Source organism: Streptomyces sp. NPDC001594, assembly GCF_042893675.1.
In the GTDB taxonomy this organism is placed as follows: domain Bacteria; phylum Actinomycetota; class Actinomycetes; order Streptomycetales; family Streptomycetaceae; genus Streptomyces.
Genome location: NZ_JBIAVB010000016.1, coordinates 111019 through 167760 on the forward strand (window position 1 = coordinate 111019; position 56742 = coordinate 167760).

At 72.1% G+C, this 56742-nt stretch carries 56 protein-coding genes (2 of these 56 cut by a window edge); 11 read left to right on the forward strand and 45 right to left on the reverse strand.

Annotation, left to right across the window (positions count from 1 at the left end; translation table 11 throughout):
- Window positions 1-1511, reverse strand: the 5' portion of a protein-coding gene (locus tag ACFY0O_RS28850; protein ID WP_388951859.1) for a thiamine pyrophosphate-binding protein. 136 nt of this gene lie to the left of the window's left edge; the window shows 1511 of its 1647 coding nt (coding positions 1-1511); its start codon is at window positions 1509-1511; the stop codon falls past the left edge of the window.
- Between the two features lie 19 nt (window positions 1512-1530).
- Window positions 1531-2355 carry a type 1 glutamine amidotransferase domain-containing protein gene (locus ACFY0O_RS28855; protein ID WP_388951862.1) on the reverse strand — a complete coding sequence of 275 codons (825 nt, stop codon included), beginning with the start codon at window positions 2353-2355 and terminating at the stop codon, window positions 1531-1533.
- Window positions 2356-2630: 275 nt separating this feature from the next.
- Between ACFY0O_RS28855 and ACFY0O_RS28860 the strand changes: the two genes are divergently transcribed.
- The 5 genes from ACFY0O_RS28860 to ACFY0O_RS28880 all read left to right on the forward strand — a co-directional run bounded on the left by ACFY0O_RS28860 (window position 2631) and on the right by ACFY0O_RS28880 (window position 6077).
- A complete protein-coding gene (locus ACFY0O_RS28860; protein WP_358894520.1) occupies window positions 2631-2903 on the forward strand; it encodes a UBP-type zinc finger domain-containing protein in 273 nt (90 codons plus the stop codon).
- Window positions 2904-2992: 89 nt separating this feature from the next.
- Window positions 2993-4642, forward strand: coding sequence for an FAD-dependent oxidoreductase (locus ACFY0O_RS28865; protein ID WP_388952039.1), 1650 nt, complete (start codon window positions 2993-2995; stop codon window positions 4640-4642).
- Window positions 4643-4706: 64 nt separating this feature from the next.
- Window positions 4707-5198, forward strand: coding sequence for a hypothetical protein (locus ACFY0O_RS28870; protein ID WP_358894521.1), 492 nt, complete (start codon window positions 4707-4709; stop codon window positions 5196-5198).
- Between the two features lie 76 nt (window positions 5199-5274).
- On the forward strand, window positions 5275-5604 hold the full coding sequence (locus ACFY0O_RS28875) for a putative quinol monooxygenase (protein WP_388951866.1): 330 nt from the start codon (window positions 5275-5277) through the stop codon (window positions 5602-5604).
- On the forward strand, window positions 5601-6077 hold the full coding sequence (locus ACFY0O_RS28880) for a group II truncated hemoglobin (protein WP_388951868.1): 477 nt from the start codon (window positions 5601-5603) through the stop codon (window positions 6075-6077). Before ACFY0O_RS28875 ends, ACFY0O_RS28880 begins: the two co-directional genes overlap by 4 nt.
- 222 nt (window positions 6078-6299) lie before the next feature.
- On the opposite strand, the gene ACFY0O_RS28885 is transcribed toward ACFY0O_RS28880, so the two are convergent.
- The 6 genes from ACFY0O_RS28885 to fmt all read right to left on the reverse strand — a co-directional run bounded on the left by ACFY0O_RS28885 (window position 6300) and on the right by fmt (window position 11879).
- Window positions 6300-6662: a barstar family protein gene (locus tag ACFY0O_RS28885; protein WP_388951871.1), complete on the reverse strand. Its 363-nt coding sequence runs from the start codon at window positions 6660-6662 to the stop codon at window positions 6300-6302.
- Window positions 6659-7099 (reverse strand): ribonuclease domain-containing protein, encoded by a 441-nt coding sequence (locus tag ACFY0O_RS28890; protein ID WP_388951873.1) that lies wholly within the window; start codon window positions 7097-7099, stop codon window positions 6659-6661. The genes ACFY0O_RS28885 and ACFY0O_RS28890 overlap by 4 nt, the downstream gene beginning before the upstream one ends.
- A gap of 80 nt (window positions 7100-7179) precedes the next feature.
- A complete protein-coding gene (locus ACFY0O_RS28895) occupies window positions 7180-8196 on the reverse strand; it encodes a sugar-binding transcriptional regulator (protein WP_388952040.1) in 1017 nt (338 codons plus the stop codon).
- A gap of 138 nt (window positions 8197-8334) precedes the next feature.
- A complete protein-coding gene (rpe, locus tag ACFY0O_RS28900; protein WP_388951876.1) occupies window positions 8335-9021 on the reverse strand; it encodes a ribulose-phosphate 3-epimerase in 687 nt (228 codons plus the stop codon).
- Between the two features lie 289 nt (window positions 9022-9310).
- Window positions 9311-10777 (reverse strand): RsmB/NOP family class I SAM-dependent RNA methyltransferase, encoded by a 1467-nt coding sequence (locus tag ACFY0O_RS28905; RefSeq protein ID WP_388951878.1) that lies wholly within the window; start codon window positions 10775-10777, stop codon window positions 9311-9313.
- A 157-nt stretch (window positions 10778-10934) separates the two neighbouring features.
- A complete protein-coding gene (gene fmt / locus ACFY0O_RS28910) occupies window positions 10935-11879 on the reverse strand; it encodes a methionyl-tRNA formyltransferase (protein WP_388951881.1) in 945 nt (314 codons plus the stop codon).
- Between the two features lie 248 nt (window positions 11880-12127).
- Here fmt and ACFY0O_RS28915 point away from each other — a divergent pair, with 248 nt between their 5' ends.
- A complete protein-coding gene (locus ACFY0O_RS28915) occupies window positions 12128-12652 on the forward strand; it encodes a hypothetical protein (RefSeq protein WP_388951883.1) in 525 nt (174 codons plus the stop codon).
- Window positions 12653-12797: 145 nt separating this feature from the next.
- Here ACFY0O_RS28915 and ACFY0O_RS28920 read toward each other — a convergent pair whose 3' ends face one another.
- The 14 genes from ACFY0O_RS28920 to pyrR all read right to left on the reverse strand — a co-directional run bounded on the left by ACFY0O_RS28920 (window position 12798) and on the right by pyrR (window position 29341).
- The gene (locus tag ACFY0O_RS28920; protein ID WP_388951886.1) at window positions 12798-14918 is read right to left on the reverse strand and encodes a primosomal protein N'; all 2121 of its coding nucleotides are present in this window, start codon (window positions 14916-14918) and stop codon (window positions 12798-12800) included.
- Between the two features lie 107 nt (window positions 14919-15025).
- Window positions 15026-16234 (reverse strand): methionine adenosyltransferase, encoded by a 1209-nt coding sequence (metK, locus tag ACFY0O_RS28925; RefSeq protein ID WP_388951889.1) that lies wholly within the window; start codon window positions 16232-16234, stop codon window positions 15026-15028.
- Between the two features lie 194 nt (window positions 16235-16428).
- The gene (gene coaBC / locus ACFY0O_RS28930; RefSeq protein WP_388951891.1) at window positions 16429-17655 is read right to left on the reverse strand and encodes a bifunctional phosphopantothenoylcysteine decarboxylase/phosphopantothenate--cysteine ligase CoaBC; all 1227 of its coding nucleotides are present in this window, start codon (window positions 17653-17655) and stop codon (window positions 16429-16431) included.
- A gap of 91 nt (window positions 17656-17746) precedes the next feature.
- Complete coding sequence (gene rpoZ, locus ACFY0O_RS28935; RefSeq protein ID WP_004948662.1) at window positions 17747-18019, reverse strand: DNA-directed RNA polymerase subunit omega; 273 nt, start codon at window positions 18017-18019, stop codon at window positions 17747-17749.
- A gap of 29 nt (window positions 18020-18048) precedes the next feature.
- On the reverse strand, window positions 18049-18612 hold the full coding sequence (gene gmk, locus ACFY0O_RS28940) for a guanylate kinase (RefSeq protein WP_388951894.1): 564 nt from the start codon (window positions 18610-18612) through the stop codon (window positions 18049-18051).
- Between the two features lie 61 nt (window positions 18613-18673).
- Window positions 18674-18997, reverse strand: a complete 324-nt coding sequence (locus tag ACFY0O_RS28945) for an integration host factor (RefSeq protein WP_030234009.1) — start codon at window positions 18995-18997, stop codon at window positions 18674-18676.
- Window positions 18998-19290: 293 nt separating this feature from the next.
- Window positions 19291-20142: an orotidine-5'-phosphate decarboxylase gene (pyrF, locus tag ACFY0O_RS28950; protein WP_388951897.1), complete on the reverse strand. Its 852-nt coding sequence runs from the start codon at window positions 20140-20142 to the stop codon at window positions 19291-19293.
- Window positions 20139-21248 carry a quinone-dependent dihydroorotate dehydrogenase gene (locus ACFY0O_RS28955; protein ID WP_388951899.1) on the reverse strand — a complete coding sequence of 370 codons (1110 nt, stop codon included), beginning with the start codon at window positions 21246-21248 and terminating at the stop codon, window positions 20139-20141. Before ACFY0O_RS28955 ends, pyrF begins: the two co-directional genes overlap by 4 nt.
- Window positions 21249-21335: 87 nt before the next feature.
- Window positions 21336-24644 (reverse strand): carbamoyl-phosphate synthase large subunit, encoded by a 3309-nt coding sequence (gene carB / locus ACFY0O_RS28960; protein WP_358892765.1) that lies wholly within the window; start codon window positions 24642-24644, stop codon window positions 21336-21338.
- Window positions 24637-25779 carry a glutamine-hydrolyzing carbamoyl-phosphate synthase small subunit gene (gene carA / locus ACFY0O_RS28965; RefSeq protein WP_388951902.1) on the reverse strand — a complete coding sequence of 381 codons (1143 nt, stop codon included), beginning with the start codon at window positions 25777-25779 and terminating at the stop codon, window positions 24637-24639. The genes carB and carA overlap by 8 nt, the downstream gene beginning before the upstream one ends.
- Complete coding sequence (locus tag ACFY0O_RS28970) at window positions 25776-26363, reverse strand: hypothetical protein (RefSeq protein WP_388951905.1); 588 nt, start codon at window positions 26361-26363, stop codon at window positions 25776-25778. Before ACFY0O_RS28970 ends, carA begins: the two co-directional genes overlap by 4 nt.
- The gene (locus tag ACFY0O_RS28975; RefSeq protein WP_388951907.1) at window positions 26360-27652 is read right to left on the reverse strand and encodes a dihydroorotase; all 1293 of its coding nucleotides are present in this window, start codon (window positions 27650-27652) and stop codon (window positions 26360-26362) included. Before ACFY0O_RS28975 ends, ACFY0O_RS28970 begins: the two co-directional genes overlap by 4 nt.
- Before the next feature lie 2 nt (window positions 27653-27654).
- The gene (locus ACFY0O_RS28980; protein WP_388951909.1) at window positions 27655-28644 is read right to left on the reverse strand and encodes an aspartate carbamoyltransferase catalytic subunit; all 990 of its coding nucleotides are present in this window, start codon (window positions 28642-28644) and stop codon (window positions 27655-27657) included.
- 109 nt (window positions 28645-28753) lie between these two features.
- A complete protein-coding gene (gene pyrR, locus ACFY0O_RS28985; RefSeq protein WP_358892770.1) occupies window positions 28754-29341 on the reverse strand; it encodes a bifunctional pyr operon transcriptional regulator/uracil phosphoribosyltransferase PyrR in 588 nt (195 codons plus the stop codon).
- Between the two features lie 229 nt (window positions 29342-29570).
- On the opposite strand from pyrR, the gene bldD reads away from it, so the two are divergent.
- On the forward strand, window positions 29571-30071 hold the full coding sequence (gene bldD / locus ACFY0O_RS28990; protein ID WP_007263032.1) for a transcriptional regulator BldD: 501 nt from the start codon (window positions 29571-29573) through the stop codon (window positions 30069-30071).
- Between the two features lie 174 nt (window positions 30072-30245).
- On the opposite strand, the gene nusB is transcribed toward bldD, so the two are convergent.
- From nusB to rpsD, 16 genes are all read right to left on the reverse strand, one after another.
- Window positions 30246-30680, reverse strand: coding sequence for a transcription antitermination factor NusB (nusB, locus tag ACFY0O_RS28995; protein ID WP_358892771.1), 435 nt, complete (start codon window positions 30678-30680; stop codon window positions 30246-30248).
- A gap of 2 nt (window positions 30681-30682) precedes the next feature.
- Window positions 30683-31249, reverse strand: a complete 567-nt coding sequence (efp, locus tag ACFY0O_RS29000) for an elongation factor P (protein WP_358892772.1) — start codon at window positions 31247-31249, stop codon at window positions 30683-30685.
- Between the two features lie 58 nt (window positions 31250-31307).
- Window positions 31308-32414: an aminopeptidase P family protein gene (locus tag ACFY0O_RS29005; RefSeq protein ID WP_388951914.1), complete on the reverse strand. Its 1107-nt coding sequence runs from the start codon at window positions 32412-32414 to the stop codon at window positions 31308-31310.
- 81 nt (window positions 32415-32495) lie between these two features.
- Window positions 32496-33230: an AAA family ATPase gene (locus tag ACFY0O_RS29010; RefSeq protein WP_388951917.1), complete on the reverse strand. Its 735-nt coding sequence runs from the start codon at window positions 33228-33230 to the stop codon at window positions 32496-32498.
- A 46-nt stretch (window positions 33231-33276) separates the two neighbouring features.
- Window positions 33277-33717 (reverse strand): type II 3-dehydroquinate dehydratase, encoded by a 441-nt coding sequence (aroQ, locus tag ACFY0O_RS29015; protein WP_045947843.1) that lies wholly within the window; start codon window positions 33715-33717, stop codon window positions 33277-33279.
- Complete coding sequence (gene aroB / locus ACFY0O_RS29020; protein WP_388951920.1) at window positions 33714-34805, reverse strand: 3-dehydroquinate synthase; 1092 nt, start codon at window positions 34803-34805, stop codon at window positions 33714-33716. The genes aroQ and aroB overlap by 4 nt, the downstream gene beginning before the upstream one ends.
- On the reverse strand, window positions 34802-35320 hold the full coding sequence (locus ACFY0O_RS29025) for a shikimate kinase (RefSeq protein ID WP_388951922.1): 519 nt from the start codon (window positions 35318-35320) through the stop codon (window positions 34802-34804). The genes aroB and ACFY0O_RS29025 overlap by 4 nt, the downstream gene beginning before the upstream one ends.
- Window positions 35317-36501: a chorismate synthase gene (gene aroC / locus ACFY0O_RS29030; protein WP_388951925.1), complete on the reverse strand. Its 1185-nt coding sequence runs from the start codon at window positions 36499-36501 to the stop codon at window positions 35317-35319. The genes ACFY0O_RS29025 and aroC overlap by 4 nt, the downstream gene beginning before the upstream one ends.
- Before the next feature lie 115 nt (window positions 36502-36616).
- Entirely contained in the window at window positions 36617-36808 is a 192-nt protein-coding gene (locus ACFY0O_RS29035) for a hypothetical protein (RefSeq protein ID WP_388951927.1), read from the reverse strand.
- 37 nt (window positions 36809-36845) lie between these two features.
- Window positions 36846-37670: a shikimate dehydrogenase gene (locus ACFY0O_RS29040; protein ID WP_388951930.1), complete on the reverse strand. Its 825-nt coding sequence runs from the start codon at window positions 37668-37670 to the stop codon at window positions 36846-36848.
- A gap of 6 nt (window positions 37671-37676) precedes the next feature.
- Window positions 37677-39398 (reverse strand): endolytic transglycosylase MltG, encoded by a 1722-nt coding sequence (mltG, locus tag ACFY0O_RS29045; RefSeq protein WP_388951932.1) that lies wholly within the window; start codon window positions 39396-39398, stop codon window positions 37677-37679.
- Between the two features lie 128 nt (window positions 39399-39526).
- Window positions 39527-39997, reverse strand: coding sequence for a Holliday junction resolvase RuvX (gene ruvX / locus ACFY0O_RS29050; protein ID WP_344159378.1), 471 nt, complete (start codon window positions 39995-39997; stop codon window positions 39527-39529).
- A gap of 2 nt (window positions 39998-39999) precedes the next feature.
- On the reverse strand, window positions 40000-42669 hold the full coding sequence (gene alaS, locus ACFY0O_RS29055; RefSeq protein ID WP_388951935.1) for an alanine--tRNA ligase: 2670 nt from the start codon (window positions 42667-42669) through the stop codon (window positions 40000-40002).
- Complete coding sequence (locus tag ACFY0O_RS29060; RefSeq protein WP_388951938.1) at window positions 42669-43022, reverse strand: DUF6167 family protein; 354 nt, start codon at window positions 43020-43022, stop codon at window positions 42669-42671. Before ACFY0O_RS29060 ends, alaS begins: the two co-directional genes overlap by 1 nt.
- A gap of 8 nt (window positions 43023-43030) precedes the next feature.
- Complete coding sequence (locus tag ACFY0O_RS29065) at window positions 43031-43459, reverse strand: DUF948 domain-containing protein (RefSeq protein ID WP_388951940.1); 429 nt, start codon at window positions 43457-43459, stop codon at window positions 43031-43033.
- A gap of 191 nt (window positions 43460-43650) precedes the next feature.
- Window positions 43651-44262, reverse strand: coding sequence for a 30S ribosomal protein S4 (gene rpsD, locus ACFY0O_RS29070; RefSeq protein WP_007263048.1), 612 nt, complete (start codon window positions 44260-44262; stop codon window positions 43651-43653).
- Between the two features lie 343 nt (window positions 44263-44605).
- Between rpsD and ACFY0O_RS29075 the strand changes: the two genes are divergently transcribed.
- The gene (locus tag ACFY0O_RS29075) at window positions 44606-45238 is read left to right on the forward strand and encodes a DUF2470 domain-containing protein (RefSeq protein WP_388951943.1); all 633 of its coding nucleotides are present in this window, start codon (window positions 44606-44608) and stop codon (window positions 45236-45238) included.
- Window positions 45239-45279: 41 nt separating this feature from the next.
- Here the strand turns inward: ACFY0O_RS29075 and ACFY0O_RS29080 are convergent, their stop codons facing one another.
- The 4 genes from ACFY0O_RS29080 to ACFY0O_RS29095 all read right to left on the reverse strand — a co-directional run bounded on the left by ACFY0O_RS29080 (window position 45280) and on the right by ACFY0O_RS29095 (window position 49444).
- Window positions 45280-46632 (reverse strand): replication-associated recombination protein A, encoded by a 1353-nt coding sequence (locus ACFY0O_RS29080; RefSeq protein WP_358892785.1) that lies wholly within the window; start codon window positions 46630-46632, stop codon window positions 45280-45282.
- A gap of 44 nt (window positions 46633-46676) precedes the next feature.
- Entirely contained in the window at window positions 46677-47291 is a 615-nt protein-coding gene (locus tag ACFY0O_RS29085; RefSeq protein WP_388951947.1) for a vitamin K epoxide reductase family protein, read from the reverse strand.
- 174 nt (window positions 47292-47465) lie between these two features.
- Window positions 47466-48725: a histidine--tRNA ligase gene (gene hisS / locus ACFY0O_RS29090; protein WP_388951950.1), complete on the reverse strand. Its 1260-nt coding sequence runs from the start codon at window positions 48723-48725 to the stop codon at window positions 47466-47468.
- 8 nt (window positions 48726-48733) lie between these two features.
- Window positions 48734-49444 (reverse strand): MBL fold metallo-hydrolase, encoded by a 711-nt coding sequence (locus tag ACFY0O_RS29095; RefSeq protein ID WP_388951953.1) that lies wholly within the window; start codon window positions 49442-49444, stop codon window positions 48734-48736.
- 152 nt (window positions 49445-49596) lie between these two features.
- Between ACFY0O_RS29095 and ACFY0O_RS29100 the strand changes: the two genes are divergently transcribed.
- From ACFY0O_RS29100 to ACFY0O_RS29110, 3 genes are all read left to right on the forward strand, one after another.
- Window positions 49597-50379 (forward strand): peptidylprolyl isomerase, encoded by a 783-nt coding sequence (locus ACFY0O_RS29100; protein WP_388951956.1) that lies wholly within the window; start codon window positions 49597-49599, stop codon window positions 50377-50379.
- Between the two features lie 188 nt (window positions 50380-50567).
- Window positions 50568-51797, forward strand: coding sequence for a DUF349 domain-containing protein (locus tag ACFY0O_RS29105; protein ID WP_358892790.1), 1230 nt, complete (start codon window positions 50568-50570; stop codon window positions 51795-51797).
- Between the two features lie 176 nt (window positions 51798-51973).
- Window positions 51974-53224, forward strand: coding sequence for a mannosyltransferase family protein (locus ACFY0O_RS29110; protein ID WP_358892791.1), 1251 nt, complete (start codon window positions 51974-51976; stop codon window positions 53222-53224).
- A gap of 103 nt (window positions 53225-53327) precedes the next feature.
- On the opposite strand, the gene ACFY0O_RS29115 is transcribed toward ACFY0O_RS29110, so the two are convergent.
- The 3 genes from ACFY0O_RS29115 to secF form a co-directional block, all read right to left on the reverse strand.
- Entirely contained in the window at window positions 53328-55754 is a 2427-nt protein-coding gene (locus ACFY0O_RS29115; RefSeq protein ID WP_358892792.1) for a bifunctional (p)ppGpp synthetase/guanosine-3',5'-bis(diphosphate) 3'-pyrophosphohydrolase, read from the reverse strand.
- A gap of 392 nt (window positions 55755-56146) precedes the next feature.
- Window positions 56147-56704 (reverse strand): adenine phosphoribosyltransferase, encoded by a 558-nt coding sequence (locus ACFY0O_RS29120; protein WP_388951959.1) that lies wholly within the window; start codon window positions 56702-56704, stop codon window positions 56147-56149.
- Window positions 56701-56742: the 3' end of a protein translocase subunit SecF gene (gene secF / locus ACFY0O_RS29125; RefSeq protein ID WP_388951962.1), read on the reverse strand. The gene runs 1017 nt beyond the window's last position; 42 of the gene's 1059 nt are visible here — the last part of the coding sequence; the start codon falls outside the window, past its right edge — the gene reads right to left on this strand; it ends in the stop codon at window positions 56701-56703. The genes ACFY0O_RS29120 and secF overlap by 4 nt, the downstream gene beginning before the upstream one ends.

Sequence of the window (56742 nt, forward strand, 5' to 3'; positions counted from 1 at the left end):
GGGCGGGAGAGGTCGAAGGAGCCCGGGAAGGGGTGCTCGGCGATGTCCCGTTCGCGCCAGTACTGGGCGATGTTGTCGTCGAGCAGCCGGTACTTGCGGTTGTTGCAGACCACGAACTTGGCGTCGATCCCGTGCCGGACCGCCGTCCACAGCGCCTGGTAGGTGTACATGGACCCGCCGTCGCCCGCGAAGCCGACGACGAGCCGGTCGGGGCGGGCCAGCTTGGCGCCGACCGCTCCGGGGAAGCCCACGCCCAGCGAGCCGCCCCGGGTGAGGTGGTAGTCGCCCGGGCGTTCGGGCGGCAGGTACCGGGTGACCAGCGGGGAGGTGGTGAGCGCCTCGTCGAAGACGATCAGGTCCCCGCGGGTGCGTTCGGCCAGGGTCCGCAGGAAGACGGCCATCGGCGTGTCGTCGTCAGGTGACGCCTGCCCGGCGCTGCGGGCCCGCTCCCGGGTCCGTACGTCGATCCGCGCGGCCGCCGCCGCCCGGCGCGCCGGGGTCAGCCGCCGTTCCAGGACGCCGGCCAGCGCGCGCAGCGCCTGGCGCGGGTCGGCGGCCAGCCCGAGGTCGACGGGGTGGTTCTTGGCGATCTCGTAGGCGTTCAGGTCGATGTGCACGACCTTGGCGCCGGGCCGGAACGGGTTCTCCAGTTCGGGGAACACCTCGGGGAAGACGTAGGTGCCGACGATCAGCACCCCGTCGGCCCCGCCGACCAGCTCCTTGCTGTGCGGGCCGAACATGTGGCCGGTCTGGCCGCGGCGCAGCGGGTGCGAGGCCGCGATGTTCACCTCGGAGGAGTCGACCTCGTACACGTCGGCGCCCAGCAGCTCGGCGACGGCGGCGAGTTCGGCCTGGGCTCCGGAGAGCGCGACCCCGTCCCCGACGAGGACCACCGGGTGTTCGGCGGAGGCGAGCAGCTCGGCCGCCCGGCCCACCGAGGCCGGCGAGGGCGCCACGTCGGTCAGCGGCACGGTGGCGGGCAGGACGGGCTCGGAGTTGAGCTCGTCCAGCACGTCCATGGGCAGGGCCACGAACACCGGGCCGCGCGGCGGGGTGAGGGCGATCTTCACGGCCCGCCGGATCGTGCGCAGCACGGACCGGGGGTCGGTGACCCGGGTCGCGTACTTGGTGACGGGCTTGGCCATGGCCACCAGGTCGCAGGCCATCTGGGCGTCCATGGCGTCGTAGCGCACCCCGGCGTCGCCGGCGACCACGACCAGCGGGGTGTGGCCGCGCAGCGACTGGTAGAGCATGCCGATGCCGTTGCCCAGCCCCACCCCGGAGTGCAGCTGGAGCAGCGCCGCACCCCCGGTGGCCCGGGCGTAGCCGTCGGCGATGCCGGCGGCCACGGTTTCCTGGAGGGCCAGGACGTACCGGAAGTCCGCCGCCGCGTCGACCGCGTCGAGGAATCCCTGTTCCACCGTTCCCGGATTTCCGAACATCACCGTCAGGCCGTCGGCCTTGAACTGCTCGATCAGCCTTTCCCGTCCGGGAGTGGCTTCGGAATTCATCGGACTCCCCCTCATTCCCCTACCACCCGTAACGGGTGAGACCGTTCTCCAGGACTTCCACGATCTTCTGCCCCGTGAGGTACGAGTCGGGGGTGGAACGGCCGGTGACGAAGGGGTAGTCGACTATCACCGACAGCGGGTGGCCGAAATTCCCGTGATAGGCGCCGCGCGGGCCGGTCGCGTCGCGCAGGATGTACTCCAGCGGGTACGGCGGCGGACCCATGTTGAAGTCGGTGCCGAGGAATCCGGTGCCGTCCTTGTAGTCGTACTCCTTGCAGTGGCCGGTGACGTGCTTGCCCCAGATGATGCTCTTGCGGTCGCCCCAGTCGCGGGCGAAGGCCAGGCAGGCGACGCCGTAGCACTCGGCGGCGACGACCTTCCCGGCGTTCTTGAAGGCCAGGATCAGGGCGTGGACCCGCTCGTTGTTGGCGAGGTCGACGATGGGCCCGCTGCCGCCGACGATCAGGATCGCGTCGTAGCCGGCGATGTCGGCTTCGAGCTTCTCCAGGTCCCGGTGGTACTGCTCCAGCTTGCGCAGGTACTCGCCGTCGCTCGTGTACGGGCGCTCCGGCACCCACGCCTCGATGTCGAGGGGCGAGTCGAGGCGGCTCGACTGCTCGAACTCCCGGCCCAGCCGGGCGTTCTCCTCCGAGGTGACCGAGCGGCCGAGCGGAGGGTCGACGAAGTGCGGGTCGAGGCTCGGCGGAAGCGCGTGCGCACGCTTTCCGGTCGGCGTGGCGAATGTGATCTCGTAGCCCTGCTCGTCGAACTTCGAAACGGGACCGATCAGTTCCTCGGACCAGTAACCGTGTTCGGAGACGATGACCAGAATCTTTCTGCTCACGGATTCCTCCAGGCGCGGCCTGTTGTCGTTTGCGTTCCCCACACTGCGTGCGCCGGGAGCCCCCGTCAAAGGGCCGGATTGCGACTTCGTGAGGTAGCGGGCAAGGTCGTGGCGGCACCTCACCTAGTAGTCCGGGGAGGTCAGGAAGTACGCGCCGGACTTCCTGACCTCGGCCGGATCGCTGAACCATTTCAAGATCCCCGTTTTATGGTCTGGACGCGCCGTGAGGGTCGGGCGCGCCGGGTCAGGAGTGCGTGAGGAGAGGGACGGGGACGATGACGAAGGACCTGTTGTGCACACACGTCGACCAGATACGTCCGGTGAAGCCATCCGCGGACGGCTGTGAGGAGTGCCTGCGCCTGGGGGACGTCTGGGTGCACCTGCGCATGTGCCTGAGCTGCGGGCACGTCGGATGCTGCGACTCCTCGAAGAACAAGCACGCCACCCGCCACTTCAGGGCGACGGCCCACCCGATCGCGGCCTCGCACGAGCCCGGTGAGGACTGGGCCTGGTGCTACGCCGACCAGCTGATGCTGGAGCCGGCGTGAACGCCGCCCAGGGGAGCCCCGCCTCCCCCGCGACCCCGGCCGCGAGCACGGCGGCCGCCCCCGCGGAACGGGCCGAGAGCCGCAAGCCCGTGATCCTGGCCGTGGACGACGACCCGCAGGTGCTGCGGGCCGTCCGCCGGGACCTGCGCAGCGCGTACGGCGACCGCTACCGGGTGCTGGGCGCCTCCTCCGCCGCCGACGCCCTGAAGATCCTCGACTCCCTCGACGAGCGGGGCCACGACCCCGCGCTGTTCCTCGTCGACCAGCGGATGCCCGACGTCACCGGGGTGGAGTTCCTGCTGGAGGCGGTCAGCCGGTTCCCCGACGCCCGCAGGGTGCTGCTGACGGCTTACGCGGAGACGGACGCGGCCATCACCGCCATCAACCGGGTCCGGCTGGACTACTACCTGCTCAAGCCCTGGGACCCGCCGCACGAGCGGCTCTTCCCGGTCCTGGACGACCTGCTCTCGGACTGGCTGGCCACCTACCGCCCCGCCTACGACGGGATCATCGTCGCGGGCCACCTGGTCTCCCCCGGCACCCACGCCGTGCGCGACTTCTTCACCCGCAACGGGCAGCCGTTCCGCTTCCTGAACGTGGAACGGGACCCCGAGGCGCTGACGGTGATCGCCGACGCCCAGGCGGGAGCGGCGCTGCCGCTGGTGCGCTTCCCGGACGGCTCGGTGCTCTCGGCCCCGACCGACGCGGAACTCGCCCGGCGGCTCGGCCTGTCCACGACGGCCTCCCGCCCGCACTACGAGTGCGTGATCGTCGGCGCCGGCCCGGCGGGCCTGGCGGCCGGGGTGTACGCGGCCTCGGAGGGGCTGTCCACGCTGATGCTGGACTCCCGCGCCCCGGGCGGGCAGGCCGGCACCTCCAGCCTGATCGAGAACTACCTCGGCTTCCCCTCGGGCCTCTCCGGCGGGGACCTGACCCGCCGGGCCACCATCCAGGCCTCCCGCTTCGGCGCCGAGATCCTGCACCCGGTGGAGGTGGTCTCCCTCACCCGGGACGACCCGGCGAAGATCCTGACCCTGGCGGACGGCACGGAGATCAGCGCGGAGACGGTGCTGCTGGCGACCGGGGTCTCGTACAACCGCCTGGAGGCCCCCGGCGCGGACCGCTTCGAGGGCGCGGGCCTGTACTACGGAGCGGCGACCACGGAGAGCTCGGCGTGCATCTCCCAGCACGTGTTCATCGTGGGCGGCGCCAACTCGGCCGGGCAGGCGGCGGTGCACTTCGCCAAGTACGCGGCCCGGGTGACCATCCTGGTCCGCGCGGCCTCCCTGGACGCGAGCATGTCCCGCTACCTGATCGACGAGGTCGAGCGCACCCCGAACATCGAGGTGAAGGTCCGCACGACCGTCACCGCCCTGGACGGTGGGGAGCACCTGGAGCGGATCACCCTGCACGACGCGGACACCGGCGAGGACCGGGAGGTCCCGGCCCGGTTCATGTTCACGTTCATCGGGGCCCGCCCGCACACGGACTGGCTGTCGGGGGTGGTGGAGCGCGACGAGTACGGCTTCGTCCTCACCGGCTCCGACCTGATCGCCAACGGCGGGGAGCTGCCGGCGGAGTGGAGCCTGGAGCGCGCCCCCTACCCGCTGGAGACCAGCGTCCCCGGGGTCTTCGCGGCGGGCGACGTACGGGCCCACTCGGTCAAGCGGGTCGCCTCGGGCGTGGGCGAGGGGGCGATGGCCGTCTCGCTGATCCACCGCTACCGCTCGATGGGCTGAGTGAGCCGAGGGCGAACGCCCGGGCCCTTGCGATCAAGAGGAGAGCCGACGCAACGTTGATTACATGATTACAGCCGAACAGAGCGAGAAGCTCCGAGCGTGGTTCGCCGAGCGCCTGCCGGTGGACGTCTACGAGTCCCTCGTCTCGGTCACCGTCGACCGGGAGGAGATCACCGTCGTCGGCGCCGTCCCGGCGTCCGAGTCGGTCAAGGAGTTCCGCGAGCGCACCCGCGAGCAGCGCATGGAGGTGGCCCGCGAGGCCGAGGAGCTCTACCGCCGCAAGGTCGCCTGGGGCGTGAAGTCGGGTGAGGAGACCGTGCTCTTCACCCACCTCGCGGTCCCCGTCATGACCCGGCTGCGCCAGTCCGAGCGCCAGGTCCTCGACACGCTGGTCGCCGGCGGGGTGGCGCGCAGCCGGGCGGACGCCCTGGCCTGGTGCGTGCGCCTGGTCGGGGAGAACACCGACGAGTGGCTGCGGGAGCTCCGCGAGTCCCTCGACAAGGTCCGCCAGGTGCGCGCGCAGGGCCCCGACATCCAGAAGTCTCAGCCGGAGTGACGGAAATCCCCACCGGGCACTGATGATCCCGGAAAGTATCCGGGACGACCTGATCCCAGGGAGAGGCACGCACACCATGACCACCACCGTCGAGTACATCCGCTACCGGATCGCCTCGCAGGACCAGCAGGCCTTCGAGGAGGCGTACGCGCGCGCGGCCGAGGCCCTGGCGGCCTCGCCCGAGTGCATCGACTACGAGCTGGCGCACAACACCGAGGACACCGAGCGCTACATCCTGCGGATCCGCTGGACCTCGGTCGACGCCCACCTCAACGGTTTCCGCAAGGGCGAGCACTTCCCGGCGTTCTTCCAGGCGATCCGCCCCTACGTGACGAACATCGAGGAGATGCAGCACTACACCGTCACCGACGTGGTCGGCCCGGGGAAGGCCGCCGGCCAGTCATGAGCACCACGCCCACGATCTACGAGTGGATGGGCGGCGCGGAGGCCATGAACCGCCTCACCGACGTCTTCTACGGCCACGCCCTGCGGGACGAGATCCTGGCCCCGGTCTTCGCGGGCATGGACGCGGAGCACCCGCGGCACGTCGCGGTCTGGCTGTCGGAGGTCTTCGGCGGCCCGGCCGGCTACTCGGCACACCACGGCGGCCACATGCACATGGCCACCAAGCACCTGGGGCGCGGCATCACCGAGCGGCAGCGCCGCCGCTGGGTGGACCTGCTGCTGGACACGGCCGACGAGGTCGGCCTCCCGACGGACCCCGAGTTCCGGGCGGTGTTCGTCTACTACATCGAGTGGGGCACCCGGATGGCCCTGATCTACTCCGGCCCCAACCCGCCGCCGGTGGACGCGGCCAAGGTCCCGGTCTGGTCCTGGGGCCAGACCCCGCCGTGGATCCCGAAGGCGAAGGACGAGTGAACGAGCAGCCCCGCGGCCCGGAAGGCCGCGGGGCCTGCCGCACGCCGCGCGGCCGGCCTAGGGCCTGTCCGGCGGATCATGGCCGGGGCCTCGGCGCCCGGCACGGCGCCTCGCGGCGTTGCCGAAACGCCCCAATAGCTCCGCTATCGAGACGCTCCGGCGCCTTGCGATGCACCGCGCCGGACACCGCGGCCTGTCCGACCCTGATCCGCCGGACAGGCCCTAGCCGGCCAGGACCACCGTGAGCGGCGGCGCTCCCCGCTGCCCCCGCCAGAAGTCCACGGCCTCCTCCAGGACCTCCCCGAGCGTCTCCCAGTCCTCGGCCCGCTCGGCGGCGTACCCGCGCCAGGAGGTCACCGCCAGCAGCCGCCCGGGGGCCTCCGGCAGCCAGGACAGGTCGACCAGCGCGTCGGCCAGCGCGTCCCAGTTGCCGCCGAACCACTCCGGCACCCGCAGCGCCGCCGCGCAGCGCCGCATCAGGGCCGCCTTGCTCCGCACCCCGTCCAGGTCCAGCCGTACGGTCGTCCAGCCGGCCTCCTCGGCGGCGGCCAGGGCGGGGGCGAGCGGCTGCGGGTCGAGGGTCATCGGAGCACCGCCTTGAAGGTCTCGTAGTGGTCGTCCGTGTAGTAGAACTCCCCGCCCCCGCCCGTGACGATCCGGCGGGCCCCGCGGTCGCGCTCCCCGGGGGTCCTGACCGTGTACTCGTGGTAGTAGCCGCGCTTCCGCTGGGGCAGGGCCTTCTCGAAGTTCCCGAAGACGGTCCCGTCCTGCCGGTACGGGTAGGGTCCGCCCTTGTCGATCAGCGCGAGCACCTCGCGCGCCTGCGGGGGCAGCGCGTCGGCCCGTACGGTGGCCATCCCCTTCGCCCAGGAGGGCGCCGCGGCGGCACTGGCGCCCGTACCGGCGGGCGCGGTCGGCCCGGACCCGCCGCCGCAGGCCGTGGCGCCCGCCGCCAGCGCGACGCACAGGAACAGGGCCCCCAGCGTGCGCAGCAACGACCGGGGCACGCTCCGAAAGATCATGCGCCGATCGTGCCAAATATCCGTTTTCTTGGCGAGTCGCCGTGCGGGAGCCGGCCGGTCCTCCAGCGCGGCGGAGCCCGTCAGAGCTCGTCGGGGTCGGCCCGCTCCAGCGCCGGCCGCAGCCCCGGGGCGGACTCGGTCAGCAGGTAGTCCGCCACCGCCGTGTCCGTCACCAGGCTGGTCACGAGGCCGGAGCGGAGCACCGCCCCGATCGCGGCGGCCTTGCGCAGCCCGCCCGCGATCGCCACGACCTCCGGGATCCGGCGCAGCCGGTCGGCCTCGACCGTGATGCACCGCTCGCCGAGGTCCCGGCCGACCCGGCGGCCCTCCGCGTCGAAGAGGTGGGCCGACATCTCGGCCGCCACGCCCAGGGAGGCGTAGTGCGCCCGCTCCTCGTCCGTGAGCATGTCGTGCACGGTCGAGATCCCCGGCTCCCAGGAGCCGATGGACACGGCCGCCACGGTGACCTTGTCGAAGTACTCGAAGGCCCGGGCGATCCCCGTCTGGTTGCGCAGCGCCGCCGCCGTCGCCGGGTCGGGCAGCAGCATCGGGGCGTAGATGGGGTGCGCGTCCCCGCCGGAGACCTGCGCGGCGCGGCGCACGGCCTCCACGGAGCCGCGCTCGGCCGTCCCCGCGTCGTACACGCCGGTCAGCTGGACGACCGTGCACGGGGGCAGCCGGTGCAGGGAGGCGGCCATGTGGATGGTGGACCGCCCCCAGGCCAGCCCGAGGACGTCGCCCTCGTTGACCAGTTCGCCCAGCAGGTCGGCCGCGACCGCCCCGAGGTTCTCCGGATCGGGCGCGTCCTCGCTCGCGTCGGCCGGGGACTCGACCACGACGGCGTGCCGCAGCCCGTACCGGGCGCGGAGCGCGTCGGAGCGCTCCGCGTCCAGTTCCGCCGGCACCCGGATCTCGATGCGGACGAGGTCGCGTTCGAGGGCGGTCTCCAGGACCCGGGCCACCTTGAAGCGGCTCACGCCGAACTCCTCGGCGATCTGGATCTTGGACTTGCCCTCCTGGTAGAAGCGGCGCGCCATGGCCGCCGCCTGCACCAGCTCCGCGGGTCCCATCCGCAGGGCTGACCGTCCCGCCGACATTGCAGACACCGCGCTCTCCTCACTGCTGTTCACACTGTCGTGTTCACACTCTCGACTCGCCGTTCATCCTGTCAGATCCGGCGGCCATTGATCAGCCTGGACGACATCCGTTCACCGAGCCGTTCACCAACGCTTCGCTCAGTGGTCGCAGGCCCACGGCGCCGCGGCGATCGCCGCACCCGCCTGGTCACGCAGAGTCCGCACCGCGGCGGCCGGATCCACCGCCCCGTAGACCGCGCTTCCGGCCACGAACACGTCGGCGCCGGCTTCGGCGACCCGCTCGATGGTGGTGGCGGACACCCCGCCGTCGACCTGGAGCCACAGGTCCAGTCCGTGCTTGGCGATCAGCTCACGGGTCCGGCGGACCTTGGGCAGCATGATGTCGAGGAAGGACTGGCCGCCGAAGCCCGGCTCGACGGTCATGATCAGCACCATGTCGAGTTCGGGGAGGATGTCCTCGTACTGCTCGATGGGGGTGCCGGGCTTGAGCGCCATCGCCGCCCGGGCGCCCAGGGCGCGGATCTCGCGCGCGAGGCGCACCGGGGCCGCCGCGGCCTCGGCGTGGAAGGTGACCGAGCCGGCGCCCGCCTCCACGTACTGCGGCGCCCAGCGGTCGGGGTCCTCGATCATCAGGTGCAGGTCGAGCGGGATGTCCGTGGCACGGCTCAGGGACTCCACGATCGGCACGCCGAGGGTGAGGTTCGGGACGAAGTGGTTGTCCATGACGTCGACGTGCAGCCAGTCGGCCCCCTCGACGGCCCTGGCCTCCTCGGCGAGACGGGCGAAGTCGGCGGACAGGATGCTGGGATTGATCTGAACGGCCATGCCCCAAGCCTGCCATGCCCTCGGCCACTTCCGGCCACGGCCCCGGAACTCGCGGTTTCCGTAGCGCTGCTTAAGTGATTCCGGCGTCGGCACCCACCCCTCCTTCGCGGTCGGAAGGGGCCACGGAAGACCACGGACACACCTGCCCGCCCGGCGCCGGTGTCCGCCGTGCGCGGCGGGCGGTGCGCGGGCCACCGCCCTCGACATGGCCGCCTGGCCCCCGGCCCTGGTCGACTCCCTGCGCGTCTGGTGCGTGGGCGCCGAGCACGTCGCCGTCGGCTGGGCGCCGCTACGCGGTGCGGCGCAGGAGGGCCAGGTACATCGCGTCCGTGCCGTGGAGGTGCGGCCACAGCTGGACGTCCGGGCCGTCCCCGAGGGCCGGTACGCCCTCCATGTACGGACGGGCGTCGATCAGTTCGGCCGCCACCGGGGAGTTGCCCGCGCCGCGGCCCTTGAGGACGTCCTCCACCACGACCCGGGTCTCGGCCAGGTGCGGGGAGCAGGTGGCGTAGCCCACGACGCCGCCGACCCGCACCGCGGACAGGGCCTCGCGCAGCAGGGCGCGCTGGAGCGGGGCGAAGCCCTCCAGGTCCTGCGGGCGGCGCCGCCAGCGGGCCTCGGGGCGGCGCCGGAGCGCGCCCAGACCGGAGCAGGGCACGTCCATCAGCACCCGGTCGAAGGAGCCCGGGCGCCATGGCGGCCGGGTGCCGTCGGCGGCGATGACCTGGTACGGGCCCGGGTTGCCGGCCAGCGCCCGCTCCACGAGGCGCGCCCGGTGCGGCTGCTTCTCGGAGGCCAGCAGGAAGGCACCCCGCTGCGCGGCCAGCGCGCCCAGCAGCGCCGCCTTGCCGCCCGGGCCCGCGCAGCCGTCCAGCCAGCGCTCGTCGCGGCCCTCGACCGGAGCGGCCGCCAGGGCCATGGCCACCAGCTGGCTGCCCTCGTCCTGCACACCGGCGCGGCCCTCGCGGACCGCCTCCAGCGCGCCCGGCTCGCCGCCCTCGGCCATCCGCACGGCGTACGGGGACCAGCGGCCCGGCAGCGCCGACTCCTCGCCGAGCGCTTCCACCAGCTCCTCGGTCGTGGACCGGCCCGGCCGCGCGACGAGGGTGACCTCGGGCCGCTCGTTGTCGGCCTCCAGCAGGTCCTCGATCCCGGCGCGGCCGCCGCCCAGGGCGTCCCACAGGGCGCTGACCACCCAGCGGGGGTGGGAGTGGTAGACCGCGAGGTGCTCCTCGGCGTCCTCGTCGTACGGCGGCGCGACCCGCTCCAGCCAGCCGTCGAGGTCGTGCGCGGCGATCTTGCGCAGGACGGCGTTGACGAACTTCGCCCGGCCGTCGCCGAGCACCACCCGGGCCAGCTCCACGCTCGCGGAGACGGCCGCGTGCGTGGGGATGCGGGTGCCCAGCAGCTGGTGCGCGCCGAGGGACAGCACGTCCAGGACCGGCGGGTCCACCTCGCGCAGCGGCCGGTCGACGCAGGCGGAGATGATCGCGTCGTACGTGCCCTGGCGGCGCAGGGTCCCGTAGACCAGCTCGGTGGCCAGGGCCGCGTCGCGGGCCTGGAAGGACTCGTCCTGGCGGGCCTTCTTGAGCAGCGGGGGCAGGACGAGGTTGGCGTACGCGTCGCGCTCGTCCACCGCCCGCAGCGCCTCGAAGGCCAGCATCCGGACGGGGTCCTTCTGGGGCCGGCGGTAGGGCTTGGCCGACCGGCCGCCGGAGGCGGGGCTGCGTCGGGACTGCGGGGACTTTTCGCTCACGTGGAAGGTGCTCCGGAGGTACGAGGTGCCAGGGTGCTGCGGGATGTACGGGGTCGCGGGTCCTGCCGGTCGGCAGGGGTCCCGCGGGTTCCGCGGGGCCCGCCGTGGTGGCCGGGCCCGTACGAGGGCGCCCGGGCCGGGCGGGGCGCGGATGGAATCAGCCTACGTCGGTCCCGCCCAGGCGCTCGCCGGGAGCGATGCGCACCCCGCGGGCCCAGTCGGCGCCCTTCATCGGCTTCTTGCCCTGCGGCTGCACCCAGAGCAGCTCGACGGCGTGCGAGCCGGTGCCGACGTACACGTTGTTCTTGGCCGGGGCCAGGACGCCCGGGGCGAGGTCGGTGCGGTCGGGGACCAGGCCGACGGAGATCAGCTTGAGGCGCTCGCCGCGGAAGACGGTCCAGGCGCCCGGCGCCGGGGTGCAGCCGCGCACGACCCGGTCGGCGCGCAGCGCGGGGGCGTTCCAGTCGACGCGCGCGTCCTCTACGGTGATCTTCGGCGCGAGGGAGACCCCGTCGGCGGGCTGCTCGACGGCGCGCAGGGTGCCGTCCTCGATGCCGTCCATCGTCGCGGTCAGCAGCCCGGCGCCCGCGAAGGCGAGCCGGGTCAGCAGGTCGCCGCTGGTGTCGGTGGGACGGATGTCCTCGGTGAGGACCCCGAAGACCGGGCCGGTGTCGAGCCCCTCCTCGATGCGGAAGGTGGAGGCGCCGGTGACCTGGTCACCGGCCATGATCGACTGCTGGACGGGCGCCGCGCCGCGCCAGGCGGGCAGCAGCGAGAAGTGCAGGTTGACCCAGCCGTGGACGGGGATGTCCAGGGCGCTCTTGGGGATCAGGGCGCCGTAGGCGACGACGGGGCAGCAGTCCGGGGCGATCTCGCGCAGCCGCTCCTGGAACTCCGGGTCGCGCGGGCGGACCGGCTTGAGGACCTCGATGCCCGCTTCCTCGGCACGCTCGGCCACCGGGCTGGCGACCAGCCGCCGGCCGCGGCCGGCCGGTGCGTCGGGCCGGGTGACGACGGCCGCGACCTCGTGCCGCCCGGAGGCGATCAGGGCGTCCAGGGCGGGCACGGCGACCTCGGGGGTGCCTGCGAAGACGAGCTTCACTGGGGTCCTACCTCGCTATCTCGGCGTCAGCAGCGGTCCAGTCTAGGGGGCGTGGTCCCCCGGGCCCACCTGCGGGATCGGGGGCGTACGCACACACGCGCGCCTCTCGCATATGCCGACACGCCCCCAGGGCGTGACCTGGGGGCGTGTCGACGCGTTGGTCAAGAGAGATTGACCGAAACGGGCCGCGATTCTGAACGGTGTCTGCGGCCCGATCCGCTCTTAGCACCGGTTCGAGAGGCTTCTCCATGGCCGACCACGCCACCCATGACGCCCAAGCACGGGCCAGCCTGCACCTCCTGGTGCGGGACATCGAGCGGGTTCGCCGGCAGGTGGACGCACTGCGTACGCTCACCGCCCAGCTCGGCAACGTGTACCGCCCGCGCCGCTCCGGGCCCTCCACGGGCTTCGTCGTCTACGGCAGGGCCCCCGCGCCCACCGTCCGCCTCGCGCAGGAGCTGCGGGACAGCGTCGAGACGCTCGTCACCGCGGCGGTGGACTTCGACCGTTCCCTGGGCTTCTCCTGGGACGCGGTCGGATCGGCGCTCGGCGTCACCAAGCAGGCCGTGCACCGCCGGTACGGGGCGCGGCGGGCGCAGGCCGCCGAGGCCGCGGAGCCGGTGGCCGAGGCCGGCACCACCCGGACGCTGGGGCCGCTGCCGACGATTCCGGCGGCCCGGTCCGTCCCGCCGCAGCCGGTCCGCGAGGACGCCCAGGCGGCCGCGGCCCCGGCCGTCCGCCAGTCGGCCTTCCCCGGCCCCCGCAACGGCTGACCCCGGCCCCCGCCGCCGGGACGCCGACCCCCGACGGCCTCGGCCCCGCGGAGCCGCCCCCTGCCGGGCGGCCCCGCGGGGCTGTCCCCAGGGGCGCGGGGAGCAAGCGCCGCGCAGCGGCACGCACCCGCACCGCCGGACGGCCTCAGCCGATGTCCGGCGGGTCGATCCGTACCCGGACCGCGTCGGCGACCGGCACGCCCCGCGCCATCCGCGCCGCCTGGGCGGACTTCAGCGCCGCGGCCAACGCCGCACCGCTCCCCGGCGGCACCCGGATCAGCGCCCGCTCCCCCGGCGAGGCCTCCCCCCGCCGCCCGGGCAGCGGGACGGGCCCCAGCACCTCGGCGTCCGGCGGCAGCGCGGCGGCCTCCAGGAAAGCCTCCACCGCCTCCCCCCGCCCCGCCACCGCCGCCATCCGCGACACCGGCGGGAACCCGAGCTGCGCCCGCTCCGCGAGCTCCCGCACCGCGTGCCCCACGGGATCCCACCGCACCAGGGCCTGCACCGGCCGCAGCGTCGGCTCGGCCACCACCACGACCTGCCCGTCCGCCCGGACCAGCGAGGCGGCGGCGATCCAGCGCCGCAGCGCGTCCTCCCCGGCCCGCAGGTCGGGCCGGGTCAGCATCGCCCAGCCGTCCAGCAGCAGCGCGGCCGCGTACCCGGCGCCCGCCGCGACCGGTTCGGCGCCGGGGGTGGAGACCACCAGCGCCGGCCGGTCCGGCACCTCGTCCAGCACGTGGTCGCGCCCCGAGGTCCGCACCGGCACCGCCGGAAAGGCCCGGCCCAGCTCCTCCGCGGTCCGCCGCGCGCCCACCACCTGGGCCCGCAGCCGGAACGACCCGCACTCCTCGCAGTGCCAGGCCGGCTCGCCCCGCCCGCACCAGCCGCAGTGCAGGTCCCGCTCGTCGGGCGCCTCCAGCGGCCCGGCGCAGACCTTGCAGCGGGCCGGGGTACGGCAGCGCTCGCACGCCAGCCGGGGCACGTACCCCCGCCGCGGCACCTGGACCAGCACGGGCCCGCTCTTCAGCCCCTCCCGGACGGTCTCCCAGGCCAGGCTCGGCAGCCGGGCCGCGCGGGCGGCCCCGTCTCGGGCCAGCAGCTCGTCGCCGACGGTACGGATCCTGGGGGCGGCGGCGCGCACCGTCTCCCGGTCGGCGGTCAGCGGCCGGGCCCAGCCGGACTCGACCAGCTGGGCGGCCTCGACGGTGCAGCTGGTGCCCCCGGCGAGGAAGGCGCAGCCGTCGGTGACCGCGCGCAGCTCCAGGACCTCGCGGACGTGCGGGAAGGGGGCGTGGTCGTCGCCGTGGCTGGAGTCGCCGTCGTCCCAGACCGCGACCAGCCCGAGGTCCCGGACGGGAGCGAACATCGCCGCCCGGGTGCCGACCACGGCCCGCACCGAGCCCCGGTTGACCGCGAGCCACTCCCGGTAGCGCTTCTCCGGCCCGGAGTCGGCGGTCAGCAGCGCGTGCCGCCCCTCGCCCAGCAGGGCCTTGAGGGCGGCGTCGACCCGGGCTGCCGTGCGCCCGTCGGGGACCACGGCCAGGGCGCCGCGGCCGGAGGCGAGGGTGGCGGCCATGGCCCGGGCCAGCTCGTCGGCCCAGCCGGGGCCGGGCAGGGCGGTCCACACCGCGCGGGGGCTACCGCCGCCGGCCAGGGCGCGCAGGAACGCGGGCCCGGCGCCGTAGCGGCTCCAGCCGCCGGGCTCGGGCGCGGCGGGCGGGGGCAGCGGGGCCGGGGAGGGTTTGGCCTCGGCGCGGGCGTTGCGCTTGGGGAGGGCCAGCTGGAGGACGTCGGCCAGGCTGCCCGCGTACCGGTCGGCGACGGCGCGGGTGAGGGCCAGCATGCGGGGGCCGAGGACCACCTCGGGCGAGACGACCTGGGCGAGGGCGGCCAGCGCCCCCTCGTAGTCGGACTCGGCGCGCCGCTCGACGATGAAGCCGTCGATGAGGCCGCCACCCTCGCGGCGGCCCCCGTGCACCCGGTGGGCGCCCGCGCCGAAGCGGACCCGGACGCGGACGCCGGGGCGGGCGGCTTCGGAGAGTTCGGCGGGGACGGCGTAGTCGAAGAGCCGGTCGAGGTGGAGGACGCCCTTGTTGACGAGGACGCGGGCCACCGGCAGCTCCTCGGCGAGGGCGGCTCCGCGCCAGGTGCGCGGCTTGGCCTTGGGGGCTTTGGCCTTCGCTTCGGCGACCATCTCCCGGATGAGCGCGAGCTGCTGCGGCGGGCCGCCGGGGCCGTCTGCGTCGGGTGTGTTCTCGCTGCTCACAGCAGCATTCTTACCAGGGGGAACCGACAGTCGGCCGGGGGCCGCAACGCGATACCGCCCCGGACCTGCGGGTCCGGGGCGGTATCAGGTGTGGAGCGGGGTGCCGGTTACAGACCGGCGGCGGCGCGCAGGGCGTCGACGCGGTCGGTGCGCTCCCAGGTGAAGTCGGGGAGCTCGCGGCCGAAGTGGCCGTACGCGGCGGTCTGGGCGTAGATCGGGCGCAGCAGGTCGAGGTCGCGGATGATCGCGGCCGGACGCAGGTCGAAGACCTCGCCGATCGCGTCCTCGATCTTCTGGACGTCGACCTTGGCGGTGCCGAAGGTCTCGACGAACAGGCCGACGGGCTCGGCCTTGCCGATCGCGTACGCGACCTGGACCTCGCAGCGGGCCGCGAGGCCGGCGGCGACGACGTTCTTGGCGACCCAGCGCATCGCGTACGCGGCCGAGCGGTCCACCTTCGACGGGTCCTTGCCGGAGAAGGCGCCGCCGCCGTGGCGGGCCATGCCGCCGTAGGTGTCGATGATGATCTTGCGGCCGGTCAGGCCGGCGTCGCCCATCGGGCCGCCGATCTCGAAGCGGCCGGTCGGGTTGACCAGCAGCCGGTAGCCGTCGGTGTCCAGCTTGATGCCGTCCTCGACGAGCTGCGCGAGCACGTGCTCGACGACGAACTCGCGGATGTCGGGAGCGAGCAGCGAGTCCAGGTCGATGTCCGCCGCGTGCTGCGTGGAGACGACGACCGTGTCCAGGCGCACGGCCTTGTCACCGTCGTACTCGATGGTGACCTGGGTCTTGCCGTCGGGGCGCAGGTACGGGATGGTCCCGTTCTTGCGGACCTCGGACAGGCGGCGCGAGAGCCGGTGCGCGAGGTGGATCGGCAGCGGCATCAGCTCGGGGGTCTCGTCGCAGGCGTAGCCGAACATCAGGCCCTGGTCGCCGGCGCCCTGGCGGTCGAGCTCGTCCTCGTCGCCCTCGACGCGGGTCTCGTAGGCGGTGTCGACACCCTGGGCGATGTCCGGGGACTGGGCGCCGATGGACACCGACACGCCGCAGGAGGCGCCGTCGAAGCCCTTCTTCGAGGAGTCGTAGCCGATCTCGAGGATCTTGTCGCGGACGAGCTGGGCGATCGGGGCGTACGCCTTCGTCGTCACCTCGCCCGCGATGTGCACCAGGCCGGTGGTGATGAGGGTCTCCACGGCCACGCGCGAGGTCGGGTCCTCGGTGAGGAGGGCGTCGAGGATCGTGTCGCTGATCTGGTCAGCGATCTTGTCGGGGTGACCCTCGGTCACGGACTCCGAGGTGAACAGACGACGGGACACAATGCTCCCTGGGGTTGCAGCGGCTGCTGGCTGATCATTTGGCGGAACGATACCGGGGGCTGCGCCCGATCACGTTCCAGATGCAGTTTATCGGTCGCCACCGTTCACCGGACCACCCGTCTCGCCTTATGGGAGCCGTGTGACCTGCGGCACTCCATTCTGACCCACGGATTTCCCGGCGAGAAGGGAATCGCTCAGGCGCGTCGGAGCTCGCTCGGAGGCGCGAGGCGCGGCGCGACCTGGTCCCAAATGACGTCCGCCAGAACTTCCTTCGGACCATAGGGGACCTGTACCTCTCCGCCATCGGAGGCCAGGATGACGGCTTCGTTCTCCTCGGATCCAAAGGTCTTGCTCTCGCCGACCTCATTGACGACGAGGAGGTCGCAGCCCTTGCGGCGGAGCTTGGCGCGGCCGTTGTCGAGCACGTCGTCCGTCTCGGCGGCGAATCCGACCACGACCTGACCCTTCAGGGCCCGCTCGGCGGAGATCTCGGCGAGCACGTCGGGGTTGCGCACGAGCGCCACCGGTTCGGGGTCGCGGCCCTCCTGCTTCTTGATCTTGCCGTCGGCGTACACGGCGGGCCGGAAGTCGGCCACGGCCGCGGCCATCACCACGGCGTCGGCGTCGGCCGCCGCCTCCAGCACCGCCTCGCGCAGCTGGAGGGCCGTGCCCACCCGGACGACGTCGGCCCCCGCGGGGTCGGCCAGCGCGGTGTTGGCGGACACCAGGGTGACCCGGGCGCCGCGCGCAACGGCGGTGCGGGCCAGCGCGTAGCCCTGCTTGCCGGAGGAGCGGTTGCCGAGGAAGCGAACGGGGTCCAGCGGCTCGCGGGTGCCGCCGGCGCTGATCACCACGTGCCGTCCGGCCAGGTCGGGGGCGGCGCCGCCGCGGGCGAGGACGGCCCGGCAGACCTCGAAGATCTCCTCCGGGTCGGGCAGCCGGCCCTTGCCGGTGTCCTTGCCGGTCAGCCGCCCGACGGCGGGCTCGATGACCACCGCGCCGCGGCGGCGCAGGGCGGCGACGTTCTCCTGGGTGGCGGGGTGCTCCCACATCTCGGTGTGCATGGCCGGGGCGAAGACCACCGGGCAGCGGGCGGTGAGCAGGGTGTTGGTGAGGAGGTCGTCGGCCAGCCCGTGGGCGGCCTTGGCCAGCATGTCGGCGGTGGCCGGGGCGACGACCACGAGGTCGGCGCTCTGGCCGATCCGCACGTGCGGCACCTCGTTCACGCTCTCCCACACCTCGGTGGAGGCCGGGTTCCCGGAGAGCGCGGCCCAGGTGGCCTCGCCGACGAAGTGCAGGGAGGCGGCCGTGGGCACCACCCGCACCTCGTGCCCGGACTCGGTCAGCCGGCGCAGCAGCTCGCACGCCTTGTAGGCGGCGATGCCGCCGCTGACTCCCAGCACGACCTTCGGCTTGTCCACTGCTTCTCCCGTGATCGGTTGCGTCGTACCTATGACACACCACAGGCCCGGCAGCCGTGCTGCCGGGCCTGTGGTGTGCGATGTCGCGGCCTTACTGGGCCGGGGCCTCGATGGCCTCGGAGGTCAGCAGACCCGCGTTGATCTCGCGCAGGGCGATCGAGAGCGGCTTCTCGTGGACGTGGGTGTCCACGAGCGGGCCGACGTACTCCAGCAGGCCTTCACCGAGCTGCGAGTAGTACGCGTTGATCTGACGCGCACGCTTGGCCGCGTAGATCACGAGGCTGTACTTCGAGTCAGTGGCCTCGAGCAGCTCGTCGATCGGCGGGTTGATGATGCCCTCGGGCGCGGTGATGGAAGAGGACACGCTCTACCTTCCGAAGATGTATAGAAAAGTCAGACGACTTCCATCAAGGCTAGCAGCTCACGTGCCACGTCCTCGACGGAGGTGTTGACCAGGGTGGTGTCGAACTCCGCCTCGGCGGCGAGTTCGACCTTGGCGGCGCCGAGGCGCCGCTCGATGACCTCGGGCGACTCGGTGCCCCGGCCGGTGAGCCGGCGGACCAGCTCCTCCCAGCTCGGCGGGGCCAGGAAGACCAGCTGGGCCTCCGGCATCGACTCGCGGACGAGCCGGGCGCCCTGGAGGTCGATCTCCAGCAGGACCGGTTCGCCGTTGTCGAGGCGTTCCAGTACCGCGCCGCGCGGTGTGCCGTAGCGGTTGCCCGCGAACTCGGCCCACTCCAGCAGCTCGCCATTGGCGATCAGCTTGTCGAACTCGTCGTCGTTGACGAAGAAGTAGTGGACTCCGTGTCGCTCACCGGGCCGCGGCTTGCGGGTGGTGGCCGACACCGAGAGCCACACCTCGGGGTGGACCTTGCGCATATGCGCGACGACCGTGCTCTTGCCGACCCCCGAGGGGCCGGAGAGCACGGTCAGCCGCGGACGAACCTCTGCTGCCATAGAGCGATTATCCAGGTTCTCGGGACTGCCTGAGAACGCCGGGAGAACTCCGGGCGGCGCCTCAGGCGCCGCTACCGCCGAACTCACGCTCCAGAGAGGCGATCTGGTTGGAGCCGAGACCTCGGACACGCCGGGACTCGGAGATGCCGAGGCGCTCCATGATCTGCTTGGCGCGGACCTTGCCGACGCCGGGCAGCGACTCGAGAAGGGCGGAGACCTTCATCTTGCCGATGACGTCGTTCTCCTGGCCCGTCTTGATGACGTCGTGGAGGGAGGCGCCGGAGTGCTTGAGTCGATTCTTCACCTCGGCCCGCTCCCGGCGAGCCGCGGCGGCCTTTTCGAGCGCTGCTGCGCGCTGTTCAGGGGTAAGGGGCGGAAGAGCCACGCCTACGTCACCTCGGATGTCGAACTGTCGGATACGGACCGGCGGGGAGCCCTCGGGCACCACGCCGGGCGAGCTCCCGAACAGCGGTGGAACTCGTTCGCTGCGCGTTCACTCTGGTCGGAGACTAGCGGCCAAGGCCGCTCCAGTCAGCGAGAACGGACGAAAAGTCCTGGTCAGCCTCCACTGAACCGTACATCACGGGCAAAACACCCCGGTTTTGTCCGGGGAAAGACGTTCGATTTTCGTCAGCCCGTGCCCGGTGGGCGCTCCGCGCCGGTCCGCGACCCCTCCGCTCAGACCGCCACGGCCTCGCGGATCTCGTCCGCGAACCGCTTCGCGGAGGCCCGCAGGGCGGCGGTGTCCGGCCCGTGCTTGAGGACGCCTCGAGAGACGTTCGGGACCACGTTGCCCACGGCCGCGCCGAAGACCGCCGGGAGGTCGGCCGCGGTCGCGCCCTGGGCGCCGATGCCGGGGGCCAGCAGGGGGCCGTTGATGTCCAGGTCGAAGGAGGACAGGTCGCCCAGGGTGGCGCCGACCACCGCACCGAAGGAGCCCATCGGCTCCGCCCCGGAGTTCTCCGCCGCCAGGTGCGCCAGCATGGTCGCCCCGATGGAACGGCCGTCCTCGCGCACCGCCCGCTGGACCTCGGCGCCCTCCGGGTTGGAGGTCAGCGCCAGCACGAACAGACCGGCGCCGGACTCGCGCGCCAGGTCCACGGCCGGCTTCAGCGAGCCGTAGCCCAGGTACGGGGAGACGGTCAGCGCGTCCGAGAACAGCGGGGAGGAAGGGTCGAGGAAGGCGGAGGCGTACGCGGCCATCGTGGAGCCGATGTCGCCGCGCTTGGCGTCCATGACCACCAGGGTCCCGGCCGCGCGGGCGTCGGCCACGGTCCGCTCCAGCACCGCCACGCCCCGCGAGCCGAACCGCTCGAAGAAGGCGGCCTGCGGCTTGAAGACCGCCACCGAGTCGGCGAGGGCCTCCACGACGGTGCGGGAGAACCGCTCCAGGCCCGCGATGTCGTCCGCCAGGCCCCAGGAGTCCAGCAGGGCGGCGTGCGGGTCGATGCCGACGCACAGGGGGCCGCGCGCGTCCATGGCGGCGCGCAGACGGGCGCCGAAGGGGGTCACAGGGGTCTGGGAGGTCACTGGGCGGCCTTTCGGGTCTCGGCGCCCACGGCCTCGGCCAGGGTCGCGTACGGGCTGGCGGCCAGGCGTGCGGCGAGGCCCTTGTGGATGGCGCGGGCGTAGAACGGGCCCTCGTAGATGAAGGCGCTGTAGCCCTGGATCAGGGTGGCGCCCGCCAGGATCCGCTGCCAGGCGTCCTCGGCGTTCTCGATGCCCCCGACGCCGACCAGGGTGATCCGGTCGCCCACGCGGGCGTACAGGCGGCGCAGGACCTCCAGGGAGCGCTCCTTGACGGGGGCGCCGGACAGTCCGCCGGTCTCCTTGACCAGGGCCGGGTCGGACTTCAGGCCCAGGCCCTCGCGGGCGATGGTGGTGTTGGTGGCGATGATGCCGTCCAGGCCCAGCTCCAGGGCCAGGTCGGCGACGGCGTCCACGTCCTCGTCGGCCAGGTCCGGGGCGATCTTGACCAGCAGCGGGACGCGGCGGCCGGCGACCGAGCGGTCGGCGGCCTCGCGCACGGCGGTGAGCAGCGGGCGCAGGGATTCCGTTGCCTGGAGGTTGCGCAGGCCCGGGGTGTTGGGCGAGGAGACGTTGACGACGAGGTAGTCGGCGTGGCGGGCGAGGCGCTCGGTGGAGACCACGTAGTCGGCGGCGGCCTCGGCCTCCGGGACCACCTTGGTCTTGCCGATGTTGACGCCGACCACGGTCCTGAAGACCGGGTTGCGGGCCGCCAGGCGGGCCGCGACGGCCTCGGAGCCCTCGTTGTTGAAGCCCATGCGGTTGATCAGCGCGCGGTCGGGGACCAGGCGGAAGAGCCGCTTCTTGGGGTTGCCGGGCTGCGCCTGGCCGGTGACCGTGCCGATCTCGACGTGGTCGAAGCCGAGCATGGCCATGCCGTCGATGGCGACGGCGTTCTTGTCGAAGCCGGCCGCGAGCCCGAAGGGGCCGTGCATGCGCAGGCCCAGGGCCTCGGTGCGCAGCTCCTCGTAGCGGGGGGCCAGGGCCGCCGCCACGAAGGTGCGCAGGACCGGGGTGCGGGCGGCGAGGCGGATCCACCGGAAGGCCGTGTAGTGGGCCCGCTCGGGGTCCATCTGCTTGAAGACCAGGTTGAAGAACAGCTTGTACATCGTCCGAAAAGTCCCTTCTGCGCTCACGAAGAGGGGGACACCCGGCGCGGATCGCGCGTCCGGTGTCCCCCTCTCGCTCACGGGCTGCTAGTCGCGGGAGGCGTTCAGGTGCTCCGCGTGCTCCTGGAGGGAGCGGACGCCGACCTCGCCGCGGCCGAGCGCGTCGATGCCCTGGACGGCGGCGGCGAGCGCCTGGACCGTCGTCAGGCACGGGACGCCGCGCGCCACGGCCGCCGTACGGATCTCGTAGCCGTCGAGGCGGCCGCCGGTGCCGTACGGGGTGTTGACGATCAGGTCGACCTGGCCGTCGTGGATGAGCTGGACGATCGTCTTCTCGCCGTTCGGGCCCTCGCCCTCGCTGAGCTTGCGCACGATGGTGGCGTTGATGCCGTTGCGGCGCAGCACCTCGGCGGTGCCGGAGGTGGCCATCAGCTCGAAGCCGTGGGCGACCAGCTCGCGCGCCGGGAAGATCATCGAGCGCTTGTCGCGGTTGGCGACGGAGATGAAGGCGCGGCCCTTGGTGGGCAGCGGGCCGTAGGCGCCGGCCTGCGACTTGGCGTACGCCGTGCCGAAGACCGAGTCGATGCCCATGACCTCGCCGGTGGAGCGCATCTCCGGGCCGAGGACGGTGTCGACGCCGCGGCCGTGGATGTCGCGGAAGCGCGACCACGGCATGACGGCCTCCTTGACGGAGATCGGCGCGTCCAGGGGCAGGGTGCCGCCGTCGCCCTCCTTGGGGAGCATGCCCTCGGCGCGCAGCTCGGCGATGGTGGCGCCGAGCGAGATGCGGGCGGCGGCCTTCGCGAGCGGGACGGCGGTGGCCTTCGAGGTGAAGGGCACGGTCCGGGAGGCGCGCGGGTTGGCCTCCAGGACGTAGAGGATGTCGCCCGCCATCGCGAACTGGATGTTGATCAGGCCGCGGACGCCGACGCCCTTGGCGATGGCCTCGGTGGAGGCGCGCAGGCGCTTGATGTCGTAGCCGCCGAGGGTGATCGGGGGCAGGGCGCAGGCCGAGTCGCCGGAGTGGATGCCGGCTTCCTCGATGTGCTCCATGACGCCGCCGAGGTAGAGCTCCTCGCCGTCGTAGAGGGCGTCCACGTCGATCTCGATGGCGTCGTCGAGGAACCGGTCGACCAGCACGGGGCGGGTCGGGGAGATCTCGGTCGACTCCGCGATGTACGACTCCAGGCGGGTCTCGTCGTAGACGATCTCCATGCCGCGGCCGCCGAGCACGTAGGACGGGCGGACGAGGACCGGGTAGCCGATCTCGTCGGCGATCGCCTTCGCGCCCGCGAAGGTGGTGGCGGTGCCGTGCTTGGGGGCGGGCAGGCCGGCCTCGGCCAGGACCCGGCCGAAGGCGCCGCGGTCCTCGGCGGCGTGGATGGCCTCGGGCGAGGTGCCGACGACCGGGACGCCGTTGTCCTTGAGCGCCTGGGCGAGACCCAGGGGGGTCTGGCCGCCGAGCTGGACGACGACGCCGGCGATGGGGCCGGCCAGCGACTCGGCGTGGACGATCTCCAGCACGTCTTCGAGCGTCAGCGGCTCGAAGTACAGGCGGTCGGAGGTGTCGTAGTCCGTCGAGACGGTCTCGGGGTTGCAGTTGACCATCACGGTCTCGTAGCCGGCCTCGCTGAGCGCGAAGGAGGCGTGGACGCAGGAGTAGTCGAACTCGATGCCCTGGCCGATGCGGTTCGGGCCGGAGCCCAGGATGATCACCGCGGGCTTGGTGCGCGGGGCGACCTCGGACTCCTCGTCGTAGGACGAGTAGAAGTACGGGGTCTTCGCGGCGAACTCGGCGGCGCAGGTGTCGACCGTCTTGTAGACCGGGCGCACGCCCAGGGCGTGGCGGACCTCGCGGACGACGTCCTCGCGCAGGCCGCGGATCTCGGCGATCTGGGCGTCGGAGAAGCCGTGGCGCTTGGCCTCGGCGAGGAGCTCGGGCTCCAGCTTCTCGACGGAGGCGAGCTCGTCGGCGATCTCCTTGATCAGGAAGAGCTGGTCGACGAACCACGGGTCGATCTTCGTGGACTCGAACACCTCCTCCTGGGTGGCGCCGGCGCGGATGGCCTGCATGACGGTGTTGATGCGGCCGTCGGTCGGGCGGACCGCGACGCGCAGCAGCTCGTCCTTGTCACCGGGCTCGCCGACGAAGGTGAACTGCGAGCCCTTCTTCTCCAGGGAGCGCAGGGCCTTCTGGAGGGCCTCGGTGAAGTTGCGGCCGATGGCCATGGCCTCGCCCACCGACTTCATGGTGGTGGTGAGGGTGGCGTCGGCGGCCGGGAACTTCTCGAAGGCGAAGCGCGGGGCCTTGACGACGACGTAGTCGAGGGTCGGCTCGAAGGAGGCCGGGGTCTTCTCGGTGATGTCGTTGGGGACCTCGTCCAGCGTGTAGCCGATGGCCAGCTTGGCGGCGATCTTGGCGATCGGGAAGCCGGTGGCCTTCGAGGCGAGCGCCGAGGAGCGGGAGACGCGCGGGTTCATCTCGATGACGATGACGCGGCCGTCGTCCGGGTTGATCGCGAACTGGATGTTGCAGCCGCCGGTGTCGACGCCGACCTCGCGGATGATCGCGATGCCGATGTCGCGCAGCCGCTGGTACTCGCGGTCGGTGAGGGTCATCGCCGGGGCGACGGTGATGGAGTCGCCCGTGTGGACGCCCATCGGGTCGAAGTTCTCGATGGAGCAGACGACGACCACGTTGTCCTTGGTGTCGCGCATCAGCTCCAGCTCGTACTCCTTCCAGCCGAGGATGGACTCCTCCAGGAGCACCTCGGTGGTCGGGGAGAGCGTGAGGCCCTGGCCGGCGATGCGGCGCAGCTCGTCCTCGTCGTGGGCGAAGCCGGAGCCGGCGCCGCCCATGGTGAAGGAGGGGCGCACGACGACGGGGTAGCCGCCGAGGGTGTCGACGCCCTTGATGACGTCGTCCATCGAGTGGCAGATGACCGAGCGGGCGGACTCGCCGTGGCCGATCTTGGCCTTGACGGCCTCGACGACGCCCTTGAAGAGGTCGCGGTCCTCGCCCTTGTTGATGGCCTCGACGTTGGCGCCGATGAGCTCGACGCCGTACTTCTCCAGCACGCCCTGCTCGTGCATGGAGATGGCGGTGTTGAGGGCCGTCTGGCCGCCGAGGGTGGGCAGGAGCGCGTCGGGGCGCTCCTTGGCGATGATCTTCTCGACGAACTCGGGGGTGATCGGCTCGACGTACGTGGCGTCGGCGATCTCCGGGTCGGTCATGATCGTCGCGGGGTTGGAGTTCACCAGGATGACCCGCAGGCCCTCGGCCTTGAGGATGCGGCAGGCCTGGGTGCCGGAGTAGTCGAACTCGGCGGCCTGGCCGATGACGATCGGGCCGGAGCCGATGACCAGGACGGACTGGATATCGGTGCGCTTAGGCACGCTCGGCCTCCATAAGGCTGACGAAGCGGTCGAAGAGGTACGCGGCATCGTGCGGGCCGGCGGCCGCTTCGGGGTGGTACTGGACGCTGAAGGCCGGCTGGTCGAGCAGCTGGAGGCCTTCGACGACGTTGTCGTTCAGGCAGACGTGGGAGACCTCGGCGCGGCCGAAGGGGGTCTCGGACACCTGGTCGAGGGGCGCGTCGACGGCGAAGCCGTGGTTGTGCGCGGTGACCTCGACCTTGCCGGTGGTGCGGTCCTGGACGGGCTGGTTGATGCCGCGGTGGCCGTACTTCAGCTTGTAGGTGCCGAAGCCGAGCGCGCGGCCCAGGATCTGGTTGCCGAAGCAGATGCCGAAGAGCGGGGTCTTGCGCTCCAGGACGCCCCGCATGACGGCGACGGGGCCGTCGGCGGTGGCCGGGTCGCCCGGGCCGTTGGAGAAGAACACGCCGTCCGGGTCGACCGCGTACACGTCCTCGACGGTGGCGGTGGCGGGCAGCACGTGGACCTCGATGCCGCGCTCGGCCATCCGGTGCGGGGTCATGCCCTTGATGCCGAGGTCGACGGCGGCGACGGTGAAGCGCTTCTCGCCGATCGCGGGGACGACGTACGCCTCCTTGGTGGCGACCTCGGCGGAGAGGTTCGCGCCCTTCATCTGCGGCTGTGCCTGGACCTTCGCCAGCAGGGCCGCGTCATCGGCGATGGCCTCGCCGGAGAAGATGCCGACGCGCATGGCGCCGCTCTCGCGCAGGTGGCGGGTGAGCGCCCGGGTGTCGATGCCGCTGATGCCGACGACGCCCTGCTTGACGAGCTCCTCGTCCAGCGAGCGCTGCGAGCGCCAGTTGGACGGGACGCGCGCGGGGTCGCGCACGACGTAGCCGGAGACCCAGATGCGGGAGGACTCGGGGTCCTCGTCGTTGACGCCGGTGTTGCCCACGTGGGGGGCGGTCATCACGACGACCTGCCGGTGGTACGACGGGTCGGTGAGGGTCTCCTGGTAGCCGGTCATGCCGGTGGAGAACACGGCCTCGCCGAAGGTCTCCCCCACTGCGCCGTAGGCGCGGCCGCGGAAGATACGGCCGTCCTCCAGGACGAGTACGGCGGGAGCTTTGGCTGCTCCCCTGGTGGAGGTCGTCATCGTTCGGCGCCTTCCGTCGTGATGGATGTGTTCGTGTTCATGGAGTTGATCGCCTCGACCCAGGCGGCGTGCTCGGCCGCGCGGTCGGAGCGGAATCCGGAGTCGATCAGCTTGTCCCCGTGCGCCCAGGTGACGACGAGCAGACCGCCCTCGGTGAGTACCTTGCCCGCGATTCCCTTGTCGAGGCGGGCGCCGCGCAGCTGCGAGGCCGGTACGAAGAAGTCGGTGGCACCCGGACGGACCACGTCGAGCCCCACGTCGGTGAGGGTGAGCTCCACGCGGCTGCGCACTCCCAGGCCGTGGGCGACGATCCGGTCGAGCCACTGCCCGGCGGTGGTGGACCCGTGGTACCGGCCGGTCAGGGCCAGCCGGTGCTCGGGGAGGCCGCCGGGGGCGGCGGGCAGCTCCGGCAGGTCGTTCTGCAGGGCGCCGCGCCATTTCCAGCCCTGCCGCATCAGCCAGTAGACGAAGGCGATGAAGACGAGCAGACCGACCACCCATGCGATGCGGGCGCCCCAGTCCGTCACCTCCGCCGACTGTCGCTCGGCGACCTCGGCGGCCAGTTGGATCACTGCAGGTGTCACGCGAGTTTCCCGTCCACGACCGTTGCGCGGCCCCGCAGGAAGGTGTGGGTGACGCGCCCCGGCAGCTCGCGGCCCTCGTAGGGCGTGTTGCGGCTGCGGGAGGCGAAGTGTGCGGGGTCCACGGGACCACGGTACGAGGTATCGACCAAGGTCAGGTTCGCGGGTTCACCTGCCGAGACGGGCCGGCCGTGCTGGTGGGACAGGCCGCCGATGCGGGCGGGGGCGAAGGACATGCGCTCGGCGACGCCGGCCCAGTCCAGCATCCCGGTCTCCACCATCGTCTGCTGGACGACGGAGAGCGCGGTCTCCAGGCCCACCATGCCCATGGCGGCGGCGGCCCACTCGCAGTCCTTGTCCTCGTGCGGGTGCGGGGCGTGGTCGGTGGCGACGATGTCGATCGTGCCGTCGGCGAGCGCCTCGCGCAGGGCCATCACGTCGCGCTCGGTGCGCAGCGGCGGGTTGACCTTGTAGACCGGGTTGTACGAGCGCACCAGCTCGTCGGTGAGGAGCAGGTGGTGCGGGGTGACCTCGGCGGTGACGTCGATGCCGCGGGACTTGGCCCAGCGGACGATCTCGACGGAGCCGGCGGTGGAGAGGTGGCAGATGTGCACGCGGGAGCCGACGTGCTCGGCGAGGAGGACGTCGCGGGCGATGATCGACTCCTCGGCGACGGCCGGCCAGCCGCCCAGGCCCAGCTCCGCGGAGACGGTGCCCTCGTTCATCTGGGCGCCCTCGGTGAGGCGGGGCTCCTGGGCGTGCTGGGCGACGACGCCGCCGAAGGCCTTCACGTACTCCAGGGCGCGGCGCATGATCACGGCGTCGTCCACGCACTTGCCGTCGTCGGAGAAGACGGTGACGCGGGCCGCGGACTCGTGCATGGCGCCCAGCTCGGAGAGCTTCTTGCCCTCCAGGCCGACGGTGACGGCGCCGATGGGCTGCACGTCGCAGTAGCCGGACTCCTTGCCCAGGCGCCAGACCTGCTCGACCACGCCGGCGGTGTCGGCGACCGGGAAGGTGTTGGCCATCGCGAAGACGGCGGTGTAGCCGCCGGAGGCGGCGGCGCGGGTGCCGGTCAGGACGGTCTCGGAGTCCTCGCGGCCGGGCTCGCGCAGGTGGGTGTGGAGGTCGACGAGGCCCGGGAGGAGGACCTGGCCGGCGGCCTCGATGACGGTGTCGACGCCGTCGGCGGACAGGCCGGTGCCGACCTCCGCGATGGTCTCGCCGTCGATCAGGACGTCCTGGGCCTCGCCGCCGAGGACCTGCGCACCGCGGATAAGGGTCTTGCTCATGGTTACTTGGTCTCCTCGGTACGGGCGGCGGTGCTGGTGGTGACGGCGGGCTCGGAGCCTCCGAGCAGCAGGTACAGGACGGCCATGCGGATCGAGACGCCGTTGGCGACCTGCTCGACGACCGTGCAGCGGTCGGAGTCGGCGACCTCGGCGGTGATCTCCATGCCGCGGACCATGGGCCCGGGGTGCATCACGATGGCGTGCTCGGGCATCTTGGCCATGCGCGCGGCGTCCAGGCCGTAGCGGCGCGAGTACTCGCGCTCGGTCGGGAAGAAGGCGGCGTTCATCCGCTCGCGCTGCACACGCAGCATCATCACCGCGTCGGACTTCGGCAGCACCTCGTCCAGGCCGTACGAGACCTCGCAGGGCCAGTTCTCGACTCCGACCGGCACCAGGGTGGGCGGGGCCACCAGGGTGACCTCGGCGCCGAGGGTGTGCAGCAGGTCCACGTTGGAGCGGGCCACGCGGCTGTGCAGGACGTCGCCGACGAGGGTGATCCGGCGGCCGTCGAGGCCCTTGCCGAGACCGGCGTCGCGGCCGACCAGGCGGCGGCGCATGGTGAAGGCGTCGAGCAGGGCCTGGGTGGGGTGCTGGTGGGTGCCGTCGCCGGCGTTGATCACCGGGGCGTCGATCCAGCCGGAGTTGGCGAGCCGGTAGGGGGCGCCGGAGGCGTGGTGGCGGATGACGACCGCGTCGACGCCCATGGCCTCCAGGGTCTGGGCGGTGTCCTTGAGGGACTCGCCCTTGGAGACGCTGGAGCCCTTCGCGGCGAAGTTGATGACGTCGGCGGAGAGGCGCTTCTCGGCGGCTTCGAAGGAGATCCGGGTACGGGTCGAGTCCTCGAAGAACAGGTTGCAGATCGTGCGGCCGCGCAGGGTGGGCAGCTTCTTTATCGGCCGGTCGGCGACGCGGGCCATCTCCTCGGCGGTGTCGAGGATCAGGACGGCGTCGTCGCGCGTGAGGTCGGCGGCCGAGATGAGGTGGCGCTTCATCTGGGTGCTCCGTGAGTCGGGAGGAGGGCAGGCAGACGGGGCTGACGGTGGTGCGGGCAGGGCAGGCCCGGGCACGGACCCCGCCAGGAGGTCCCGTACCCGCGGTGGGCTACTGCGCTGCTGCCTGGACGGTCCGCTGGCCGAGCAGCACGGCGTCGCGGCCGTCCTCCTCCTGGAGCTGGACCTTGACGGTCTCCCGCAGCGACGTGGGCAGGTTCTTGCCCACGTAGTCGGCGCGGATCGGAAGTTCACGGTGGCCGCGGTCGACGAGGACCGCGAGCTGGACGGCGCGGGGGCGGCCGAGGTCGCCGAGCGCGTCGAGGGCGGCACGGATGGTGCGGCCGGAGAAGAGGACGTCGTCGACGAGGACCACGAGACGGCCGTCGATGTCGTCACCGGGGATCTCGGTGCGGCCGATGGCGCGGGCGGGCTTCATCCGCAGGTCGTCGCGGTACATGGTGATGTCGAGGGAGCCGACCGGGGTCTTCGTCCCCGTGATCTCGTCGAGCTTGGCGGCCAGCCGGCGGGCGAGGAACACACCGCGGGTGGGGATGCCGAGGAGCACCACGTCGTCGGCGCCCTTGGCGCGTTCGACGATCTCGTGGGCGATACGGGTCAGGACCCGGGCGATGTCCTGTGCCTCCAGCACGGGGCGCATCGCTTCATCGGGAGAGACCTGGGAAACCTGGCTGTCCATGAAAAGGACCTCCTTCTCCGCCTCACGGGACGGACCTTAAAGGACGTCTGATGTACGCCGTCCACGGTACCAGGACCGGGCGGCCGACCGCGCACGGGGACCGGGCGCTCCCCCTCGTACGAAGGCGTCGGTGACCATTCGGCTTGACGCATCCACGTAACGCTGCGTAACCTCACAGTGAGTTACCAGCCGCGCGGCGGAGCCGCACGTCACAGCGTCCGGGAGCGTTATGTCCAGCGAATACGCCAAACAGCTCGGGGCCAAGCTCCGCGCCATCCGCACCCAGCAGGGCCTCTCCCTCCACGGTGTCGAGGAGAAGTCCCAGGGCCGTTGGAAGGCCGTGGTGGTCGGTTCGTACGAGCGCGGGGACCGCGCCGTGACCGTCCAGCGCCTCGCCGAGCTGGCGGACTTCTACGGGGTTCCGGTCCAGGAGCTGCTCCCGGGCACGACCCCCGGCGGAGCCGCCGAGCCGCCGCCGAAGCTGCGCCTCGACCTGGAGCGCCTGGCGGGCGTGCCCGCCGAGAAGGCCGGCCCGCTCCAGCGTTACGCCGCGACCATCCAGAGCCAGCGCGGCGACTACAACGGCAAGGTGCTGTCGATCCGCCAGGACGACCTGCGCACCCTGGCCGTCATCTACGACCAGTCCCCCTCGGTCCTGACCGAGCAGCTGATCAGCTGGGGCGTCCTGGACGCCGACGCGCGCCGCGCCGTGGCCCACGAGGACATCTAGTCCCCGGCCGGTCGGCCACCAGCAGAAACGTACCGGCGGGTGCCGGGGCCCCCACGGGTCCCGGCACCCGCCGGTTTCTCGTTCACCCGCACCTGCCGCCCGGGCGGGCGGGGGCGGATACGGAAGGGCCCGCGACGCGGACGTCGCGGGCCCTTCCGTGGTGCGCGGTGCGCGTCAGCCCTCGCCGCGGCGCAGGCTGGGCTTGAGGTCCTTGAAGCGGGCCAGCAGGCCGTTGACGAACGCCGGCGAGTCGTCCGTGGAGAACTCCTTCGCCAGCTGCACCGCCTCGTCGATCGCCACGGCGTCCGGGGTCTCGTCGACCCAGATCAGCTCGTAGGCGCCCAGCCGCAGGATGTTCCGGTCGGCGACCGGCATGCGGTCGAGCTCCCAGTCCACGGCGTAGGTGACGATCAGGTCGTCGATGCGGTTCACCTTCTCGGCGTAGCCCTCTACGAGGTCCATCGTGAAGGCGTTGACCGGCGGCTGCCGGTCGTCCGCGTTCGCGTGCCGGATCCAGTCCCCGAGGACCTCGCGCACGGGGACGTCGCGCTGGTCGGCCTCGAAGAGGATCTGGAAGGCGCGCTTGCGCGCATTGCTCCGGGCAGCCACGGTTAGCTGTTCACCCGGCCGAGGTAGGCGCTGGTGCGGGTGTCGACCTTGATCTTCTCGCCGGTGGTGACGAAGAGCGGGACCTGGATCTCGTGGCCGGTCTCCAGCTTGGCGGGCTTGGTGCCGCCGGTGGAGCGGTCGCCCTGGACACCCGGGTCGGTGTGCTCGATGGTCAGCTCGACGGCGGCCGGGAGCTCGACGTAGAGCACCTCGCCCTCGTGCTGGGCCACGGAGGCGGTGAAGCCCTCGATGAGGAAGTTGGCGGCGTCGCCGACGGCCTTGCGGTCGACCATCAGCTGGTCGTAGGTCTGCATGTCCATGAAGACGAAGTACTCGCCGTCCATGTACGAGAACTGCATGTCACGGCGGTCGATCGTGGCGGTGTCGACCTTCGTGCCGGCGTTGAAGGTCTTGTCGACGACCTTGCCGGAGAGCACGTGCTTGAGCTTGGTGCGCACGAAGGCCGGGCCCTTGCCGGGCTTGACGTGCTGGAACTCGACGACGGACCAGAGCTGGTCACCGTCGAGCTTGAGCACCATGCCGTTCTTGAGGTCGTTCGTGGAAGCCACGGTTGCGGAATCTCCTGCACTGGAAGACCGGGGAGGCGCACACGGTCCGCACAGCGGACTACAGTGCGAGCAGCTCCTTGGTCGTAATGGTGAGTAGCTCGGGACCGCCGTCCGCCTCGGGGCGTACGACGAGCGTGTCATCGATCCGGACACCTCCCCGGCCGGGGAGGTGAACCCCCGGTTCGACGGTGACCGGCACGCAAGCGTCCAGTTTACCCATTGCCGTAGGTGCAAGCTGCGGGTCCTCGTCGATTTCGAGGCCGACCCCGTGTCCCATGCACCCCGCGAGCGCTTCGCCGTGCCCCGCCGAGTCCAGCACGGACCGGGCCGCATGGTCCACTTCGCGGTAGGCGGCGCCGGGCAGCAGCGCCTCCCGGCCGGCCCGCTGCGCGGCGAACACGAGGTCGTACAGCTCGATCTGCCAGTCGGCCGGCGTGGTGCCGATCACGAAGGTGCGGCCGATCTCGCAGCGGTAGCCCCGGTAGTTCGCGCCGAGGCAGACGGAGAGGAAGTCGCCCTCCTCCACCCGCCGGTCCGAGGGCCGGTGCCGGGAGCGGCCGGAGTGCGGGCCGGTGCCGACGGAGGTGGGGAAGGCCGGGCCGTCGGCCCCGTGGTCGACGAGGCGGCGTTCCAGCTCCAGGGCCAGGTGGCGTTCGGTGCGGCCGACCAGGATCGACTCCAGCAGCTCCCCGAGGGCCTGGTCCGCGATCTCGGCGGCGATGCGCAGGCAGGCGATCTCCTCCTCGTCCTTGACCAGCCGCTGCTGTTCGACGGCGGTGCCCAGGTCGGTCAGCCGCAGCCGGGGCGCGACGGAGCCGACGGCGCGGTGCCGGGCGACGGTGAGGTGGTGCTCCTCGACGGCGAGGGTGTCCGCCCGTACGGCGGCGGCACGGTCGGCCGCGGCCACCGCCGGATCGGCCCCGGGGCCGCCCAGCAGGCTGAGCGTCAGCCGCTCGTCCAGGCGCCCCTCGTCGGCCTCGCCGGTGGGGGCGGCGGCGCAGAACAGTTCGTCGTCGGCGGGCCCGACCAGCAGGACGGCGCCCAGCGGGGACGCCCCGGCGAGGTAGCGGACGTTCGCCGGACGCGTGATCAGGGCGGCGGAGTTGCCCGCGGCGGCGCAGCGCTCGCGGAGCAGGCCCCTGCGGGCCGCGTACACGTCTGACATGTCTTCGAGCCTACGAGCGCCCCGCGCATCCGGCCCGGCGAGCGCGTCCGGACGGGCCGCCTCCGGGCCGCCCCGCCGCCCCTACCAGCGGGGAGGGCTCGCCAGGGCCCGCGCGAGGGCCTCGTCCAGGGCGCGGGCGGTGGCTTCCACGTCGAGGTGGGAGTTGTCGATGATCGGCAGCCCGGAGCCGTACCAGCCGGCCATCCGGCCGTGGATGCGGGCGACTTCCTCGTCGGACAGCCGCCGGTTGCCGGAACGGGCCGCGTTGCGCTCCAGGACGATCTCCAGGCCCGGGAGCAGGACGACGGGCAGCAGGGCCGGCCCGACGTGGCGCTTCCAGCCGCCGAGCCCGACCACGGGCCGGTCCGGGAAGACGGCGTCGTCCAGGATGCAGGAGATGCCGTTGGCCAGGAAGTTGCGGGCGGCGAAGCCGCAGGTGCGGCGGGCGAGGCGGTACTGGGCCTCGGAGTGGTCGTTCCAACCGGCCTGCGGGTCCGCGAAGCCCGAGCGGACCCATTCGCGGACGTCGTCCAGGCTGATGTGGGCGGTCGGCACCGGGCGGGTCGCCGCCCAGTGCCGGGCCACGGTGGTCTTGCCGGCGCCCGCCGGGCCGATGAGCAGCACGGCGAGCGTGGCGCCGCCCGTCCCCCCGGTGGGGGGAGCGGCCGGCGCGGGTGCGGCGGGGGGCAGCGGGATGTGCCCGGTCGCCTCGGGCACCGGGGGCGCCGGCCAGCCCTGCGCGGGGGGTATCGGGGGTGGCGGGGGCGGTGCCGGGTGCTGTCCCGGCGGGCCCCAGCCCCCCACTCCGTGCTGCATCCGCGCCACTCCGTCTCGTTCAGGCGACTGATGCGAGAACGTTATCTCAGCCCGTGACCTCTTCGGCCAGCGCGCGCAGCGCCAGCCGGTAGGAGCCCAGGCCGAAGCCCGCGACGGTGCCGGTCGCCACGGCCGCGATGACCGAGGTGTGCCGGAACTCCTCCCGGGCGTAGGGGTTGGAGATGTGCACCTCGATCAGCGGGGCGGTGCGCTGCGCGGCCGCGTCCCGCATGGCGTACGAGTAGTGCGTGAAGGCGCCCGGGTTGATCACGACCGGGATCTTGCCGTCCGCCGCCTCGTGCAGCCAGCGCACGAGCTCGCCCTCGTCGTTGGTCTCGCGGACCTCGACGTCGAAGCCGAGCTCGGCGCCCAGGGTGCGGCAGCTCTCGACGAGCCCGGCGTACGAGGTGGCCCCGTACACGTCGGGCTCGCGGGAGCCGAGCCGGCCCAGGTTCGGGCCGTTCAGCACCAGGACGGGGCGGCTCACGCCGACACCTCGCCGTACGCGGCGATCAGGTGGGCCGGGTCGGGGCCCTCCAGCACGGTCGGCTTGCCCAGTCCGTCGAGGACGATGAAGCGCAGCAGGTTGCCGCGGGACTTCTTGTCGACCTGCATGGTCTGGAGGAGCTTGGGCCACTGGTCGCCGCGGTAGGTCAGCGGCAGCCCGACGGAGGCGAGGACGGAGCGGTGGCGGTCGGCCGTGGCGTCGTCCAGGCGTCCGGCGAGGCGGCCGAGTTCGGCGGCGAAGACCATGCCGACGGAGACGGCCGCGCCGTGGCGCCACTTGTAGCGCTCGTTCTTCTCGATGGCGTGCGCGAGGGTGTGGCCGTAGTTGAGGATCTCCCGCAGGCCCGACTCCTTGAGGTCGCTGGAGACCACGTCGGCCTTGACCTGGATGGAGCGGACGATCAGCTCGGCCGTGTGGGGGCCGGCGGGCGTCCGGGCCGCCGCCGGGTCCTCCTCGATCAGGTCGAGGATCACCGGGTCGGAGATGAAACCGGCCTTGATGATCTCGGCGAGGCCGCTGACGTAGTCGTTGACCGGCAGCGACTCCAGCGCCGCCAGGTCGCAGAGCACGCCCGCCGGCGGGTGGAAGGCGCCGACGAGGTTCTTGCCCTCGGCGGTGTTGATGCCGGTCTTGCCGCCGACGGCCGCGTCCACCATCCCCAGGACGGTGGTCGGGACCGCGATCCAGCGCACCCCGCGCAGCCAGGAGGCCGCGACGAAGCCCGCCAGGTCGGTGGTGGCGCCGCCGCCCACGCCGACGATCACGTCGGTGCGGGTGAAGTTGGACTGGCCGAGCGCCTTCCAGCAGTAGGCCGCCACCTCGACGGTCTTGGCCTCCTCGGCGTTGGGCACCTGGATGGCGACGGCCTCGTAGCCCTGGTCGGCGAGGTCCGCGCGCAGGGCCTCGCCGGTCTCGGCGAGCGCCTCGGGGTGGATCACGGCGACCCGCTGGGCCTTCGTCCCGATGAGGCCGCCGAGCTCGCCGAGCAGCTGCCGGCCGACCAGCACGTCGTACGCGTCGGTTCCGGCGGTGGCTCCGACGTGGATCCGCGTCACCTGGTCTGTCATACGTCCTTCAACTCCAGAGCGTCGAGGACCGCCTGGGCGACCTCTTCGGGGGTGCGTTCGTCCGTGGCCACCACGACGCGCGCGACTTCGGTGTACAGGGGGCGCCGGGCGTCCATCAGCTCGCGCCACTGCCGGCGCGGGTTGACGGCCAGCAGGGGGCGGGCCGCGCCGAGGCCGACGCGGCGCACGGCCTCCTCGACGTCCATCGACAGGTAGGCGACGGGCAGGCCGGCCAGCAGGGCGCGGGTACCGGCGTCGAGGACGGCGCCGCCGCCGAGGGCGAGGACGCCCGTGTGCCCGGCGACGGCGGCGGCGACCGCATCCCGCTCCAGCTCACGGAAGTACGGCTCCCCCTCGTCGACGAAGATGTCGGAGATCTCGCGGCCCTGGGCGGCGACGATGTCCGCGTCCGTGTCCCGGTAGGGGACGCCGAGCCGCTCGGCGAGCAGCGCCCCCACCGTGGACTTGCCGGACCCCATGGGCCCGACGAGGACGACGAGCGGTCCGCCCGTCACCGGATCTGCAGGTTGTCGAGGTAGGACCGCACGTTGCGGCGGGTCTCGGCGACGGAGTCGCCGCCGAACTTCTCGACGACCGCGTCGGCCAGCACGAGGGCGACCATGGCCTCGGCGACGATGCCCGCGGCGGGCACGGCGCAGACGTCGGAGCGCTGGTGGTGCGCCACCGTCGCCTCGCCCGTGGCCACGTCGACGGTGGCGAGGGCGCGCGGCACGGTCGCGATGGGCTTCATCGCGGCGCGGACGCGCAGCAGCTCACCGGTGGTCAGGCCGCCCTCGGTGCCGCCGGAGCGGCCGGTGGTGCGCTTGAGGCCCTCGGGGGTGGAGACGATCTCGTCGTGGGCCTGCGAGCCGGGCACGCGGGCCAGTTCGAAGCCGTCGCCGACCTCGACGCCCTTGATGGCCTGGATGCCCATGAGCGCGGCGGCGAGGCGGGCGTCGAGCCGGCGGTCCCAGTGGACGTGGGAGCCGAGGCCGACGGGCACGCCGTAGGCGAGGACCTCGACGACGCCGCCGAGGGTGTCGCCGTCCTTGTGGGCCTGGTCGATCTCGGCGACCATCGCCTTCGACGCGTCGGCGTCGAGGCAGCGCACCAGGTCGGCGTCGAGCTTCTCGACGTCGGCGGGGGTCGGGTAGACGCCGTAGGGGGCCTTGGCCGAGGCGAGTTCCACCACGTGCGAGACGATCTCGATGCCGGCGACCTCCTTGATGAAGGAGCGGGCGACGGCGCCGAGGGCGACGCGGGCGGCGGTCTCACGGGCGCTGGCGCGCTCCAGGATCGGCCGGGCCTCGTCGAAGCCGTACTTCTGCATGCCCGCGAGGTCGGCGTGGCCGGGGCGCGGACGGGTCAGCGGCGCGTTGCGGCCGGTGTCCTTGAGCAGTGAGGGGTCGACGGGGTCGGCCGACATGACCGTCTCCCACTTGGGCCACTCGGTGTTGCCGACCATGATGGCGACCGGGGAGCCCTGGGAGAGGCCGTGGCGGACGCCGCCGAGGAAGGTGATCTCGTCCTGCTCGAACTTCATCCGGGCACCGCGTCCATAACCGAGGCGGCGGCGGGCCAGGTGGTCGGCCACCAGCTCGGTGGTGACCGGTACGCCGGCGGGAAGGCCCTCCAGCGTCGCGACCAGGGCCGGTCCGTGCGACTCTCCTGCGGTCAGCCAACGCAACCTGCTCAACGATGCTCCTCATGCTCGCGCCGGGCACTGCCACGACGGGCCGGGTGCGCGGGCCCGGTACCGCCGGTACCCGAATCCTCCCACGTCCCGGGGGTTCCTCCGTGATCCGGTCCAGCTATCGGACGGCCGTCTCACGTCCGCGCCACCACCGGTAGCCCTCGCAGAGGGCGGCCACGGCCAGCAGCGAGCCGATGACCCACTTCATCCAGGCGGGCAGACTGCCGACCATCACCTTCAGGAACATCACGACGCCGTGGGCGGCGTCCCCCTTGGACGCCAGTACCTGGCCCGTCCCGACCGCGTCCACGCGCGCCCCCCTCACCCCGGACTTCCCGGTGGGAAGCCTAACGGGCCGCGAGCGCCCGCTCTCCCGCCGCCCGCATGGCCGCCAGCGGGCCCGGGGTGCGGCCGGTCATCAGCTCGACCTGGAGCACGGCCTGGTGCACGAGGAGGTCGAGGCCGCCGAGCAGGGTGCCGCCGCGGGCGGTCCAGGCGGCGGCGAGGGCGGTGGGCCAGGGGTCGTAGAGGACGTCGAACAGGGCGCCCGGGGCCTCGGGGACGGCGGCGGCCAGTGCGTCGGTGGCGCCGGCCGGGGTGGTGGCGATGACCAGCGGGGCCGTCAGGGCCTGCGCGGCCGCCGACCAGTCGGCGGTGCGGACGTCCACGCCGAGCCGCTCGCCCCAGCCGCGCATCTCGTCGGCGCGGGCGGCGGAGCGGACGTACGCGGTGATCTCGCCGGTGCAGACCCGGGCGAGGGCGGCCAGCGCCGAGGAGGCGGTGGCGCCCGCGCCGAGGATCGCCGCGGCGGGGACCTTCTCGACCCCGCGCTCGCGCAGGGCCGCGACTATGCCGGGGATGTCGGTGTTGTCGCCGAAGCGGCGGCCGTCGGCCGTGACGACGAGGGTGTTGACCGCCTCCACCGAGGCGGCGGTGTCGCTGATCTCGTCCAGCAGCGGGATGACCGCCCGCTTCAGCGGCATCGTCAGGGAGAACCCGGCCCACTCGGGGCCGAGGCCGGCCACGAACCCCGGGAGCGCGGCCTCGTCGATCTCGAACCGGTCGTAGGACCAGTCGTCCAGGCCGAGCTCCCGGTAGGCCGCCCGGTGGAGTACCGGTGAGAGGGAGTGCTCGATGGGAGACCCCAGCACCGCGGCCCGTGTCCGTGACATGTCCTGCTACCCGCCGTTCTTCTTCTGCGCCTGACGCTCCTGGAACTCCGCGACGAGCTTCAGGTGCTCGTCGTAGGTCTTCGTGAAGGTCGTCTTGTTGCCGTCGACCGACACGAAGAACATCCAGCCGCCGTGATCGGGGTTGAGCGTAGCGGTCAGCGCGTCCAGGCCCGGGTTGTCGATCGGGCCGGGCGGGAGGCCCTTGACGAAGTGGGTGTTGTACGGGTGGTCGAAGGCCTGGGCTTCCTTCAGGTTGAAGTTGATCTCGCTCTGGCCCTTGATGTAGTTGTACGTCGAGTCGAACTGGAGCTTCTGGTTCGTGACGTCGTTGGTCTTCTTGAGGCGGTTGTAGACCACCTCGGCCATCTTGCGGAAGTCGTCGTGGTTCTTGCCCTCGGCGTTGACGAGGCTCGCGACCGTGATCACCTGGAGCGGGTTCTCCAGGTTGAGCTCCTTGGCCTTGCCCTCGACGCCCAGCTCCGCGTACTTGTCGGAGGCGTTCTTGACCATCTGCTTGAGCAGGGACTCGGGCGTGCTGTCCTTCTTGAGGTCGTACCGCATCGGGTACAGGAAGCCCTCGAGCGGGTCCATGACCTTCGGGTTGCTCGCGGCCCAGGCCGGCAGGCCGAGGTTCTTGGACTCGCGCGCGGCGATCTCGCGGGTGGTGCCGTCCGGTTTGCCGAGCTTCTTGTCGATCATCTTGTAGACGTCGGCGTTGCGGGCGCCCTCGGGAATGGTGATGACCGCGAGCTTGCTCGGGTCGACCATCAGCGCGACGGCGGCCGTGCCCGACATCTTCTTCTTCAGCGGGTAGATGCCCGGCTGGATCGACTTGCCCTTGGGGTTGGCGTTCGCGGCGTCCACGAAGGCCTGGGCGCTGGCGACCACACCGGCTTCCTTGAGGATGCGGCCCATCTGGCCGAGGCCCGCGTTCTTGGGGATCTCGACGTCGACGGTCTCGTCCGTGCCCTCGCCCGCGAAGTCCTCGGTCGCGCCGAACCGGTCCTTCAGGTAGCCGTAGCCGTAGTAGCCGCCACCGCCGACGACGGCTGCGATCACGACGGCCGCGACCAGGCAGGCCGTGCCGCTGCGCTTCTTCTGCTTCTTCTTGCCGCCCTTGCCGCGGCCCGCCCGGCGGCCGCCGGGCACCGGCTCGTCGCCGTCCGCGCCGCCGCCCACGGGCAGCGGGGACTCCTCCGGCTCCTCCTCCGCCTCGGCCGGATCCGGCTCCAGGTGGCGGCGGCCGGGGGGCGTCGGGGGCGGGAAGGCCTCGGGGGTCGCGTAGAGGTCCGGGGCCTCGCCGGGGTAGACCGTCGCGGACTGCTGGGCGTACGGGTCGGCGCCCGCGTAGGGGTCGGTCTGGACGGCGGCCACGTACTGCTGTTCGTGGACGCCGTCCCAGCCCTGGGCCTGGCCCTGGCCGTCGTACGACGGCTGCTGCTGGAGCTGCTGGCCCTGGGCGTGCTGCATGGCGTACGCCTGCTGCTGCTGATCGGCGTACTGCGGCTGCTGCTGGTACTGCTGTGCGTACTCCTGCTGGAACTGGGCCTGCTGCTGGTACTGCAGGTCCTGGTGCTGCGGGTCCAGGGGGTGCTGGTACTGCTGCGGGTCACCGCCGTAGGGAACCTGCCCCTGCTGCGTCTGGTGCGCGGTCCACCCCTGGTCCCCGTAGAGGGGGTCCTGGGGGTTCCACGGTTCGGAGCCGTGGCCCCGGCCATAGTCAGTCATCGGTCCCCTAGAGCCGCGAGACGTGGTCCGTGGCTCATCTCGGCCGCGGTACCCGGTTCCGCCTCTTGAGTGGTGGGCGACGGCTGTTCGAATGCCGTCTCATCGCGCGGAACGTTACCGTACCGCGATCAGACAACCACTTCGACGCACTCACCAGGCGGATTACCTGATACCCGTTCGGTCTCAAGAGCGTTCTGGAGGATGACCACAGCGGCGGCCTGGTCGATGACCGACCTGCCCTTCTTCGCGTTCTTCCCGGAGGCGCGCAGGCCCTGGGCGGCGGTGACCGTGGTCATCCGCTCGTCCACCAGGCGGACCGTCACCGGCTTGATGCCCTTGGCCAGTTCGTTCGCGAAGGCACGCACCTTGGCCGCGGCCGGCCCCTCCCGCCCGCTGAGCGAGCGGGGGAGGCCGACGACGACTTCGAGGGGCTCGTACTCCGCGACGAGCTGCCGCAGCCGCCGGTGGGCGGCCGGGACGTCCCGGCCCGGGACGGTCTCGACCGGTGTCGCCAGCACCCCGTCGGGGTCGCACGAGGCGACCCCGATCCGGGCGTCTCCGACGTCGATGGCCAGTCGGCGGCCGCGGCGCAGGCTCATCGTCAGGCCGTCTCGACGACGAGGCGTTCGACGGCGGCGATGGCCTCGGGCACGGCGCCCGGGTTCTGGCCGCCGCCCTGGGCCACGTCCGGCTTGCCGCCACCGCCGCCGCCGAGGGTCTTGGCGGCGGTGCGGACGAGGTCACCGGCCTTGAGGCCGCGCTCGCGGGCCGCCTCGTTGGTGGCGATGACGGTCAGCGGGCGGTCGTTCGCCACGGTGAACAGCGCGACGACGGCCGGGCGGTCGCCGGGGATGCGGCCGCGGACGTCGAGGACCAGCTTGCGCAGGTCGTCGGCGCCCGTGCCGTCCGGCACCTGGCCGACGACGAGGGCGACGCCGCGGATGTCCTGGGCGCCGGCGGCGAGGCCGGCGGCGGCCTGGAGGACCTTCTCCGCGCGGAACTTCTCGATCTCCTTCTCGGCGTCCTTCAGCTTGCCGAGCATGGAGGCGATCTTCTCCGGGAGCTCCTCCGGACGGCCCTTGACCAGCTCCTGGAGCTGGGCGACGACCGTGTGCTCCTTGGCGAGGAAGTTGTACGCGTCCACGCCGACGAGGGCCTCGACACGGCGCACGCCGGAGCCGATGGAGGACTCGCCGAGCAGCTTCACCAGGCCCAGCTGGGCGGTGTTGCCGACGTGCGTGCCGCCGCAGAGCTCCTTGGAGAAGTCGCCGATGGTCACGACGCGCACGCGCTCGCCGTACTTCTCGCCGAACTCGGCGATGGCGCCCTGCTTCTTCGCCTCGTCGATGCTCATGATCTCGGCGGTGACGTCGAGCTCGCGGGAGAGCACGTCGTTGATCTTCTGCTCGACGTCGGTGAGCACCGTGCCGGGGACGGCGTTCGGGGAGCCGAAGTCGAAGCGGAAGCGGCCGGGGCTGTTCTCGGAGCCGGCCTGGGCGGCCGTCGGGCCGAGGGCGTCGCGCAGCGCCTGGTGGGTCAGGTGGGTGGCCGAGTGGGCGCGGGCGATGGCCCGGCGGCGCTTGATGTCGATCGCGGCGTACGCGGAGGCGCCGACCGTGACCTCGCCGACCTGGACGGAGCCCTTGTGGACGGAGACGCCCGGGACGGGCTGCTGGACGTCGCGGACCTCGATGACGGCGCCGGTGTCGAGCTTGATCCGCCCCTGGTCGGCGAGCTGGCCGCCGCCCTCGGCGTAGAAGGGCGTGCGGTCGAGGACGACCTCGACCTCGTCGCCCTCGGAGGCGGCGGGCGCGGAGACGCCGTTGACCAGGAGGCCGACGATGGTGGCCTCGCCCTGGTTGGTGGCGTAGCCGGTGAACTCGGTGGCGCCGGAGCCGTCGGCGATCTCGCGGTAGGCGGAGACGTCGGCGTGGCCGGTCTTCTTGGCCTTGGCGTCGGCCTTGGCGCGGTCGCGCTGCTCCTGCATCAGGCGGCGGAAGCCGGTCTCGTCCACGGAGAGGCCCTGTTCGGCGGCCATCTCCAGGGTGAGGTCGATCGGGAAGCCCCAGGTGTCGTGGAGCAGGAACGCCTTGTCGCCGGAGAGGACCGTGCCGCCGGCGGCCTTGGTCTCGGTCACGGCGGTGTCGAGGATGTTGGTGCCGCCCTTGAGGGCCTTGAGGAAGGCGGCCTCTTCGGCGAGCGCGACGGTCTCGATGCGCTTGCGGTCGGTGACGAGCTCCGGGTACTGCTGGCCCATCGTGTTGATCACCACGTCGACCAGGTCCTGGACGACGGGGCCCGTGGCACCCATGAGGCGCATGTTGCGGATGGCGCGGCGCATGATGCGGCGCAGCACGTAGCCGCGGCCCTCGTTGCCGGGGGTGACGCCGTCGCCGATGAGCATGACGGAGGTGCGGATGTGGTCGGCCACCACGCGCATCGACACGTCGCTGTCCTTGGCGGCGCCGTAGCGCACGCCCGTCAGCTCGGTGGCCTTGTCCATGACCACGCGCAGGGTGTCGGTCTCGTACATGTTCTGTACGCCCTGGAGGATCATCGCCAGGCGTTCGAGGCCGAGGCCGGTGTCGATGTTCTTGGAGGGCAGGTCGCCGAGGATCGGGAAGTCCTCCTTGCCCTCGCCGGCGCCGCGCTCGTACTGCATGAAGACCAGGTTCCAGATCTCCACGTACCGCTCGTCGTTGACGGCCGGGCCGCCCTCGACGCCGAACTCGGGGCCGCGGTCGTAGTTGATCTCGGAGCAGGGACCGCAGGGGCCCGGGACGCCCATGGACCAGAAGTTGTCCTTCTTGCCCAGGCGCTGGATGCGCTCGGCGGGGACGCCGATCTTCTCACGCCAGATCGTCTCGGCCTCGTCGTCGTCGAGGTAGACGGTGATCCAGAGCTTCTCGGGCTCCAGGCCGTAGCCGCCGTCCGCCACGGAGCTGGTGAGCAGCTCCCAGGCGTACTTGATGGCGCCTTCCTTGAAGTAGTCCCCGAAGGAGAAGTTGCCGCACATCTGGAAGAACGTGCCGTGGCGGGTGGTCTTGCCGACCTCTTCGATGTCCGGGGTGCGGACGCACTTCTGCACGCTGGTGGCCCGGGGGGCGGGGGGCTTGGTCTCACCGAGGAAGTACGGCTTGAACGGGACCATGCCCGCGTTGACCAGCAGCAGAGTCGGGTCGTCCGCGATGAGCGACGCCGAAGGGACAACGGTGTGACCGCGCTCCTCGAAGAAGCTCAGCCAGCGGCGGCGGATTTCAGCCGACTCCATCAGTGGTCCTCATTCCGGTTGTACGTAACCGCCGAGTGGTTCGGGCGGTGGATGGTCGTGTCGTTGCCGATGGCCCGCAGCCGCCGCGGCCCGGGGAGGGCGGTGACGTTGTCGGGCCGGGCTGGGTCCTGGGTCAGGCCCAGTGCGTCGTTCAGCTCGTCCTCGCGCTGCGTCATTCCCGCCTTGACGTCGAGGGCGAAGTCCTTGAGGCGGTGGCCCGCCTCGACGGCCTTGTCGGCCGCCTGGGCCGCGAGGCTCTCCGGCGTCAGCTTCTTCAGCTGGCGGTTGACCTTGGTGGTGGCCCAGACGCCGGCGGCGGCGCCGGCGGTGAACCAGAAGGCTCGGCGGAACATCGGAGGTCTCAGCCCTTCTGCTTGCGGCGCCGCGGAGCCGGCACGGAACGGCCGACGATCACGGTGCGCCGGGGGGTGCGCTCGGTTCCGGGGTCGGTCCTGCCCATGGCCTTGCGGACCCCGTAGCCGAAGGCCGCGACCTTGACGAGGGGGCCGCCGAAGGTGGAGGCGACGGTGGAGGACAGCGCGGAGGCGTTGGAGGTGACCTCCTGGACGTCGCTCGCGATGGCGTCGACCCGGTCGAGCTGGGTGCGCGCGGAGCGGACGGTCGTCGAGGCGTCCGCGAGCAGCGGGACGGCCTGCTCGGTGACCTCGGCCACGAGCTTGGTGGTGGCCCTGAGCACCTGGGCGAGCCTGGCCAGCGCCACCGCGAGGAAAGAGACCAGGATGGCCCAGAAGACGGCCACGATGATCCCGGCCACCTCTCCACCGGACACGTTGCACCGCTTCCTGAAATCTGGAAACCCGACGGGTTAAGTCTGCTGGTTGAGTCTGCTCCGACCCTATCGCGCCGGAGATCCGCCGCAGTACCGGATTCCGGTGCGGCTCCGAGGGATACGGCAAAGCCCGCCGCCCCCCGGAGGGGACGGCGGGCCGGACCAGCCTGTGAGTGGCTACGGCCGCTGGATCAGCGGGCGTAGTACTCGACGACGAGCTGCTCGTCGCAGATGACCGGGATTTCCTTGCGGTTCGGGTCGCGGTCGAGGCGGAAGGCCAGGGCCTTCAGGTTGACCTGCAGGTAACGCGGGGTCTCACCCTCACCGGCGTAGCCACCCTCGCGGGCGACCTGGAAGGGGTGCTTCTCGCGGCTGCGCTCGCGGACCGTGATGACGTCGTCGGGACGCACGCGGAACGACGGCTTGTCGACCTTGCCACCGTTGACCTCGATGTGGCCGTGGACGACCATCTGGCGGGCCTGGTAGATGGTGCGGGCGATGCCGGCACGCAGGACCAGGGCGTCCAGACGACGCTCGAGCTCGACGACCAGCGCCTCGCCCGTCTTGCCCTCGGCCTTCTTCGCGCGGTCGTACGCGCGGGCCATCTGGCGCTCGGAGATGTCGTACTGGGCGCGCAGACGCTGCTTCTCGAGCAGACGGACCTTGTAGTCCGAGTTCTGCTTGCGGCCACGGCCGTGCTCGCCCGGCGGGTAGGGGCGGGCCTCGAAGTACTTGACGGCCTTCGGCGTCAGCGCGATGCCGAGGGCGCGAGACTTCTTGACCTTGGGTCGCTTCTGGTTCACGGGGAACCTACCTCCATGTAAGTTAGGTGAGGCTTACCTTAGCGAGGAGGACGTAATGTCTCGACCACATGGGATCCCCCTGCCCAGAGCGCATCGCAGTTCGGGTTCCAACGAAACGGAATCCGCTTTCGACGACGATGAACAAGGTCAGCCGCGTCCCAGGGAAGGCGTTCGGCAGCTCACCGGAGCCGAACGCGTACGAACCCTCGTAGAGTCCAACGCCTCAGTATCCCTCACTCTGCCGGGTGCTCGTGACCAGGTCTGGACCCGTGACCAGCAGGAGTGCGGGACAGGGGCGCCGGCCGCTCGGACCGTCGCCCCGGACGGGGACGTGATTCTCCTGGTGTCAGGGGAATCCGCGGCGGCCAGGGCCGCCGCTCACGCCCAGGACGACGACCTCCCCGCCGTGATCGAGATCACGGACGTGGCGCCGGTGTCCGTGCCCCATCGTATACGGGGCCGCGCCTGGCTCTCCGGGTGGCTGACCCCGGTCCGCGGGGACGACCGCGCCGCCCGCGCCGCGCTCATGGCCGAGCGGCATCCGGTGGGCGAGCTGCTGGGGATGTCGGAGTCCCTCGACGCCCCGTACCCGGGCCGTGCGGCCTGGACGCTGCTGCGCCTGGAGGTCGGGGAGATCTCCGTGGACGACCTGTGGGGCGCCGAGCGGGTGGACCCGGAGGAGCTGGCGGCGGCCGAGCCGGACCCGATGACGGCGCACGAGGCGGAGCTCCTCCAGCACCTGGCCTCCGTCCACCCCGAACGCCTCGCCCGCCTGTGCGGGCTGCTGGGCTCCCGGGAGGCGGCCGGGCTGGTCCCCGTCCCGCTGGCCCTGGACCGCCTCGGCCTGCGCGTCCGCTTCACCCGCGGGCCCGGCCTGGCGGCCTTCGACGCCCGCTTCGACTTCCCCGAGCCGGTCGCGGACCTCTGCGGCCTGCGCCGGGCCATGCGCTCCCTGTTCACGGCCGCCGCTCACTGAGGGCAGGTGCCGAGCAGCTCCTCCAGCGCCGTCCTCCCCGGTCAGCCCGCGCCGCGCAGGCGTTCGCGGACCTTTTCCACCACGTCCGCGTAGCGGGCCTCCGCTCCGTACCGCGTCGGCTCGTAGTACCGCTTGCCGTGGACCTCGTCCGGCGCGTACTGCTGCGCGGCGATCGCCCCCGGCACGTCGTGCGGGTATACGTACCCGACGGCGTGCCCCAGCTTGGCCGCCCCCTTGTAGTGCCCGTCCCGCAGGTGCGCCGGCACGGAGCCCGCGAGCCCGGCCCGGACGTCGGCCAGCGCCGCGCCGATCGCCGTCGTGGCGGTGTTGGACTTCGGGGCCAGCGCCAGCGCGATCGTGGCGTGCGACAGGGTCAGCGCGGCCTCCGGGAAGCCGATCATCGCCACCGCCTGGGCCGCCGCCACGGCCAGCGGCAGGGCGGTGGGGTCCGCCAGGCCGATGTCCTCGCTCGCGGAGATCATCAGCCGCCGGGCGATGAACCGGGGGTCCTCCCCCGCCTCGATCATCCGGGCCAGGTAGTGCAGCGCGGCGTCCACGTCGGAGCCGCGGATCGACTTGATCAGGGCACTGGCCACGTCGTAGTGCTGGTCGCCGTCCTTGTCGTAGCGGACCGCCGCCCGGTCGACGGCCTCCTCCAGCGTCTGGAGGGTGATCTCCTGCTCGCCCTTGGCGATGGCCGAGCCGGCGCCCGCCTCCAGGGCGGTCAGCGCCCGCCGGGCGTCGCCGCCGGCGATCCGCAGCAGGTGGGCCTCGGCGTCGGCGGGGAGGGACACCGCCCCGCCCAGGCCCCGCTCCTCCTCCAGGGCGCGCCGCAGCAGCCCGCTCAGGTCGGCGTCGGTGAGCGGCTCCAGGGTGAGGAGCAGGGAGCGCGAGAGCAGCGGGGAGATGATCGAGAAGTACGGGTTCTCCGTGGTCGCCGCGATCAGGGTGACCCAGCGGTTCTCCACGGCGGGCAGCAGGGAGTCCTGCTGCGCCTTGCTGAAGCGGTGGATCTCGTCGAGGAAGAGGACGGTCTCCTTGCCGTAGCCGCCGGCGGCGCGCTTGGCGCCCTCGATGACGGCCCGGACCTCCTTGACCCCCGCCGTGATCGCCGACAGCTCGACGAACCGCTTCTGCGTGGCCTGGCTGACCACGTACGCGAGGGTGGTCTTGCCGATGCCCGGCGGGCCCCAGAGGATCACCGAGGAGGATCCGGCCGGCCCTCCGGCACCCTCCCCCACCAGTCGGCGCAGCGGTGAGCCGGGCTTCAGCAGATGCTGCTGGCCGACCACCTCGTCCAGGGTGCGCGGGCGCATCCGGACGGCCAGGGGCGAGCTGGCCGGGTCCTTCTCCTGGCGTTCCTCGGCGGCGGCGGTGAAGAGGTCTGGTTCCACACACCGAGCCTATGCCAGCCCACCGACAGCCCGGCCCGGACGGCTCAGGAGGTCCAGAAGTCCCACCAGCGGGTCAGGATCAGCATCCCGATGATCCCGATGTGCAGGACGGGCAGCACCCATGTGAACTCGTCGAGGAAGCCGCGCAGCCACCCGGGGGCGGGCAGCATGCCCTGGCGGACGTTGTGCGAGGTGACGTACCAGAACATCAGGATCGTGCAGACCCAGGCCAGGCAGCACCACAGGCACAGCGAGTTGATGTTGTACAGCGACTGGTACATCAGCCAGGTGCAGAACCCGACTCCGAAGAGCATGCCGGCGTTCAGGGTCAGCCAGTACCAGCGGCCGAAGCGGGCCCCGGCGAGCAGGCTCATGCCGACGCAGACCACGATCCCGTAGGCGACGAGCCCGAGCATCGGGTTCGGGAACCCGAAGGCCGACGCCTGCTCGCTCTTCATGATGTTGCCGCAGGAGACGACCGGGTTCAGGCTGCAGCCCGGCGTGAAGTTCGGGTCCTCCAGCAGCTTGAACTTGTCGATGGTGATCACCCAGGCGGCGAGCAGGGCCGCCGCTCCGGTGATGACGAGCAGCAGGGCCAGGGCCCGGCTGCCGCCGTAGGTCCGCGGAGAGGTGTCCGCGCCAGCGCCCGTCGTCGTCATCCCGCCCGCTCCACATCACACATCGGCAAGGTCATCAAGCACGGGCCATTGTGCCGTACCTGAGGGGCCGCGTTCCGTTCGTTCGATATAAGGCCGGTCGAGAACGGGGCGCGGGAACGCCGCCGGGGGCGGGACGGGGGCGCTCCCCCGTCCCGCCCCCGGCGGCGTTCCGCGTCAGGCCAGGCGGGACCGGACCTCGGCGACCAGGTCGGCGACCGCGACGGCGCTCTGCTCGCCGGACTCCATGTCCTTGAGCTGGACGACGCCCTCGGCGAGGTCGCGGTCCCCCGCGACGACCGCGAAGCGCGCCCCGCTGCGGTTGGCGTCCTTCATCGCGCCCTTGAGGCCCTTGCCCCCGTACGACATGTCGGCCGCGACGCCCGCCTTGCGCAGCTCGGTCACCAGGCCGAACACGGCCGGCTTGGCCTCGCCCAGCGCGACGGCGAAGACCGACGTGGCCGCCGGGATGTCCAGCTCCACGCCTTCGGCCTCCAGGGCCAGCACGGTCCGGTCGACGCCCAGCGCCCAGCCGACGGACGGCAGGGCCGGCCCGCCGATCATCTCGGACAGGCCGTCGTAGCGGCCGCCGCCGCCGACCGCGGACTGCGAGCCCAGGCCGTCGTGGACGAACTCGAAGGTGGTGCGGGTGTAGTAGTCGAGGCCGCGGACCAGCTTCTCGTCGTCCTCGAAGGCGACCCCGGCGGCGGTGACCAGCGCCCGGACCTCCTCGTGGTACGCCTTGCAGGCGTCGCACAGGTAGTCGCGCAGCACGGGGGCGCCGACCAGCTGCTTCTGCACGTCGGGCCGCTTGTCGTCGAGGACGCGCAGCGGGTTGATCTCGGCCCGGCGGACGGTCTCCTCGTCCAGGTCGAGACCGCGCAGGAAGCCCTGGAGGGCCTCGCGGTACACCGGGCGGCACTCCTTGTCGCCGAGCGAGTTCAGCAGGATGCGGAAGTTGCGCAGGCCCAGCGAGCGGTACGCCTGGTCGGCGAGGATGATCAGCTCGGCGTCCAGCGCCGGGTCCTCGGCGCCGATGGCCTCGGCGCCGACCTGGGAGAAGTGGCGGTAGCGGCCGGCCTGGGCGCGCTCGTAGCGGTAGTACGAGCCGGAGTACCAGAGCTTGACGGGCAGGCTGCCGAGCTTGTGCAGGTTGCCCTGGAGGGCCGCGCGCAGGACGGAGGCGGTGCCCTCGGGGCGCAGGGCGAGCTCGTCGCCGCCCTTCGTGGTGAGGGTGTACATCTCCTTGGAGACGATGTCGGTGGACTCGCCGACGCCGCGGGAGAACAGCTTGACGTCCTCGAAGCCGGGGGTCTCGACGTATCCGTAGCCCGAGTTCTTCAGGGGCGCGGCGATCGCCTCGCGCACCGCCAGGAAGCTGGCGGAGCGGGGCGGCAGCAGGTCGTACGTGCCCTTGGGGGCCTTGAAGGTGCTCACGAAACTCGTCACATTCCTCGTCGTGGGGCGGCGGTGCCGCCCCCCGGGCCGGCCGCCACTTCCCGCAGGTACGGGTTGGTCGCGCGCTCTCGCCCGATGGTGGTCTGGGGACCGTGGCCGGACAGCACCACCGTCGAGTCCTCCAGCGGCAGGCACACGCGGGCCAGCGACTGGAGCATCTCGGCGTGGGAGCCGCCGGGCAGGTCGGTGCGTCCGATGGAGCCGGCGAAGAGCAGGTCGCCCGAGAAGAAGACCGGCGGAACGTCGGCCTGCTCGGGCATCCGGAAGGTCACCGACCCCTTGGTATGGCCGGGCGCGTGCGCCACCGAGAACTCCATCCCGGCGAGCTTCAGGGCGGCGCCGTCGGACAGCTCGCGGACGTCGTCCGGCTCGCCGACGGTCAGCTCGCCCATGAGCGGCATGCCGATGGAGCGGCCGAGGGCCTTCTCCGGGTCGCTCATCATGTAGCGGTCCTCGGGGTGGATCCAGGCGGGAACGTCGTGCGCTCCGCACACCGGGACCACCGAGGCCACATGGTCGATGTGGCCGTGGGTCAGGACGACCGCGACGGGCTTGAGACGGTGCTTCCTCAGCGTCTCCTCGACTCCCTGGGCGGCCTGGTGGCCCGGGTCGATGATGACGCACTCCTCACCCGCGGCGGGGGCGACCAGGTAGCAGTTGGTCCCCCAGGCCCCGGCCGGGAACCCGGCAATCAGCACGTTCGTCCTCAATCGTCGTCCGTCGGGCGGCAGCAGTTCGGAATCTGCTGCTCAGAGCCTACCGGCGCCCCTCATCACACAGCGAACCCATATACGGTACGGCCTAACCGAGCCCGGACAGCGGTACCAGAGACGCACAAGGAGACGACCCGGTGGTCACGAGCGATCAGCGTCGGCGACAGCTCGCCAGGGAGAAGTACGAGCGCCAGCAGAAGCGCCGCGCGGAGGCCCGCCGCAGGTCGCGGCAGCGGCTGGCGATCATCGGCGCGGCCTGCGCCGCCGTGGTCGTGGCCCTGATCGGCCTGATCGCGGGCGGTGTCTTCGACTCGAAGGACAAGAAGGACGCCGCGGCCGAGCCGTCGGCCTCCCCCTCGCTGCCGGAGCCGAAGAAGTCGCCGTCCCCGGCGATGGCGATCGACGACAAGGCGAAGTACACCTTCGACCTGAAGACCAGCGCGGGCCAGATCACGTTCGAGATGGACGCCTCGAAGACCCCGCAGACGGTCAACTCCTTCAAGTCGCTCGCCGACAAGAACTTCTTCGACAAGACCAAGTGCCACCGCCTGGTGACCTCCGGGATCTACGTGCTCCAGTGCGGGGACCCCGAGGGCACCGGCCGCGGCGGCCCGGGCTACACCATCCCGGACGAGAACCTGGACTCCCTGGGCAAGCCGAACGAGCAGGGCCAGGTCGTCTACCCGGCCGGCACGGTGGCGATGGCCAACACCGGGCAGCCCGGCACCGGCGGCAGCCAGTTCTTCCTGGTCTACAAGGACAGCCCGCTCGCCCCCTCGTACACCCCGTTCGGGAAGATCGACGCGGCCGGGCTCAAGGTGCTGGAGGAGGTCGCCAAGGCGGGGACCGCCGACGGGGCCCCGGACGGCGCCCCGAAGACCCCCGTGACCATCGAGAAGGCCACCGTCACCAAGAACTGACGGGGCCGGCGGCCCCGGCCCGGCCCGCCCGCGGCCCGTGCGGCGATATTCCGTCGTGCGGGATGCGGACAGCCGGCCCGGCGGTCGCCTATGTTGGCGTTGTGCAGGGCGGGCGCTGCCCGCCCCAGGAAACTGTGGACGATGCCAGGGGGACACGACCCCGTGCGGCATCAGGTGGAGGAGGCGCTGTGAGCAGCGACCCGTGGGGCCGAGTCGACGAGACCGGCACCGTGTACGTGCGTACTTCCGAGGGCGAGCAGGTCGTCGGCTCGTGGCAGGCGGGCACCCCCGAGGAGGCCCTGGCCTACTTCGAGCGCAAGTACGAGGGCCTGGTGGTCGAGATCGGCCTCCTCGAACGGCGGGTGCGGACCACCGATCTGTCCGCCAAGGACGCCCAGACGGCCATCGACCACCTGCGGACCCAGGTGGACGAGCACCACGCCGTCGGCGACCTCGACGCCCTGCGCGTCCGGCTGGACAAGCTGGTGGCGACGGTGGACTCGCGGCGCGAGGAGCGCAAGGTCCAGAAGGCCAAGCAGACGGACGAGGCCCGCTCGGCCAAGGACGCCCTGGTGACCGAGGCCGAGCAGCTGGCGCAGAGCGACCAGTGGCGCAGTGCCGGCGAGCGGCTGCGCGCGCTGGTGGACATCTGGAAGGGCCTGCCCCGGCTCGACCGCAAGTCCGACGACGAGCTGTGGCACCGCTTCTCGCACGCCCGCTCGGCCTTCTCCAAGCGCCGCAAGGCGCACTTCGCCGCGCTGGACGCCCAGCGCGAGGAGGCCCGCAAGGCCAAGGAGAAGCTGGTCGCGGAGGCCGAGTCGCTGTCGAAGTCGACGGACTGGGGTCCGACGGCCGCCCGCTACCGCGAGCTGATGGACAGCTGGAAGGCGGCGGGCCGGGCGCAGCGCGAGGCCGAGGACGACCTGTGGAACCGTTTCCGCGGTGCGCAGGACGTGTTCTTCGCGGCGCGCGGCGAGGTGTTCGCGGAGCGGGACGCCGAGCAGGTGGAGAACCTGAAGCTGAAGGAGGAGCTGGCCGAGGAGGCCGAGAAGCTCCTCCCGGTGACGGACCTGAAGGCGGCCCGGGCCGCGTTCCGCTCCGTCAACGAGCGCTGGGAGGCCATCGGCCACGTGCCGCGCGACGCCCGTCCCAAGGTCGAGGGCCGGATGCACGCCGTGGAGCGGGCCATCCAGGAGGCCGAGGAGGGCGAGTGGCGGCGGACGAACCCGGAGGCCCGGGCCCGTGCGGCCGGTCTCACGGGCCAGCTGCAGGCGGCCGTCGACAAGCTGCGCGGTGAGATCGACGCGGCGCGCGCGGGCGGCAACAACGCCAAGGCCGACAAGCTGTCCCGGGAGCTGGAGGGCCGCCAGGCCCTGCTGGACCAGGCGCTGAAGGGCCTGGAGGAGTTCGGCGGCTGACGTCCGGCCGCCGTCCTCGGACGGGCACCCCGACGGGCACCACCGGTTGCGTCCGGTGGTGCCCGATTCGTTACGCGGTTTCGACGCAGGGTGCGCGCGGGTCGCACCCTCCTCCTGTGTAACGTTGTACGGTGCCGCCTCGGCGGCCTTCTGCCGGGCGACGACCAGGATCGAATGTGACGCATACCCAGATACGCGCTGATGTCCCCGACTCACTTCTCGTCGCCGAACCGCTGTCGGGCAAGAAGGACTCCGGACTCCGTGGTGTCGGACGGCGCGTACTCGCCAACCTGAAGCGGGCCCGGAAGGCGCTGCTGGTCCACATCGCCCTGCGCGCCACCGGTCTGGCCGTCATGGCGATCTGGGCCGAGCGCAAGGACGTCCGGCCGCTGGAGATCCTGGGCGGCCGCTGGGACTCGGTGTACTACCTGCACATCGCCGAGAACGGTCTGACGACCCCGCTGGCGACCCCTTCGCCGTGCGCGTTCGCGGGGCCGAGCTGCCAGATGGCGTTCTTCCCCGTGTACCCGATGCTGGTGCGCTACACCTCGCTGGTGACGCACCTGCCCATGAACTGGGTGGCGATGGGGCTGGCGCTGTTGGCCTCCGTGATCGCCGCGTGGGGCATCTTCGCCGTCACCGACAAGATCTACGGCCGCCGGGTCGCGCTGTTCACCTGCGCCCTGTTCGCGATCGTTCCGGCGGCGCTCGTCCAGTCGATGGCGTACACCGAGCCGCTGTTCCTCGCCCTGTCGGTGTGGGCGATGTACGCGGTGATGACGAAGTCCTGGCTGACGGCCGGGGTGCTGGCCTTCTTCGCGGGGGCCACCCGGCCCTCGGGTTCGGCGATCGTCGCGGCCGTGGTGCTGGCGGGGGTCTGGGAGTACGTGCAGTGGCTCCGCAAGCGCCGGGCGCAGCGGCCCCCGGTGGGGCGGATCGTGGCCGCCTCGCTGATCGCGCCGCTGGGCTGGTTCGGGTACGTGGGGTACGTCGGCTGGCACTTCGGGCGCTGGGACGGCTACTTCGAGCTCCAGCGGCGCTGGGGTTCGGTGTACGACGGCGGTTTCGACACCCTCAGCGAGCTGAAGAAGACCTTCACGGAGGTGCACACCACCCTCAACCACGTGGTGGTGTCGCTGACGGTGGTCACGGCGGTGGTGCTGTTCGTGCTGATGACGCGCCGGCGCCGGCCCCCCATGGTGGTGTGGATCTTCGCGGCCATGATCATGCTGATGGCGCTGGGCGGGGCCGGCTTCTACTTCTCGAAGATGCGCTTCATCATGCCCGCGTTCCCGCTGCTGTTCCCGTTCGCCCTCGCCCTGGCGAGGGCCCGGCGGAGCACGGTGGTGTGGATCCTCGGCTCGGCCACGGCCGTGTCCGCTCTCTTCGGCGGCAACCTGAACTTCGTCTGGTGGGGCTGCCCCTGACCGGGCCGCCGCGCCGGACACGACGGTGGGCGCCACCCCTCGGGGGTGGCGCCCACCGTCGTATGCCGGACCGGGCCCGGGTGACGGCCTAGGGGGTGTCCGCCTAGGGCCGGCGGGCCGAGGTCACGCGGTAGACGTCGTAGACGCCCTCGACTCCGCGTACGGCCTTCAGGACGTGGCCCAGGTGCTTCGGGTCGCCCATCTCGAAGGTGAACCGCGAGGTGGCCACCCGGTCGCGCGAGGTCTGCACGGCGGCGGAGAGGATGTTGACGTGCTGGTCCGACAGGACCCGCGTGACGTCCGACAGCAGCCGGGACCGGTCCAGCGCCTCGACCTGGATGGCGACCAGGAAGACGGAGGACTGGGTCGGGGCCCACTCCACCTCCAGCATCCGCTCGGGCTGCTGGGAGAGGGAGTCGACGTTGACGCAGTCGGCGCGGTGAACCGATACGCCACTGCCGCGGGTGACGAAGCCGATGATCGGGTCGCCCGGCACCGGGGTGCAGCAGCGGGCCAGCTTCACCCACACGTCGTCGACGCCCTTGACGACCACGCCCGGGTCGGCGTTGCCGCGCCGCTTGGTGCGCGCGCGGGACGGCGGGACGCTCTCCTCGATGTCCTCGTTGGCCGCCTCCTCGCCGCCGAGGGCCTGCACCAGCTTCTGCACGACGCCCTGCGCGGCCACGTGGCCCTCGCCGATCGCCGCGTAGAGGGAGGAGATGTCGGGGTAGCGCATCTCGTGCGCGAGGGTGACGAGCGAGTCGCCGGTGAGGATCCGCTGGATCGGCAGGTTCTGCTTGCGCATGGCCCGCGCGATGGCGTCCTTGCCGTGCTCGATGGCCTCGTCGCGGCGCTCCTTGGAGAACCAGGCACGGATCTTGTTGCGGGCCCTCGGCGACTTGACGAAGCCCAGCCAGTCCCGGGAGGGGCCGGCGCCCTCGGCCTTGGAGGTGAACACCTCGACCAGGTCGCCGTTGTCGAGGGTGGATTCGAGCGGCACGAGCCGCCCGTTGACCCGCGCGCCTATGGTGCGGTGGCCGACCTCCGTGTGGACCGCGTACGCGAAGTCCACGGAGGTCGCCCCGGCGGGCAGCGCGATGACGTCGCCCTTGGGGGTGAAGACGAACACCTCGTTGCGGGAGAGGTCGAAGCGCAGCGAGTCGAGGAACTCGCCCGGGTCCTCCGTCTCCTTCTGCCAGTCGAGGAGCTGGCGCAGCCAGGCCATGTCGTTGACGGTGTCCTGGCCGGCGCTGCCCTTGGCGGCCTGCGGGACGTCCGTGCGGACCTTCGAGGCGCCGGCGACGGTCTGCTGCTTGTACTTCCAGTGCGCGGCGATGCCGTACTCGGCGCGGCGGTGCATGTCGAAGGTGCGGATCTGGAGTTCGACCGGCTTGCCGTTGGGTCCGATGACCGTGGTGTGGAGCGACTGGTACATGTTGAACTTGGGCATCGCGATGTAGTCCTTGAACCGGCCGGGGACCGGGTTCCAGCGCGCGTGCACGGTACCGAGGGCCGCGTAGCAGTCCCGGACGGTGTCCACGAGGACGCGGATGCCCACCAGGTCGTAGATCTCCGCGAAGTCACGGCCGCGGACGATCATCTTCTGGTAGACGCTGTAGTAGTGCTTGGGTCTGCCGGTGACGGTGGCCTTGATCCGGGCCGCGCGCAGGTCGACCATCACCTCGTCGGTGACGATGGCCAGGTACTCGTCCCGCTTGGGGGCCCGCTCGGCGACGAGCCGCACGATCTCGTCGTACATCTTCGGGTAGAGGATCGCGAAGGCGAGGTCCTCCAGCTCCCACTTGATCGTGTTCATGCCGAGGCGGTGGGCCAGCGGCGCGTAGATCTCGAGGGTCTCGCGGGCCTTCTTCTCCTGCTTCTCCCGCTTGAGGTAGCGCATCGTGCGCATGTTGTGCAGGCGGTCGGCGAGCTTGATGACGAGGACCCGGGGGTCCTTGGCCATGGCGACGACCATCTTGCGCACGGTCTCGGCCTGGGCGGCCTCGCCGAACTTGACCCGGTCGAGCTTGGTCACGCCGTCGACGAGGAGGGCCACGGCGTCGCCGAAGTCGCGGCGGAGCTGCTCCAGCCCGTACTCGGTGTCCTCGACCGTGTCGTGCAGCAGCCCGGCCATCAGGGTGGCGGGGTCCATGCCCAGCTCGGCGAGGATGGTGGTGACCGCGAGCGGGTGGGTGATGTACGGGTCGCCGCTCTTGCGCTTCTGGCCGCGGTGCCAGCGTTCGGCGACCTGGTAGGCCTGCTCGATCTGGCGCAGCGTCGCCGTCTCGATCTTCGGGTCGTTGCTGCGGACTATACGGAGCAGGGGTTCCAGTACCGGGTTGTACGGGTTGGAACGCTGCACGCCGAGGCGGGCCAGCCGGGCGCGCACCCGGTTGGACGACCCGGCCGGCTTGGCCGGCAGGGGCTTCACCGGCGGGGCCGGCGGGGGCGTGGCTGCGGCCGCCGCGGCCGGGTCGGCCTTGGGGTCAGGCTGCGCGGCAGAGAGTGGCGGCTGGACCTCGTCTGGCAAGAGCGCTCCTCTGGGGGTCCCCCCGGACGGAGTCTGGGGGAGGTTCCGGGCCCCCGGTCAGGTCCGGAGAACCCATGGTAGCGAGGGTTCCGCCACCCTGTTCTCCCCGGCCGCTCCACGAGATGCCACCCCGCCGCCGTTCCAGTCCCACCCCAGCCCCTCGGTTGCCGCCGCTCAAGGCCGAATCGCCGGCGGGGCTGGAAGTGCCCTCCGGGCACGATCCAGCCCCGCCGGCACACCCCAGCCCCGCCGGCGTTTGAGGCGCTGGGGGCACCTCCCAGCGGTAGCTGGGGGAGGGTCCGGGGGCCGGCCCCCGGCAGCGGCGGCGCGGACAAAGGGAAACGGCGGGCCCCCGGGGTGTCCCGGGAACCCGCCGCTTCGGCAGAACAGGGTCAGACCACGATCAGCGCATCCAGCGGGGCCCCGCCCAGCGCAGCGCCCAGCTTCGCGCGGCCCGGGAGGAACGACAGCTCCATCAGGACCGCCACACCGGCGACCTCGGCCCCGGCCCGCCGGATCAGCTCCAGCGAGGCCTCGGCGGTGCCACCGGTGGCGAGGACGTCGTCGATGACCATGACCCGGTCACCGGCCGACAGGTCCTCCGCGTGGACCTCGATCTCCGCCGTCCCGTACTCCAGCTCGTACGCCTGCGCGAGCGTCGCACCGGGCAGCTTGCCCGCCTTGCGCACGGGGACGAAGCCGATGCCCGCCTTCACGGCGACCGGGGCGGCGAGGATGAACCCGCGCGCCTCCAGCCCGACGATCTTCGTCGCGCCGTACCGGGCGGCCAGCTCGACCAGGGTGTCGGTCAGCGCGCCGAACGCCTTCGGGTCGGCGAGCAGCGGCGTGATGTCCTTGAAGACCACGCCCGGCTTCGGGTAGTCCTGGACGTCCGTGATCCGGCTGAGCAGCAGCTCGCGGACCTCGGGGGTGCAGCTCTCGGTGGTCACCGGCGCCGCCTCCCCTGGCCGCCCTGGGCCACGACCTG

What these genes read in the sequence shown, in the direction of transcription:
- carA (WP_388951902.1), bottom strand. Translation starts at nt 25,779, where the DNA reads ATGACGACCTCCACCAGGGGAGCAGCCAAAGCTCCCGCCGTACTCGTC.
- ACFY0O_RS28980 (WP_388951909.1), bottom strand. Translation starts at nt 28,644, where the DNA reads ATGAAGCGCCACCTCATCTCGGCCGCCGACCTCACGCGCGACGACGCC.
- ACFY0O_RS28860 (WP_358894520.1), top strand. Translation starts at nt 2,631, where the DNA reads ATGACGAAGGACCTGTTGTGCACACACGTCGACCAGATACGTCCGGTG.
- gmk (WP_388951894.1), bottom strand. Translation starts at nt 18,612, where the DNA reads ATGGCAGCAGAGGTTCGTCCGCGGCTGACCGTGCTCTCCGGCCCCTCG.
- ACFY0O_RS28870 (WP_358894521.1), top strand. Translation starts at nt 4,707, where the DNA reads ATGATTACAGCCGAACAGAGCGAGAAGCTCCGAGCGTGGTTCGCCGAG.
- ACFY0O_RS28890 (WP_388951873.1), bottom strand. Translation starts at nt 7,099, where the DNA reads ATGATCTTTCGGAGCGTGCCCCGGTCGTTGCTGCGCACGCTGGGGGCC.
- bldD (WP_007263032.1), top strand. Translation starts at nt 29,571, where the DNA reads ATGTCCAGCGAATACGCCAAACAGCTCGGGGCCAAGCTCCGCGCCATC.
- ACFY0O_RS28880 (WP_388951868.1), top strand. Translation starts at nt 5,601, where the DNA reads ATGAGCACCACGCCCACGATCTACGAGTGGATGGGCGGCGCGGAGGCC.
- ACFY0O_RS28885 (WP_388951871.1), bottom strand. Translation starts at nt 6,662, where the DNA reads ATGACCCTCGACCCGCAGCCGCTCGCCCCCGCCCTGGCCGCCGCCGAG.
- ACFY0O_RS29040 (WP_388951930.1), bottom strand. Translation starts at nt 37,670, where the DNA reads ATGTCACGGACACGGGCCGCGGTGCTGGGGTCTCCCATCGAGCACTCC.
- ACFY0O_RS29085 (WP_388951947.1), bottom strand. Translation starts at nt 47,291, where the DNA reads ATGACGACGACGGGCGCTGGCGCGGACACCTCTCCGCGGACCTACGGC.
- ACFY0O_RS28895 (WP_388952040.1), bottom strand. Translation starts at nt 8,196, where the DNA reads ATGTCGGCGGGACGGTCAGCCCTGCGGATGGGACCCGCGGAGCTGGTG.
- ruvX (WP_344159378.1), bottom strand. Translation starts at nt 39,997, where the DNA reads ATGAGCCTGCGCCGCGGCCGCCGACTGGCCATCGACGTCGGAGACGCC.
- ACFY0O_RS28915 (WP_388951883.1), top strand. Translation starts at nt 12,128, where the DNA reads ATGGCCGACCACGCCACCCATGACGCCCAAGCACGGGCCAGCCTGCAC.
- alaS (WP_388951935.1), bottom strand. Translation starts at nt 42,669, where the DNA reads ATGGAGTCGGCTGAAATCCGCCGCCGCTGGCTGAGCTTCTTCGAGGAG.
- mltG (WP_388951932.1), bottom strand. Translation starts at nt 39,398, where the DNA reads ATGACTGACTATGGCCGGGGCCACGGCTCCGAACCGTGGAACCCCCAG.
- ACFY0O_RS29005 (WP_388951914.1), bottom strand. Translation starts at nt 32,414, where the DNA reads ATGTCAGACGTGTACGCGGCCCGCAGGGGCCTGCTCCGCGAGCGCTGC.
- ACFY0O_RS28875 (WP_388951866.1), top strand. Translation starts at nt 5,275, where the DNA reads ATGACCACCACCGTCGAGTACATCCGCTACCGGATCGCCTCGCAGGAC.
- rpe (WP_388951876.1), bottom strand. Translation starts at nt 9,021, where the DNA reads ATGGCCGTTCAGATCAATCCCAGCATCCTGTCCGCCGACTTCGCCCGT.
- ACFY0O_RS29010 (WP_388951917.1), bottom strand. Translation starts at nt 33,230, where the DNA reads ATGCAGCACGGAGTGGGGGGCTGGGGCCCGCCGGGACAGCACCCGGCA.
- ACFY0O_RS29060 (WP_388951938.1), bottom strand. Translation starts at nt 43,022, where the DNA reads ATGTTCCGCCGAGCCTTCTGGTTCACCGCCGGCGCCGCCGCCGGCGTC.
- ACFY0O_RS28955 (WP_388951899.1), bottom strand. Translation starts at nt 21,248, where the DNA reads ATGTACAAGCTGTTCTTCAACCTGGTCTTCAAGCAGATGGACCCCGAG.
- ACFY0O_RS28975 (WP_388951907.1), bottom strand. Translation starts at nt 27,652, where the DNA reads ATGAGCAAGACCCTTATCCGCGGTGCGCAGGTCCTCGGCGGCGAGGCC.
- pyrR (WP_358892770.1), bottom strand. Translation starts at nt 29,341, where the DNA reads ATGGACAGCCAGGTTTCCCAGGTCTCTCCCGATGAAGCGATGCGCCCC.
- aroB (WP_388951920.1), bottom strand. Translation starts at nt 34,805, where the DNA reads ATGACAGACCAGGTGACGCGGATCCACGTCGGAGCCACCGCCGGAACC.